Annotated in this window: 45 protein-coding genes; 28 read left to right on the top strand and 17 right to left on the bottom strand. The window is 59.9% G+C overall.

Annotated elements, in window-relative coordinates:
* The coding region (locus tag G5358_RS06775) for a mechanosensitive ion channel domain-containing protein (RefSeq protein WP_421323834.1) at positions 1-258 on the top strand (258 nt) is incomplete at its 5' end.
* Between the two features lie 142 nt (positions 259-400).
* Here G5358_RS06775 and G5358_RS06770 read toward each other — a convergent pair.
* The gene (locus tag G5358_RS06770) at positions 401-814 is read right to left on the bottom strand and encodes a hypothetical protein (protein WP_421323833.1); all 414 of its coding nucleotides are present in this window, start codon (positions 812-814) and stop codon (positions 401-403) included.
* 262 nt (positions 815-1,076) lie between these two features.
* Between G5358_RS06770 and pulA the strand changes: the two genes are divergently transcribed.
* Entirely contained in the window at positions 1,077-5,141 is a 4,065-nt protein-coding gene (pulA, locus tag G5358_RS06765; protein WP_216952831.1) for a pullulanase-type alpha-1,6-glucosidase, read from the top strand.
* A 215-nt stretch (positions 5,142-5,356) separates the two neighbouring features.
* Here pulA and G5358_RS06760 read toward each other — a convergent pair whose 3' ends face one another.
* Positions 5,357-7,792 carry a zinc/cadmium/mercury/lead-transporting ATPase gene (locus G5358_RS06760; RefSeq protein WP_421323832.1) on the bottom strand — a complete coding sequence of 812 codons (2,436 nt, stop codon included), beginning with the start codon at positions 7,790-7,792 and terminating at the stop codon, positions 5,357-5,359.
* Positions 7,793-7,976: 184 nt separating this feature from the next.
* Between G5358_RS06760 and tpx the strand changes: the two genes are divergently transcribed.
* Positions 7,977-8,477, top strand: coding sequence for a thiol peroxidase (gene tpx, locus G5358_RS06755; RefSeq protein WP_021230929.1), 501 nt, complete (start codon positions 7,977-7,979; stop codon positions 8,475-8,477).
* A 58-nt stretch (positions 8,478-8,535) separates the two neighbouring features.
* Here the strand turns inward: tpx and G5358_RS06750 are convergent, their stop codons facing one another.
* Complete coding sequence (locus tag G5358_RS06750; RefSeq protein ID WP_216952833.1) at positions 8,536-9,363, bottom strand: transporter substrate-binding domain-containing protein; 828 nt, start codon at positions 9,361-9,363, stop codon at positions 8,536-8,538.
* 145 nt (positions 9,364-9,508) lie between these two features.
* Between G5358_RS06750 and G5358_RS06745 the strand changes: the two genes are divergently transcribed.
* Positions 9,509-10,738, top strand: coding sequence for a DEAD/DEAH box helicase (locus G5358_RS06745; protein WP_216952834.1), 1,230 nt, complete (start codon positions 9,509-9,511; stop codon positions 10,736-10,738).
* A 3-nt stretch (positions 10,739-10,741) separates the two neighbouring features.
* Here G5358_RS06745 and G5358_RS06740 read toward each other — a convergent pair whose 3' ends face one another.
* Positions 10,742-11,572, bottom strand: a complete 831-nt coding sequence (locus tag G5358_RS06740; RefSeq protein ID WP_227341890.1) for a CPBP family intramembrane glutamic endopeptidase — start codon at positions 11,570-11,572, stop codon at positions 10,742-10,744.
* A 162-nt stretch (positions 11,573-11,734) separates the two neighbouring features.
* Between G5358_RS06740 and G5358_RS06735 the strand changes: the two genes are divergently transcribed.
* Positions 11,735-12,439, top strand: coding sequence for a substrate-binding periplasmic protein (locus tag G5358_RS06735; protein WP_254204244.1), 705 nt, complete (start codon positions 11,735-11,737; stop codon positions 12,437-12,439).
* A 71-nt stretch (positions 12,440-12,510) separates the two neighbouring features.
* Here G5358_RS06735 and G5358_RS06730 read toward each other — a convergent pair whose 3' ends face one another.
* Both G5358_RS06730 and G5358_RS06725 read right to left on the bottom strand, forming a co-directional pair.
* The gene (locus G5358_RS06730) at positions 12,511-12,807 is read right to left on the bottom strand and encodes a hypothetical protein (RefSeq protein ID WP_005348860.1); all 297 of its coding nucleotides are present in this window, start codon (positions 12,805-12,807) and stop codon (positions 12,511-12,513) included.
* Between the two features lie 66 nt (positions 12,808-12,873).
* Positions 12,874-13,248 (bottom strand): YacL family protein, encoded by a 375-nt coding sequence (locus G5358_RS06725; protein WP_031227767.1) that lies wholly within the window; start codon positions 13,246-13,248, stop codon positions 12,874-12,876.
* A gap of 209 nt (positions 13,249-13,457) precedes the next feature.
* On the opposite strand from G5358_RS06725, the gene G5358_RS06720 reads away from it, so the two are divergent.
* From G5358_RS06720 to G5358_RS06690, 7 genes are all read left to right on the top strand, one after another.
* Positions 13,458-14,573: a sugar diacid recognition domain-containing protein gene (locus G5358_RS06720; RefSeq protein WP_005340325.1), complete on the top strand. Its 1,116-nt coding sequence runs from the start codon at positions 13,458-13,460 to the stop codon at positions 14,571-14,573.
* Positions 14,574-14,691: 118 nt separating this feature from the next.
* The gene (locus tag G5358_RS06715; RefSeq protein ID WP_421323831.1) at positions 14,692-15,954 is read left to right on the top strand and encodes a GntP family permease; all 1,263 of its coding nucleotides are present in this window, start codon (positions 14,692-14,694) and stop codon (positions 15,952-15,954) included.
* Between the two features lie 9 nt (positions 15,955-15,963).
* Positions 15,964-17,097: a glycerate kinase gene (locus G5358_RS06710; protein WP_421323830.1), complete on the top strand. Its 1,134-nt coding sequence runs from the start codon at positions 15,964-15,966 to the stop codon at positions 17,095-17,097.
* Between the two features lie 232 nt (positions 17,098-17,329).
* Positions 17,330-17,893, top strand: coding sequence for an NnrU family protein (locus G5358_RS06705; protein WP_421323829.1), 564 nt, complete (start codon positions 17,330-17,332; stop codon positions 17,891-17,893).
* Between the two features lie 58 nt (positions 17,894-17,951).
* Positions 17,952-18,488 carry a glutathione peroxidase gene (locus G5358_RS06700; RefSeq protein ID WP_005340333.1) on the top strand — a complete coding sequence of 179 codons (537 nt, stop codon included), beginning with the start codon at positions 17,952-17,954 and terminating at the stop codon, positions 18,486-18,488.
* A gap of 82 nt (positions 18,489-18,570) precedes the next feature.
* A complete protein-coding gene (locus tag G5358_RS06695; protein ID WP_005340335.1) occupies positions 18,571-19,506 on the top strand; it encodes a LysR family transcriptional regulator in 936 nt (311 codons plus the stop codon).
* 182 nt (positions 19,507-19,688) lie between these two features.
* Positions 19,689-20,885: a NupC/NupG family nucleoside CNT transporter gene (locus tag G5358_RS06690; protein WP_069554459.1), complete on the top strand. Its 1,197-nt coding sequence runs from the start codon at positions 19,689-19,691 to the stop codon at positions 20,883-20,885.
* Between the two features lie 101 nt (positions 20,886-20,986).
* On the opposite strand, the gene G5358_RS06685 is transcribed toward G5358_RS06690, so the two are convergent.
* The 5 genes from G5358_RS06685 to G5358_RS06665 form a co-directional block, all read right to left on the bottom strand.
* Entirely contained in the window at positions 20,987-21,406 is a 420-nt protein-coding gene (locus G5358_RS06685) for a DUF4426 domain-containing protein (protein WP_111901074.1), read from the bottom strand.
* Between the two features lie 43 nt (positions 21,407-21,449).
* A complete protein-coding gene (yggU, locus tag G5358_RS06680) occupies positions 21,450-21,752 on the bottom strand; it encodes a DUF167 family protein YggU (protein ID WP_005340341.1) in 303 nt (100 codons plus the stop codon).
* Positions 21,752-22,303, bottom strand: coding sequence for a YggT family protein (locus G5358_RS06675; RefSeq protein ID WP_005357946.1), 552 nt, complete (start codon positions 22,301-22,303; stop codon positions 21,752-21,754). The genes yggU and G5358_RS06675 overlap by 1 nt, the downstream gene beginning before the upstream one ends.
* Positions 22,304-22,314: 11 nt before the next feature.
* A complete protein-coding gene (gene proC, locus G5358_RS06670) occupies positions 22,315-23,139 on the bottom strand; it encodes a pyrroline-5-carboxylate reductase (protein ID WP_421323828.1) in 825 nt (274 codons plus the stop codon).
* Positions 23,140-23,281: 142 nt separating this feature from the next.
* Positions 23,282-23,983, bottom strand: coding sequence for a YggS family pyridoxal phosphate-dependent enzyme (locus G5358_RS06665; protein WP_216952839.1), 702 nt, complete (start codon positions 23,981-23,983; stop codon positions 23,282-23,284).
* 39 nt (positions 23,984-24,022) lie between these two features.
* Here G5358_RS06665 and tapT point away from each other — a divergent pair, with 39 nt between their 5' ends.
* From tapT to G5358_RS06645, 4 genes are all read left to right on the top strand, one after another.
* The gene (gene tapT, locus G5358_RS06660; RefSeq protein WP_005340354.1) at positions 24,023-25,057 is read left to right on the top strand and encodes a type IVa pilus ATPase TapT; all 1,035 of its coding nucleotides are present in this window, start codon (positions 24,023-24,025) and stop codon (positions 25,055-25,057) included.
* A 28-nt stretch (positions 25,058-25,085) separates the two neighbouring features.
* Positions 25,086-26,195: a type IVa pilus ATPase TapU gene (gene tapU, locus G5358_RS06655; RefSeq protein WP_421323836.1), complete on the top strand. Its 1,110-nt coding sequence runs from the start codon at positions 25,086-25,088 to the stop codon at positions 26,193-26,195.
* 49 nt (positions 26,196-26,244) lie between these two features.
* A complete protein-coding gene (gene yaaA / locus G5358_RS06650) occupies positions 26,245-27,018 on the top strand; it encodes a peroxide stress protein YaaA (RefSeq protein WP_374810390.1) in 774 nt (257 codons plus the stop codon).
* Between the two features lie 194 nt (positions 27,019-27,212).
* On the top strand, positions 27,213-27,638 hold the full coding sequence (locus tag G5358_RS06645; RefSeq protein WP_108613288.1) for a hypothetical protein: 426 nt from the start codon (positions 27,213-27,215) through the stop codon (positions 27,636-27,638).
* A gap of 361 nt (positions 27,639-27,999) precedes the next feature.
* Here G5358_RS06645 and G5358_RS06640 read toward each other — a convergent pair whose 3' ends face one another.
* Together G5358_RS06640 and arfB are read right to left on the bottom strand one after the other, a co-directional pair.
* Positions 28,000-28,491 carry a methylated-DNA--[protein]-cysteine S-methyltransferase gene (locus G5358_RS06640; protein WP_421323827.1) on the bottom strand — a complete coding sequence of 164 codons (492 nt, stop codon included), beginning with the start codon at positions 28,489-28,491 and terminating at the stop codon, positions 28,000-28,002.
* Between the two features lie 21 nt (positions 28,492-28,512).
* The gene (gene arfB / locus G5358_RS06635; RefSeq protein ID WP_421323826.1) at positions 28,513-28,929 is read right to left on the bottom strand and encodes an alternative ribosome rescue aminoacyl-tRNA hydrolase ArfB; all 417 of its coding nucleotides are present in this window, start codon (positions 28,927-28,929) and stop codon (positions 28,513-28,515) included.
* 201 nt (positions 28,930-29,130) lie between these two features.
* Between arfB and glnK the strand changes: the two genes are divergently transcribed.
* The 5 genes from glnK (at position 29,131) to G5358_RS06610 (ending at position 34,526) form a co-directional block, all read left to right on the top strand.
* Entirely contained in the window at positions 29,131-29,469 is a 339-nt protein-coding gene (gene glnK, locus G5358_RS06630; protein ID WP_005341406.1) for a P-II family nitrogen regulator, read from the top strand.
* A 258-nt stretch (positions 29,470-29,727) separates the two neighbouring features.
* Positions 29,728-30,735 carry a Fe(3+) ABC transporter substrate-binding protein gene (locus G5358_RS06625; RefSeq protein WP_421323835.1) on the top strand — a complete coding sequence of 336 codons (1,008 nt, stop codon included), beginning with the start codon at positions 29,728-29,730 and terminating at the stop codon, positions 30,733-30,735.
* A gap of 39 nt (positions 30,736-30,774) precedes the next feature.
* Positions 30,775-32,400 (top strand): ABC transporter permease, encoded by a 1,626-nt coding sequence (locus G5358_RS06620; protein WP_421323825.1) that lies wholly within the window; start codon positions 30,775-30,777, stop codon positions 32,398-32,400.
* 82 nt (positions 32,401-32,482) lie between these two features.
* Positions 32,483-33,517, top strand: a complete 1,035-nt coding sequence (locus tag G5358_RS06615) for an ABC transporter ATP-binding protein (RefSeq protein WP_201953727.1) — start codon at positions 32,483-32,485, stop codon at positions 33,515-33,517.
* Between the two features lie 103 nt (positions 33,518-33,620).
* Entirely contained in the window at positions 33,621-34,526 is a 906-nt protein-coding gene (locus G5358_RS06610) for a Dyp-type peroxidase (RefSeq protein WP_042011894.1), read from the top strand.
* Positions 34,527-34,616: 90 nt separating this feature from the next.
* Here the strand turns inward: G5358_RS06610 and argR are convergent, their stop codons facing one another.
* Entirely contained in the window at positions 34,617-35,087 is a 471-nt protein-coding gene (gene argR, locus G5358_RS06605) for a transcriptional regulator ArgR (RefSeq protein WP_005340378.1), read from the bottom strand.
* Positions 35,088-35,288: 201 nt separating this feature from the next.
* Here argR and G5358_RS06600 point away from each other — a divergent pair, with 201 nt between their 5' ends.
* The 6 genes from G5358_RS06600 (at position 35,289) to G5358_RS06575 (ending at position 40,248) form a co-directional block, all read left to right on the top strand.
* Positions 35,289-36,029 (top strand): ATP-binding cassette domain-containing protein, encoded by a 741-nt coding sequence (locus tag G5358_RS06600; protein ID WP_005348895.1) that lies wholly within the window; start codon positions 35,289-35,291, stop codon positions 36,027-36,029.
* Between the two features lie 24 nt (positions 36,030-36,053).
* The gene (locus G5358_RS06595) at positions 36,054-36,791 is read left to right on the top strand and encodes a transporter substrate-binding domain-containing protein (RefSeq protein WP_204477758.1); all 738 of its coding nucleotides are present in this window, start codon (positions 36,054-36,056) and stop codon (positions 36,789-36,791) included.
* Positions 36,792-36,794: 3 nt separating this feature from the next.
* Positions 36,795-37,445, top strand: a complete 651-nt coding sequence (artQ, locus tag G5358_RS06590; RefSeq protein ID WP_216952845.1) for an arginine ABC transporter permease ArtQ — start codon at positions 36,795-36,797, stop codon at positions 37,443-37,445.
* Between the two features lie 3 nt (positions 37,446-37,448).
* Positions 37,449-38,111: an arginine ABC transporter permease ArtM gene (gene artM, locus G5358_RS06585; RefSeq protein ID WP_216952846.1), complete on the top strand. Its 663-nt coding sequence runs from the start codon at positions 37,449-37,451 to the stop codon at positions 38,109-38,111.
* 221 nt (positions 38,112-38,332) lie between these two features.
* Positions 38,333-39,268, top strand: coding sequence for a malate dehydrogenase (gene mdh / locus G5358_RS06580; RefSeq protein WP_069554449.1), 936 nt, complete (start codon positions 38,333-38,335; stop codon positions 39,266-39,268).
* A gap of 395 nt (positions 39,269-39,663) precedes the next feature.
* Complete coding sequence (locus G5358_RS06575) at positions 39,664-40,248, top strand: tetratricopeptide repeat protein (protein WP_041202422.1); 585 nt, start codon at positions 39,664-39,666, stop codon at positions 40,246-40,248.
* A gap of 99 nt (positions 40,249-40,347) precedes the next feature.
* On the opposite strand, the gene hmpA is transcribed toward G5358_RS06575, so the two are convergent.
* A complete protein-coding gene (hmpA, locus tag G5358_RS06570) occupies positions 40,348-41,541 on the bottom strand; it encodes an NO-inducible flavohemoprotein (RefSeq protein WP_216952847.1) in 1,194 nt (397 codons plus the stop codon).
* 111 nt (positions 41,542-41,652) lie between these two features.
* Between hmpA and G5358_RS06565 the strand changes: the two genes are divergently transcribed.
* Positions 41,653-42,123, top strand: coding sequence for an Rrf2 family transcriptional regulator (locus tag G5358_RS06565; RefSeq protein WP_005340388.1), 471 nt, complete (start codon positions 41,653-41,655; stop codon positions 42,121-42,123).
* A gap of 40 nt (positions 42,124-42,163) precedes the next feature.
* Here the strand turns inward: G5358_RS06565 and G5358_RS06560 are convergent, their stop codons facing one another.
* Entirely contained in the window at positions 42,164-43,444 is a 1,281-nt protein-coding gene (locus G5358_RS06560) for an HlyC/CorC family transporter (protein ID WP_216949688.1), read from the bottom strand.
* Between the two features lie 42 nt (positions 43,445-43,486).
* Positions 43,487-44,278, bottom strand: coding sequence for a cytochrome C assembly family protein (locus tag G5358_RS06555; protein WP_216952848.1), 792 nt, complete (start codon positions 44,276-44,278; stop codon positions 43,487-43,489).
* Positions 44,279-44,282: the final 4 nt, after the last annotated feature.

Raw genomic sequence — 44,282 nt, 5'->3', positions numbered from 1 at the left:
GTCGCCCAGTGGTCGATCCTCTCCAACATCACCGCCAGCATCACCATCTTCTTCGCCTTCCCCTACAAGATTGGCGACCGGATCCGTATCCTCGACAAGGATGATTCGGTCACCGGCGTCATCACCGAGATTGGCTTGTTCTACGTGCGGGTGCGTGATGACAACGGCGATCTGGTCACCTATCCGGCCAACCTGATCCTGCAAAAGCCGGTCAGAAAGCTGGAGGGCAAGGTGGCGGAACCGCTGCAACCGGAGTAGCAGGACATTTGCTGCCGGGGGGCTGGGCGTAGCGAGGAGTGATGCTCTGGTGTAAATCCACCACGCCTTCATTCGACACAGGCTATTGTGGATGCGTGCTGCGGCCACAATAGCCAGAACGACTCAACAGTTGGCTCCGCAGCTAGATCTCCTGTTGTGAGAGATCGGCCTGCGGCTTGTGTTGCCAGACTGCGCCGAGCAGCAACTTGAGCAGCAGTCCGGGCGGGTTGTCCAGCAGTTTGCCGGACTCCAGCAGCAACTGGCCATCGGCGCGAAATCCGAGGCTGGCATCTATGGTGCCATCCTCCGAGACCACCTGGATCAGGCCATTGAGGGCGGAGCGTTCACCGGGCTGACAGCGCAGCCGCAGTTCGCGGGGTTCCCCCAGCAGAGTGAAGGCGCGGCTCAGCGGGGGTGAGTCTTCATAATCGGGCCAGTTGAAGAAGTGATAATGTTCGGCCAGGGCGCCAGCCTGCTGGCAGAACTGGTCGAACAGCTGCCCGATCGCCTGATACTCCTGATCGAGTCGTCTTGCCTGCTCTTCAATCCGTTTCATTGCTTACTCCTTGTCTATCCACTTGATCAGACATTGCTTTTCTGACCCCGTGACTGCCGTTTTCCAGATATGAGGCCAAATGGCCGCGAGGTCTGTGAGCCGGATCGAAGTTTCAGTCTGAAAACGTTATCTTGTTGAAACTGGATGGTTTTTTTGCCCTCTCGCTCACATTTGAATCGATTGCCGCTGATTAATATGGCACCGCCTGGCAATGACCGGGTGCTCGACTATCGAGACTAACTACAGCGGGAATTATAAAAATATGGATATGAAAAAGACCAAAGTGGCGCTGGTAACAGCCTCACTGCTCGCGCTTTTGTCTGGCTGTAATGACAACAGCTCTGATGCCTCCGGTGTGAACCCCGTCCCCCCTACACCGCCTACACCTGAAGTCACCGATGGGCCTGTCGCTCGTCTGCCCAAGATGGATCCCCCGAAAGAGTTGCTGGTCGCCGGCGATAATCAGGTGGTCATTGCACTGGTGGATACCCAGTCGGCAGCCAAAGGGGCCAAGGCACCGTTTGACAGCTACAGCCTGCACCTTTGGAACAACGACGCCTGCAAGGCAACGGCAGATAGCGGTCTGAATACCGGGTGGGATGACAAGAGCAAGACACCGGCCACCGCCGACAGCTTTGGTCCGGCCTGGGTCGTACCGCTCAATAAGGTGGAAGGGTGCATCAACTTTATCGCCCGCAACGGCGATCTGGCCAACCTGACCGGCAGCGATATGAAGGTGATCTTCAGTGAGCACCCGGATCGCACCGTGGCCATCGTTGCAGGCAAGAAAGATCTGTTTGGCAGCCGTGCCGAAGCCTTTACCGCCGCCTTTGGCGTGGCGGGGGCCAGCGCTCATCTGATCGATGGCAATACCCTGATTTGGCAAGGGGGCAAAGACAAGCCCCACGTTCGCCTCTATTACACCGACTCGGGCACCATCAAGGCCAATGCCGATGGGGTGTTCGATTTCCCCTATATCAGCCTGACCGCGACCAGCCTGACTGCCGAGCAGCAGGCCAAATATCCGCACCTCAAGGATGCGGCCGCCTTCGCCCTGCCTGCCGGTAAAGATCTCAAGCCCCTGCTCAAGGGGGAACTGGTGGCTATCGGCACTGATGCCGACGGTATCCTGCAGGGGGCGACCCTGGTGCAGAGCGCCGGCGCTCTCGATGCGCTCTATGCCCCAGAGGCGACCAAGCTGAGCTATGGCGCAGTGGTAGAGGGTAACCGGGTGACCTTCCGCCTCTGGGCGCCGACCGCCAAGTCGGTCAAGTTGGCCCTCTACAACGCCAGCCACCAGAAGAGTGGTGAGGTGGCCATGACTTTCGACAGCGCCAGCGGCAGCTGGAGTTACGAAGGGGGCAGTGAGCTGATCGGCCAGTTCTATCGCTACGATATGGAGGTCTACCATCCGCTGAGCCGCAAGGTTGAGCACTACGAGGTGACCGATCCCTACTCCCTGAGTCTGGCGATGAACTCCGAGTTCAGTCAGGTAGTGGATCTCGACGATCCGGCCCTGAAACCGGAAGGGTGGGACAGCCTCAAGGCGCCCCACAGCCAGCAGAACCCCGCCGATATCACCATCTATGAGGCCCATGTTCGTGACCTGACCGGTAACGATGCCTCCACCGATGAAGAGAAGCGCGGCAAGTTTGTCGGCCTGACCCAGCCCGACTCTGTACCGGTCAACCATCTGAAAGCGCTGGCAAAGAGCGGCGTCAGCCACTTGCACCTGCTGCCGGTGTTCGATATCGCCACCGTCAACGAGGATCCGGCCAAGGTGGCCAATCTCGGCGATGACTTCAGCAAGCTCTGTCAGGTCAATCCGGATGTGAAAACATCCAAATTTGGTGGCTATTGCGGTGGCGGCCAGACCGTGGGAGATGTGCTGGCCGACCTGCAAGGGGGCGACAGCAAGGATAATCCGCAGGTGCAGGAGCTATCCGGTTACCTGCGCGGCGTCGACTCCTTCAACTGGGGTTATGATCCCTACCATTACACCACGCCGGAAGGCTCCTACGCCACCAACGCCGAGGGCACCAAACGTATTCTGGAGTTCCGCGAGATGGTCAAGGCCATCAAGCAGAACATCGGCATGAACGTGGTGATGGATGTGGTCTACAACCATACCAACGAATCCGGGCTCGGCCCCAAGTCGGTGCTCGACAAGATAGTGCCTTGGTACTATCAGCGCCTCAATCCGGAGACCGGCTCGGTGGAGAACTCCACTTGCTGCTCCAACACGGCGCCGGAACACGCCATGTTTGCCAAGCTGATGGATGACTCCCTGGTCACCTGGGCGCGCGACTACAAGATCGACGCCTTCCGCTTCGACCTGATGGGCCACCATCCGAAAGATCAGATGGTGCAGGCGCTGGCCGCGGTGAAGAAGGTCAATCCCGAGATGTACTTCTACGGCGAGGGGTGGAACTTCGGCGAAGTGCAGGATGACAAGCGCTTCGTGCAGGCTACCCAGAAGCATCTGGGCGGTACCGGTATCGGCTCCTTCTCCGATCGCTTGCGCGATGCGGTGCGCGGCGGCAGTCCGTTCGACGGTGGCGATACCATTCGCAAGACCCAGGGCTTTGGCAACGGTGCCTTCGTCGATCCTAACGAAATGAGCAAGGTGGATCTGGCGACGGCCTTGCACCAGTCCGATCTGGTGCGGCTCGGCATGGCGGGCAACCTCAAGGAGTTCGTGCTGACCGACAAGGATGGCATGCCGAAGAAAGGCGCCGAGATCGACTACAACGGTCAGCCTGCCGGTTATGCCCAGGATCCGGTGGAAGTGCAGAACTATGTCGACAAGCACGACAACCAGACCCTGTTCGACAACCTGATCTACAAGGCGCCTGCCGGAGCCGATCTGGTGCGGATGCAGGGGGTCTCGCTGGCGACTGCCATGCTGGGTCAGGGCATTCCCTTCACCCACGCCGGTGTCGAGCTGCTGCGTTCCAAATCCATGGAGCGGGACAGCTATGACTCGGGCGACTGGTACAACAAGGTCGACTACACCCTGGGCGACAACAACTTCGACAAGGGATTGCCGCGCAAGGACAAGGATGGCGACAACTATCCACTGATCGAGCAGGTGCTCGGCAAGCATGCCAAGCCGGGCTCGGCCGAGATGGCGCAGATGGTGAGCTTCTATCAGGAGCTGGCGGAGCTGCGTAACTCATCCCGCCTGCTGCGTCTGGGCAGTGGCGCCGAGGTGATCAAGCGGGTCGACTTCCGCAATACCGGCCCGGATCAGGTGCCGGGCCTTATCGTCATGACTGTGGATGATGGCGTCAGTGCCGGAGCGGATCTGGATCCGGCCATCGACGGTCTGGTGGTGATGATCAACGCCAGCAACCAGAGCCAGAGCATCGGCGACTTCCGTGACGGTAACGATCAGCCGATCGATCTGAGCGGTATGGTGCTAAGCAGCAAGCATCGCGCAGTCGACAGCATCGCCAGCGGCGCCGCCTATGATAACGGCCAGCTGACGCTGGGGGCCTGGTCTGCCGCTGTGTTCGTCAAGCCGCAGTCTGGTGCACAGGGTGCGGGCCTGCCGGTCAGCAAGAAGACCGACCTGAGCACCCTGCCACCGTTTGGCAACACCGATGTTTATCTGAAGGGGTTCCTCGATGAGTGGGGCAACACCAACCAGATGACCTTCAGCGGCAACTTTATGTACGAGTTCACTACCGAGGTGAGCACCGACAAGCTGGGTACCACCAACGTCAAGATCGCTGACGCCAGCTGGGGGCCGGTCAACTACGGCAGCTGCAACGCCGGTGACAAGCTGGTGGTTGGCACTCCTCTGACCCTTTGCAAGGGGGGAGAAACCGGCAATATCGGTGTCGATCTGGCCAAGGCAGGCAGCTACAAGTTTGTCTTTACCGCCATGAACAAGGACAAACCGACCCTGAGCGTCAGCTTCACCGAGCCGGTGCAAAGCTGCAAGGTGCTGGATACGGTGGCGGGCAATCCGCTCGGCTACAACCTGTTCGTCAAGGGTGAGCTCTCCGGCTGGGGAGCCCAACCTCAGTACCAGCTGAGCTACAAGGGGATGGACGGCGATCTCGCCATCTATCAGGCGGCGTTCAACTACGCCGGCAGCACCGAGTTCAAGGTGGCCAACGAGGACTGGAGCAAGGAGTACCTGCTCAACGGTGGCGGCGCGGTGAACGCTGAAACCGGCTATTCGTTCGCCTTCTCCAAGGGGGGCAGTGCCAATAACAGCATCACCTTGCCGCAGGGGCTGTGGAGTGTGCTGGTGAAGGTTGACCCGGCTGGCGTTAAGGCGGGCACAGCCGTCATTCAGGAGTGCAGCGTCAAGTAAGCAAGCCATTGAGTCCGGGGGATGGCTCGGCGCCCCCGGGTTGAATTCCACCTTGCCAAGGGTGGGATAACTCCGAGAGAGTAAGCAAAGCGCGACTGCCGACCGGCAGGCGCGCTTTTTCTTTTACGGGGTGCCGTGAGATAAATGAGAGGAAAAAGAAAAGCCGCCCCGGTTGGGGCGGCGGTTGTTATTTCACGGTTTCTGATTGTGCTGGATTAGCGCTTGCGCAGCAGGCGCAGGGCGTTGGCGGTCACCAGTGCGGTGGCGCCGGTATCGGCCAGCACCGCAATCCACAGGCCGGTGATGCCGAGCAGGCTGGTGACCAGGAAGATGGCCTTCAGCCCCAGTGCCAGCGCGATATTCTGGTGAATATTGGCCAGTGCCGCCCGCGACAGCCGGATCATCGCGGCAATACCGCCGAGCTGGTTGTGGGTCAGCGCTGCATCGGCGGTCTCCAGCGCCACATCGGTGCCGCCCCCCATGGCGATGCCGATACTGGCCCGCTTCATGGCGGGGGCATCGTTGATGCCATCGCCGATCATCGCGACTTTCTGCGAGCTGGCCAGCTTGGCGATCTCTTCTACCTTGTTCTCCGGCAGCAGACCGGCACGCCAGCCCATCCCAAGTTCACCGGCGATGGCCTCGGCGGCGCGGGGGTTATCCCCGGTTAACATGATGCTGTTGAGCCCGAGCCGGTTGAGCTCTTGCAGCGCAGCCGCCGCCTCCGGCCGGATCTGATCCCGCAGCGCCAGCAAGGCGACTGGCAGCGCTTGGTCGCCGCTGCTTTGGCAGAGCACCACGACAGTCTTGCCCTGCCGCTCCAGCGAAGCAATCCGGGTCTGCTGTTCCACATTCAGGGTCGCCACCCGGCTCGGTGCCAGCAGTTGCCACAGTTCGCCGTTGATGCGTCCCTCAACTCCCATGCCCGGCAGGGCTCGCAGGTCGCGGGCCTCAGCCAGCGTCAGCCCCTGTTCGGTCGCGTTGGAGACCACGGCGCGGGCCAGCGGGTGGTGAGAGCCCTGCTCGATGGCAGCCGCCAGTGCCAGCAGTTCGGTTTCCGGCTGGCCATTGAGGCTCACCAGTTCGGTCAGTTGCGGCTTGCCCAGCGTCAGGGTGCCAGTCTTGTCAAAGGCGACAGTGTCGATATGGGCCAGTCGCTCCAGTGCGGCACCACCCTTTATCAGGGCCCCCTGACGGGTTGCCGCGGCCAGCGCCGAAGTAACCGCTGCCGGGGTGGAGATGACCAGCGCACAGGGGCAACCAATGAGCAGCAGCGCCAGTCCGCGATAGATCCACTCGTCCCAGCTCTGGCCGAAGGCAATGGGCGGCACCAGCACCACCAGCAGGGCGACCAGCATCATGGCCGGGGTATACCAGCGGCTGAAGCGGTCGATAAAGCGCTCGATGGGGGCGCGCTGGCTTTCGGCCTCCTCGATGAGGTGCAGAATACGGTCGATGGCGTTGTTGCCGGGCTCGGAGACGACTTCAAGACGCAGCACCCGATCCGCCGCCAGACTGCCGGCTGGCACCTTGTCACCCTGACGGCGTTCCACCGGAATAGACTCACCGGTCAGGGCGCTCTCGTCAAACGCGCCGAGGGCGTCGAGCAGACGAGCATCGGCAGGCAAGCGGGCACCCGGGGCGATTTCGATAATATCGCCGGGACGCAGCTCATCGGCAGCGATCTCTTCCCGCACCTCGCCTTCAGCAGTGGTACGGATGCGCAGCGCCTTGTCAGGCACCAGCGCCATCAGCGCGGTCACTCCGGCCCGGGCGCGTCCGGCGGCGTAGGCCTCCAGATGTTCACCCAGCATAAAGAGCAGCAGCACCATGGCCGCTTCCGCGGTTTCGCCGAGGAACAGGGCCCCCACGGCGGCGACCGTCATCAGGGTCTCGATGGCGAAGGGAGAGCCGCTTTTGGTCAGCGCCCACGCCTTGCGAGAGATAGGCCACAGCCCCCAGAGGGTCGCCAGGGTAAAGAGTGGCTGACCGAGCTCTTTCGGCAGCAGGGCGGCGACCAGCATCAGACCCGCCAGTGATAAGGGTTGCCAATATTTGCCCAAAAAGTTACCGAATAGATTGCCCTGCAGGGACTGTTGTGAAGCTTGCTTGCGGCCAGCTGCCTGCTTGTCAGCACTTTCCCCCTTGAGCTGGAAACCGGCGGCCAGCACGGCGGCGGTGACGGGATCGGGAGAGAGGCCGGGGGCCAGATCCACTACCAGCTTCTCGGTGGCAAACAGCACGCGTGCCTGCTGCACGCCGCTCACCCGGCAGACGGCGGTCTCGATCTTGCGGGCGCAGCTGGGGCAATCCATCCCCAATACCTGCCAGCTGTGGCGGCTGTTGCCTTGCACCGGCGCAACCAGCGGGTCGGCAGGGGGCATATCATGCTCATGCTCGTGAGCTGGTGATAAGGAGGCGCTGCAGCACGCTTGATCGTGACAGCCTCCTCGGGGAGGCTCTTCATCCCCGGGGGATTCATTGCCGTCACGGGATGCGTGCTCATGAGGCGTCTGGGTTGAACAGCAACTGACGGGTGTGGTGTTGTCGCAGCAGTGGCTATCGTGGTGATGTTCACTCTGGCCGGAGGCCGCCTTGCTGACGGCCTTGATGGGGGCGGCGTGCTGATGATTGCAGCAGGATTTGCTCATGATGAGTCCCTCTTGATGGATCCCGCCCCTGCGAGATCCCTGATTACCGAGAAGGAGTCTAAACCTTGGTGTTAAGTCCAAGGTCAACCCCTTTATATCCCTTGTCTTCGCGGGTGTTTGTCTGGTCCCGCCGCCCCTATACTGATCACTCGGATTTTTACTACACCAATAAAGGACATAACACATGAGCAACTCAGTCACTCTGCAAGGCAACCCGGTTTCCGTCGCTGGTCACTTCCCGGTCGCCGGTGAGCAAGCCAAGCCCTTCTCCCTGGTGGCCAAGGATCTTTCCGACGTGACCCTGGCAAGCTTTGCCGGTCAGCGCAAAATCCTGAATATTTTCCCGAGCGTCGATACTCCCACCTGCGCGACCTCTGTGCGCAAGTTCAACGAGCAGGCCAGCGCGCTGGATAACACTGTCGTGCTGTGCATCTCCGCCGATCTGCCGTTCGCCCAGTCCCGCTTCTGCGGCGCCGAAGGTCTGGACAAGGTAGTGACCCTCTCCACCCTGCGCGGTGCGGCCTTTATGGAAGATTACGGCGTTGCCTTCTCTTCCGGCCCGCTGGTAGGTCTGACCGCTCGCGCCATCGTGGTACTGGATGGTGACAACAAGGTGCTGCACAGTGAGCTGGTCGCAGAAGTGGCCGACGAGCCGAACTACGCCGCTGCGCTGGCCGTGCTGTAAGGCTGCAAGCCATAAAAAATCCCGCTTCGGCGGGATTTTTTATGCGGGAATTGTCTGTTCAGGGTGTTGCGGGCGGGGTGGTCGCCGGTTCAGCCTTGGCGGGTGGGGAGGGTTGCCACTCCACATAGGGGCGGTGGATCTTCTCGTAGATCTCGGCCAGTTTGCCGGTGGCGGCGAGTTGCTCAATGGAACGACTTAAAAATTCGTCTATTTCATCCCCGCCCCCCCCTTTCTGGATGATGAAGACATCCTCGAAATCACCAAAGAATTCACGGCGAATATTGGTCAGCTTCAGATTTTTCAGCATCAGGTCCGCCTCTTCTTGTGCCCAGACAAAGGCGTCTATGCGACCCCGAGACAGTTTGCGCAGTGACTGCTCGATACTCATCGAGCGCTGTACCGAGAAGGGCATATAGTCGGGAACGGCTTCAATCAGCAGATCCCGTTTGGTGGGCACTATGCCATAGGCCATATCTGTGGTGACCGGATGGGCCGTATTGCTGTAAATCACATGGGCCACCTTGCCAAAGCTGCGGGTACTGAAACGGTAGGGGAGCATATCGACCTCCCTGAGATTGCGGATGGCGGGCAGACCGAGATCTGCCTTGCCAGCGATCACTCCGGCCATGGCCCGGGCGATGGGATAGATGGTGATCCTGATGGTCACATCGGGATGAAGATCGTCGATGGCGCGCACTAAATCAACGAAAGGTCCTGTCTTGTCGGCATTGATCAGTCCCGGCAGCTCACCGAGATGCGCGTTAAGAGTACGCACCGGTTTGGCCTGTTCGGCCGCACTGTCGCTCGCCGTGCTGCCGGACAGGCCGAGCGAGATGCTGCCAAGCAGCGCACTGGTCAGCAGCAGGATGGGGATGTGTCTGGTCATGACAGTTTTCTCTGTGATGGGTCAGCTCAAGTGTAGTCAGCCCGTTGCAATCCCCCCCTTGGCCTGGCCATCATTGATAGGGTTTTACTTCTCGGCCCCTGCTCACTAGACTTCGCCTCCCACTTCTCTTTGTTAACGTAGCGCCATGACCTTTCGCGAACTTGCCCTCCATCCCGCTCTGCTGGCCTCTTTGCCCGCCACCTTGCAGACGCCGACCCGCATCCAGCAGCTGGCGATTCCGGCGGCGTTGGCGGGGCAGGATCTGCTGGCACTGGCCCAGACCGGCAGCGGCAAGACGCTGGCGTTTGGTTTGCCGCTGCTGCAACGGCTGGATCCTGCCTCCAGCCAGGTGCAGGGTCTGGTGCTGGTGCCAACCCGCGAGCTGGCGATTCAGGTATCTGCCGCGCTTAAAGAGGGGGCCGAGGCGCTGGGATTGTGCATCGTGACGTTGTGTGGGGGCGTTGCGCAGGAGCGGCAACAGGCCGAACTGGCGCAGGGGCCACAGCTGCTGGTGGCTACACCCGGGCGGTTGCGGGATCTGCTGACCCAACAGTTGCTGGGGCTGGATGGTCTGCAGCTGCTGGTGCTGGATGAGGCGGATCGCCTGCTGGAGATGGGCTTTGCTCCCGACATCAAGGCGCTGCTCGGCTTTATTCCGGCGGATCGCCAGACCCTGTTCTTCTCCGCCACCTTGCCTGCCGAGCTGGAGGCGCTGGCCAACGGCCTGCTGCGTGAGCCAACCCGTATCGAGGCCACACCCCTCAACAGCGTGGTGAACGAGATCGAAGAGCGACTCTATCTGGTCAACAAGAGCAGCAAGGTGCCGGCGCTCATCAGCCTGCTCAAGGAGCAGGCGTGGCCGCAGGTGCTGGTCTTTATCAGTGCGCGGGATGATGCCGACGGGGTCGCCAGAAAGCTGGCCAAGGCGGGCATTGCGGTGGCAGCTCTCCATGGCGAGAAGGAGCAGGCGGTGCGCGAGCAGGCGCTCAATGATTTCAAGGAGGGTCGGGTGCGGGTGCTGGTGGCCACCGACCTGATGGCGCGCGGCATCCATGTGGAGGCGCTGCCGCTGGTGATCAATCTGGACTTGCCCGCCAGTGCCCCTGTCTACGTTCACCGCATCGGGCGTACCGCCAGGGCTGGCCGCGAGGGGTTGGCCATCTCGCTGGTTTGTCATGGCGAGAGTGACATGCTGCAAGCCATCCGCACCCTGACCGGCCGCGAGCTGCCGCTGGGAGATCTGGCGGGATTCCCGGTCACCGACCAGCCTGCCAGCGGGGAGGGCAAACGCCCCCCTCGTGACAAGCAGGCCAATCGCCGTACTCAGGCCAAACGCAGCGTCAAGCAGTTCAAGGGCAAGACGCCGCGCAGTTGACCGTCAGGCTCTGGCCAGCGGGTAGGTGAAGAGCACCAGATGGGCGAAGTTGAAGGCGAAGTGGATCAGGATGGCCACGGAGAGTCGCCCGCTGAGCTGGAATACCAAGCCGTAGCAGCAGCCTGCCAGGGTCGCAAACAGCGCCAGCAGTGGGCCACCGGGCAGGTGGATGGCTCCGAACAGTAGCGCGGCCACGATGATGCCAATCCAGGGGCGGTAACGCTCGGTCAGCCCCTGCTGAATAGCGCCTCGAAACAGCGCCTCTTCCGCCACGCAGGTGAACAGCAGGTTGTTGAGTGCAAACAGCCACCACCAGTGGGGCAGACCCACTTCCGGTTTCAGTGCCCCCAACTGCCAGGCGATGACCAGCAGGGCACCCAGCGGCAGCAGTAACAGAGCCAGCGGACGCCAGCGGATAGCGCCTCCCTTACCAAGCAGCGTCGGACAGGCCAGCAGCAGCCCAAAGAAGAGCAGTGGCTTGTCGAGGTTCAGATACATGTTGAATGGCACACTGGCGGGGCCTGCCAGTACCTGATCCAGCACCTTGAGATTGCTGAAACCGGGGATCAGGTGCAGGGTCAGTGCCACCGCCCATGCCAGCAGGGCTGACCATGCGAGGGGGCGGCTATGGCCGGAGAAGGTGGGCAGACGCCAGGCCAGCAGCAGGGCTGCCAGCGTCACCAGCAGTGCGGTCGTGGTGATGCGATCCAGCCAGAGCGCCAGCAGCAGAGCCACAGCAAGCAGCAGGAAACCTGGCAGGCGTTGGCGTGCCATACAGAGCAGGGTGGCCAGTGCCAGTGCTGCCCAGATCAGTATGTCAGGTAGGGGTAACATCGGAACTCCTCTGTAATAAAAGCGCTGCACCTTAGCAGGGGCGTTGGCGCAAAGGCAACCAGACCGGGTTATTTGGGTCAGCCTCCTATACTGAACTGGAGAGTAAAGAGAGGGATGGCGATGAAGCACTATGGCTGGTTGTTCTGTTGTTGGTGTGGATGGTTGTCATGCGCCCCCCTGTCGCTGGTAACCGGAGATTTTTCGCCCTATTCCGGGGCCGGGCTGCCTGATGGTGGGCAGAGCACCCGGCTGGTGACGACCCTGCTGCGCGAGGCTGGCTATGACGAGCTGAAGGTGGATTACCTGCCATGGAACCGGGGCTACGAGCTGGTTCGCAACGGCCTGGCATCCGCCACCTTCCCTTATGCCTGGACGCGTGAGCGAGCCAAGCTGTTCTATTACAGCGCCCCCATTCATATCGATCACCTCTCCTGGTTCACCTATCGTGGCAGTGATGCGGTACTCGATGGCAAGTGGCAGGGGTTGAGAGTCTGTATTCCTGCCAGCTGGAGCACCAGTCACGCAGATGAGGTGATTGCCCGTTTTTCATTGCGGCTCACTCGCCCCAAGAGTTTGGTGCAATGTCTGCAACTGCTTGAGCGGAAACGGGTTGATCTGATGCCGATGAATGATGCGGTGACGGCGGACGCCAGCATGCAGGTGTTCGGCGACCCGAACTATCTGCAACCGCTCCCCTATTTTCGCCAGCGGGATACCTTCTATTTGCTGGTGTCGCGCAAGATGCAAAATGGACGCGAACTGATAGAACGCTTCAACGAAGCCTTGGCTGCGGCACGTGCCAGTGGCCATTACGACCAACTGGTTCCCTGGGGACAGCCACGTCTGCTGCGCTGTGAGCAACCCTGAGTCAGAGCAGATTGGCACCAATTAAAAAGCCGGAGCAGTGGCTCCGGCTTTCTTTATGCCTTCTGGGGCGATTAGCGGCCTGATTCGGCGATCACGCGGGCGATGATATCGGCGCGCTTGCCGGCTTCCAGTTCGCCCAGGGCGATCAGGCCAGCCTTGAAGATGACGTTCTTCGGCAGGCTGACGTCGTCCAGCGTGGCGATCGCTTCAACGTGCATGCCGTTCAGACGGCTGGCATCGCGCGGGCTCAGGTTGACCTGAGTGTTCATCACCTGCTTGCCTTTCTTCTTGGCAGGTGCAGCCGCTTTCTTGGTGGATTCCTGTTCTTCGTCTTCCGGCAGTTCGTCATCAAAATCGTAAATAGACATAGTCAATCCTGTTGAGTTAGGCAAAAGGGCACGTTTGCCCGACATAGTAATCCGACATTGGGTCAATCAGCCCATATCCTCGTTACGGATAAAGGCGCGCCAGGAGCCGAGCACCTGGGCAAAATCTTCCAGCCCGCACATGGCCAGCTGTTCATCATCGTAGTAGGCGAGATCGTCAAGATCCTCACCCAGCTCGATATTGAGGGCGTTGGCTTTCACCTCCGCCTCTTCATGGGTCAGCAGCAGGGAGTAGTCACCGCCGTTGAGCCGGTATTCGACTCGGGTGCGGTTGGAGAGCTGATCAATGATGGAGAAGAGCTCGTCGAGCTTCTCCTCATCCTTGCCAACCTCGTCGATCAGCCACTGACCGATGGCTTCATGGCCCATGGAGAACCGGGCGCGATAGCCACCAAACGGGTCGCGGCGAAATTCATAATCCATAGCACAGTCCAGATCGGAGGGATGGGCCAGCACGGGCAGGCGGGTGCAAGCACGCAATTCCTGCTCCATGGCGGGGCACACATCGGGTAAAGTGGCCTATTCTAGCGATCCCCCTCTCGCTTGTCTTGATGATGTGGCATCTTTGCGCCCATGTGCCCTGAATCGCCTCGTGGTGACGTAGCCAGATCAGCCCCTTGTCCGGAGATGTTATGCAGCTAAACGATAACCTTGCCCGCCAGATCGTCGCGCGGGCGATGAAGATCCTCTCCTTTTCGGTCAACGTGATGGACGAACACGGCCTCATCATTGCGTCCGGCAATCCGGAGCGGATCCATCAGCGTCACGAAGGGGCCGTGCTGGCATTGACAGAAAACCGGGTGGTGGAGATCAGCGAAGCGACAGCCTTGCAGCTCAAAGGGGTGCGACCCGGCATCAATTTGCCCATCTCCTATCAGGGGGAGCTGATCGGGGTGATCGGCATCTCCGGCGATCCGGAGGAAGTGCGCGCTTACGCCGAACTGGTGCGGATGACCGCCGAGCTGATCCTGGAGCAGGCGGCGCTTACCGAGCAGTTGCAGTGGGACAAGCGCCACAAGGAGGAGTTGGTGTTGCAGCTCATTCGTGGTGAGGGGCGAGTCGATCAATTGCAGCAGGCGGCCCGTTTTCTCGGGCTGGAGTTGGCCCAGCCTCGGGTGGTGGCCGTGCTGGCGCTGGAGGAAGCGGATCCGGCGCGTCTGCGGGAGCTGGTTCATCAGCTGGAAAATCCGGAGCGGGACAATCTGGTCGCCATCAACGGGCTCGACGAGATAGTGGTGCTCAAACCGGCACAATTGAGTGATGGCGTCTGGCAATCGGCGCAGGAGCGCAGCCGGATCAAGCAGTTGCTGGCGCGTATTCCTCACTTCAAGGTGCATATCGCGGTGGGCGATTACTTCGCCGGGATCGACGGGCTGGCGCGCTCTTACCAGACGGCGCGAGATACCCTGCGCCGTGGCATGCGGCAGGCGCCGCGCAAACAGGTCTACTTCTTTGAGGACTACCGTTTGCCGGTGCTGCTTGGCAGTCTGGCGGACTCCTGGCAAGCGGATCAGCTGCGCACACCGCTGCAGAAACTGGCCCGGGAAGATGGTAAAGGGGCGCTGCAGAAGACCCTGCGCCACTATTTCTTGCAGGATTGTGATCTGCATCGCTGTGCCGAAGCCCTGTTCATTCACCCCAATACCCTGCGCTATCGGCTGGGGCGGATAGAGCAGATAACCGGGTTGAATTTCAACAAGTTAGACGACAAATTTTTGCTCTATCTCGGCCTTAATCTCGACTTGTGATTGTAAAATTAGACAAAAAACTACTTTTACATGACACGTTTTTTGGCTATTCAGCCAAAGCATTCTGATTGCAGATCTCCATAATGGCGGCCATTCACTCCCATTGAAGGTGTCCGTCATGATCCCGGTTACAGCCCTTGGCGCCATCGCGGCGCTCTCCATCGCCATCATCCTCATTTTGAAGAAGGTGCCGCCCGCTTACGGCATGATCGTGGGTGCCCTGGCCGGTGGCCTGATTGGCGGTGCCGATCTGACCCAGACCGTAGCCCTGATGATCGGCGGCGCCCAGGGGATCACCACAGCGGTGATGCGGATCCTGGCGGCCGGTGTACTGGCGGGCGTGCTGATCGAATCGGGTGCGGCCACCACTATCGCCGAGACCATCGTCAAGAAGCTGGGTGAAACCCGCGCCCTGCTGGCACTGGCGCTGGCGACTCTGATCCTGACTGCGGTCGGCGTATTCGTGGATGTGGCCGTTATCACGGTCGCCCCCATCGCGCTGGCCATTGCCCGCCGTGCCGGCCTCTCCAAGGCGGCCATCCTGCTGGCGATGATCGGCGGTGGCAAGGCGGGCAACGTCATGTCCCCCAACCCCAACGCCATTGCCGCGGCTGATGCCTTCCATCTGCCCCTCACCTCTGTGATGGCGGCGGGTATCATTCCGGGTCTGTTCGGTCTGGTGATGGCCTACTGGCTCGCCAAGCGGCTGAACAACAAGGGCAGCAAGGTTGCTGCTGATGAAGTGGTGAGCTTTGCCGGTGCCAAGTTGCCGGGCTTTGCCGCCGCCATCAGCGCGCCGCTGGTCGCCATCCTGCTGCTGGCCCTGCGGCCGGTCGCCGGTATCGTGGTGGATCCGCTGATTGCACTGCCCCTCGGTGGTCTGGTTGGTGCCCTGATGATGGGTAAATTCAGCAAGGTGAACCAGTTTGCGGTCTCCGGCCTCGCCCGTATGGCGCCGGTTGCCATCATGCTGCTGGGTACCGGTACCCTGGCAGGCATCATTGCCAACTCCGGCCTGAAAGATGTGCTGATCAGCGGCCTGACCGCCTCCGGTCTGCCTTCTTACCTGCTGGCGCCTATCTCCGGTGCCCTGATGTCGCTGGCAACCGCCTCGACTACCGCCGGTACCGTGGTGGCCTCCAACGTATTCAGCTCCACCCTGATTGAACTGGGGATCAGCAGTCTGGCCGGGGCGGCGATGATCCATGCCGGTGCCACCGTGTTTGACCACATGCCCCACGGCTCCTTCTTCCACGCCACCGGTGGCAGCGTCCACATGGGGGTGGGGGAGCGCCTGAAACTTATCCCTTACGAAACTGCAGTCGGTCTGACCATTGCCACTGTCTCCACCCTGATGTTTGGCGTGTTTGGCCTCGCCTAAGGAATTGATATGAAAATTGTTATTGCCTCCGATTCATTCAAGGAGAGTCTGAGCGCCATGGCGGTGGCTGATGCCATCGAGGCTGGTTTCAAACAGGTGTTGCCAAACGCCACCTACGTCAAATTGCCGATGGCCGATGGCGGTGAGGGCACGGTGCAATCGCTGGTCGATGCCACCGGTGGCCGCATCCTGCCGGTCGAAGTGACCGCCCCCCTTGGCAACAAGGTGCAGGGCTTCGTCGGCCTGCTGGGTGATGGCGAGCGCGCCGTCATCGAGATGGCCGCCGCCTCCGGCATCCATCTGGTGGCGCCCGAGCAGCGCAATCCGCTGCTCACCTCCAGCTTCGGCACCGGTGAGCTGATCCTGGCCGCGCTGGAGATGGGGGTGAAGCATCTGATCCTCGGTATCGGCGGCAGCGCCACCAATGACGGCGGAGCAGGTATGATCCAGGCGCTCGGCGGCAAGTTGCTCAAAGCGGATGGTGCGCCTATTGCTCTGGGCGGTGCCGGTCTTGCCGAGCTCGCGACCATCGATCTGAGTGGTCTGGATCCGCGCTTGAGCGATCTGGTTATCGAAGTTGCGTGCGACGTGAACAACCCGCTGTGCGGCCCGAAAGGCGCCTCTGCGGTGTTTGGCCCGCAGAAGGGGGCGACTCCCGAGATGGTGGCGCAGCTCGATGCCAACCTCGCCCGCTACGCCGACTGCATTGAGCAGGCCCTTGGCAAGCAGGTGAAGGATATTCCGGGGGCGGGGGCTGCCGGTGGCATGGGTGCCGCGCTGGTCGGCCTGCTTGGTGCCGAGCTCAAGCCCGGCATCCAGATCGTCATCGAAGCGCTGAAACTGGCCGAGGAAGTGGCCGATGCGGATCTGGTCATTACTGGTGAAGGTCGCATCGACAGCCAGACCATCCATGGCAAGACGCCAATCGGTGTCGCACGTTGCGCCAAGCAGTTCGGCAAGCCGGTGATCGGTATCTCCGGCTGTCTTACCGATGATTGCGGCGTGGTGCACGAGCACGGGCTGGATGCAGTTTTCGCCGTGGTCAACCGTGCCATGTCTCTGCCGGAGGCGCTGGAGAGCGCCAGCACCAACATTCAACTCACTGCGCGCAACGTAGCAGCGCTCTATCAGCTCAAGGGCTGATCCGGTTCGGCCGATGCGCCCCATCGGCCACTCAATATCCCCGTTTGGGGCATCTCCCATCCCGCGAGATATCTGACTGCCCTGGCACTTATTTGCCGATCCATCGTGATCGGCTCTTTTCTTTCTGCTCCTTTGTCTTGCCACACTTCTGACTCCATGGGTAAGCGCGGTTTTGATAGGCGCAAATCTCCCTTTACGGCATAGTGGTCGTACCAAGTACAAGGAGAGACTCATGTTCCTGCTGACCCTGGGGGTTGCGCTGTTTACCCTGATCCATCTCTACCCCTGTTTTGCGGTGGCCCATCGGGCGCGACTGAGAGAACGGCTGGGTGAGAATCGCTACAAGGGGCTCTTCTCCCTGCTGGTGTTTATCGCCATCGCCTGCATCATCGCCGGTTGGCGGTCGTCCAGCTCGCTGCCGCTCTATTTCCTGCCGGAGTGGGGGCCGATGACCATGACGGTGATGATGCCCTTTGCGCTGATCCTCTTCTTCTCCGGCCAGGGGCCCAACCATCTGCGCCGTTGGCTGGTGCATCCCCAACTGCTCGGTACCCTGCTCTGGGCGGTGGCCCATCTGCTGGTCAACAGCGAGGCGCGCTCTCTGGTGCTGTTTGGCGGCATCGGGCTGTGGGCGCTGGTGAGCATGGTCTGGATTTCGGTGCGGGACTGGCAGCGATATCCCCGTCCTGCGGCCAACTGGACGGGCACCGGCATCAGCGTCGGGGCGGGCCTGGCTGCCACCGCGCTGCTGGTGTTCTGGGGCCACGGCTGGCTGACCGGCATTCCCCTGCATTGAGAGTGAACTGCGGCTCTGATAACCGCGTATGATGAACAAAACAAAAGGAGTCTTGGCGATGAAATGGTTCACTCTGTTGCTGTTATTGGGGGCTGGCGCGGCCTCTGCGGCGTGCCCCGATTATTTCAATGTGGAGATGCGGGAGCTAAACAACTCTCAGCGCCACAACCTCTGTCAGCTGACCGAGGGCAAGGTGGTACTGGTGGTTAATACCGCCTCCTATTGCGGCTACAGCGGCCAGTTCCGCGATCTGGAGAAGCTCTACCAGAGCTACAAGGATAAGGGGCTGATTATTCTCGGTTTTCCCTCCAACGATTTCTGGCAGGAGGCGGGCAACGAGACCAAGACTGCCGAGGTGTGTCGCCGCGACTATGGCGTCACCTTCCCGATGTTCAATCGGGTAGCGGTGCGGGGCTCCGATGCTGTGCCACTGTTCAAGGGGCTGGCGGCGGCCGCTGACGGGGATGAGCCGAACTGGAACTTCCACAAGTATCTGGTGGGTCGCGATGGCAAGCTGATCGCCAGCTACGGCGCCAACCAGAATCCGGCTGACGACCCCCTCAAACTGCAGATCACCCGGGCGCTGGGGCTCTGACCCTACCCCTTGGCGGGCGGCTCTGGAATAATGGGCTCCCGCCACTTAATCCGGTTATCCTGTGCTGCAACGTCTTCCTCAAATGGTGATCTTCGATGCGCTGGTGCGTGAGCAGGGGATCTCTGCCGCCGCCCGTCGTCTCGGGGTCTCCAAATCCCATATCAGCAAGCAGCTGGCGCTGCTGGAGACCACCCTTGGCGCCCAGCTGGTGCAGCGCACCACCCGCCGTTTCGTCCTGACCGAGCTGGGTCAGGAGTATGCCCGTCACTGCCATGCGCTGGTGGCGGTGGCGCAGGAGGCTGACTCCATGATCGCCGAGCGGCGCGGCAAGGTGAGCGGTGTGCTCCATCTCGGGGTGGGCCAATCCTTCGGCCGTCTGCATGTCATTCCCCATCTCAAGGCGTTTCAGGATCGCTATCCCGAGCTGGAGCTGGAGGTCTCGCTGTTCGACCACAGAACCAATCTGGTGGATGAAGGGCTGGATCTCTGGCTCACCACCTATGAGGACAAGCCGGAAGGGCTGGTGGGACAGCGGCTGGCCGACATTGGCTTCGTGGTGGCGGCTTCGCCGGATTACCTGCTGAGCCACGGCACGCCGCTTCATCCCAAGGATCTGGCCCAGCACAACTGCATCACTTACCAGAGTCGGGAGCGGCGCTATCACCAGTGGTCGTTTCGCCAGGGCAAGGAGCGCCAGACGGTGCAGGTAGCGGGCAACTATCGGGTGGATATGGCGGAGGCGGTGCGCGATGCGGCACTGGCCGGGCTCGGCATCGCCTATATCGCCAACTACTTGCTGGACAAGGAGTTACAGAGCGGCAAGCTGATCCCGGTGTTGCCAGGGTGGCGACCGAACCAGCAGATGGCGGTACACGCCGTTTATGCCCGTCGCGAACATCTGGATCCCAAGATCCGTCTCTTCATCGATTTCCTCAAGGCCCGCTTTGGCCCTGAACCCTATTGGGAGCAGCGACTGGCCCCCTGGCTTGGGGGGAAATTGTCCGGTGGTGAGGAATGATTGTTTCCATTTAAGAACTCTCGATTTCTCCTGATACTAAAATCGAACCAAATCAGCCAGTTGGCGCAACCGATATCGTGCAAACGTTTTTTCTAACAGGGTTGTAACCAAGCGGACTTGCAGTGACGTGGGGAGAGGCGCAGAATCCGCGCCCATCTTTTGCCCCACCTGATGGAGTCCCTATGATTGCCCTGCTCGGCATCCTGAGTATCCTGGCGCTTGCCGTCATCTGCTCTGATAATCGTCGTCGTATCCCGTTGCGAACAGTTGGCCTTGCCCTCTGCCTGCAAATCATGTTTGCCGGTCTGGTGCTCTGGTTGCCTGCTGGTCAGCACATGCTGAACGGGGTCAGCGAGAGCGTAAGTAGCGTGATCGGTTATGGTCAGGAGGGGATCGCCTTCCTGTTCGGCGATCTGGCCAAGTTCAAGCTGGGCTTCATCTTTGCCTTCAACGTGTTGCCGGTCATCATCTTCTTCTCCGCGGTGATCGCCATCCTCTACCACATCGGCATCATGCCGCGGGTGATCGCCCTGCTGGGTGGTGGCTTGCAGAAATTGCTGGGCACCGGCCGTGCCGAGAGCCTCTCCGCCACTGCCAACATCTTCGTCGGCATGGTGGAAGCGCCGCTGGTGGTCAAACCCTACCTCTCCAAGATGTCCGATTCCCAGTTCTTCGCTGTGATGAGCTGTGGTCTCGCCTCCGTCGCCGGTGGCACCCTGGTGGGCTATGCCAGCCTCGGGGTTGAGCTGAAATACCTGATCGCGGCAGCCTTCATGTCGGCCCCTGCCGGTCTGGCGATGGCCAAAATCCTGGTGCCGCCGGGAGCTGAAGAGGTCGATCACCATCAGGATGTAGAGATCCCCCGCGCCACCAACGTGATTGAAGCGGCGGCCGATGGCGCCATGTCCGGTCTCAATATCGCGGTGGCAGTTGGTGCGACTCTGCTGGCCTTCGTTGGCGTGATCGCCATGCTGAATGGCCTGCTCGGCTGGGCTGGCGATCTGGTAGGGCTGGATCTGAGCTTCCAGATCATTCTGGGCTGGCTGTTTGCCCCCGTCTCCTGGCTGATCGGTGTGCCCTGGGATCAGGCGCAAGCCGCTGGCGCCCTGATCGGCACCAAGATCGTGGTCAACGAGTTCGTCGCCTTCATCGGTCTGGTGCAGGATCAGACCCTGAGCGAGTCGAGCAAGGCCATCGTGACCTTTGCCCTGTGTGGCTTTGCCAACATCTCCTCCATGGCGATCCTGATCGGCGGTCTGGGTTCCATGGTGCCGGAGCGCAAATCCTTCATCGCCCGTTACGGCATGCGCGCCATTCTCTCCGGCGTGCTGGCGAACCTGATGAGCGCCTGTCTGGCCGGTCTGTTCCTCGCCCTGTAACCGCTGCGGTACGGAATAGATGTAACAAGGGCGCCCTGATGGCGCCCTTGTCATATGGATAAAATGAAGCCCCTACCTTGGTCGGGGCTTCTTGTTGCTGCTCAGTCGACGTAGAAGGTCTGCTGGAAGCTGAGGTTCTGTTGCTGCCCACCGCCCATGATCTTCAGGGTGAACTGATAGGTATCTTCGTTGCGGTAGGGGAGGGTCGCCAGATAGTAGATGGCATCCCCCTCTTTTACCTCCTGAAAGCTCAGGGTGCGGATGGTGCCGGTCAGGTTCTTGGCCTCACCGGTGATCCCCACGGCTTGCGCCACTTTCTGCTTGTCCTGTACCGCGATATTGATGATGGCGTTGTAGCGACTGCGCTCCAGTCCATACGCCTTGGCGACCTCGGGGGTGAGGAAGCTGGAGTTGAAGGCGCTGTAGTGCACCAGCCAGGGCCCCAGCTCCTTCATCTGTTCTGCCTTGAGCGGCAGGGTCATCAGCAGTGCCAGCAGGCCACTCATCCAGGCTGTTTTCATCTGTCATCCCTCTCATATCTACGGTTGGCGCAGGCCGATTCATTCAGCCTTGCGTGTCATTCAGCAGCGCACTCACTTCTTGCGGCAACTGTTTGGGGCTGTCGATGGCGACGGTTTTGTGTCGCCCCAGCTCGCCCCGCACTATGGTGATCTGTCCCTTGGCCACCTTGAACTGCTTGGCCAGAAACTTGATCAGATGGCTGTTGGCCTGGCCATCGACGGGCGGCGCCGTGATGGCCACTTTCAGCTCTTCGCCATGCAATCCGATGATCTGATCCCGACTCGCCTTGGGCTGGATCACCAGATGCAGTACCAGTTCATCCCCTTGTTGCAGGACGGCTGGCATCAAATCATCCACCACAGCTGGCCGAACAGGTCACCCAGCAGGTAGTTGATGGCTTGCAGGCCGATAAAGGCGACCAGCACCGAGAGATCCAGTCCGCCCAGTGCCGGCAGTACGCGGCGGATAGGGGCGAGGAACGGCTCGGTCAGCTGATGCATCACGTATTCGATGGGGTTGCGACCCTGGCTGACCCAGCTCAGGATGGCGCGGATCAGCAGTACCCAGAAGATCATCGAGCCCGCTTTTTTCAGCACAGTCAGTGCCGCGAAAAGGCTGATGCTGAGCCAGTCCGCCAGCAGCACGTTCATGCTCTTGAGCAGGGCCAGCTTGGCGAAGGCGACAGCCAGCGCCAGCACCACGGAGGCGAGATCGATGCCGCCAAAGCCAGGGATCACCCGGCGCAGCGGGATCACCAACGGATTGGTCAGCTTGACCACCATCTGGCTCATCGGGTTGTAGAAGTCGGCACGGGCCCACTGCAGCCAGACGCGCAGCAGGATCACCATCAGGTAGAGATCGAAAACGGTGTTAATCAGAAAGTAAGCAGTGTTCATCTGGGCTCCTGTTAGAAGAGGGTTTCCATTTCGGTGGCGCGAGCAACGGCCGCCTGCATGGCTTGCGCAGTCAGCGGCATCAGCCCCTGCTGCTGGAATGTCTTGATGGCTTCGGCTGTGGTGCCGCCCTTGCTGGTCACCTGCTCACGCAGGGTCTGCAGCGCCAGCTCCGGGTTTTGCTCCACCATGGCGGCTGCGCCCAGCGCGGTCTGCTGCACCAGCAGGCGTGCCTGCTCGGGTGAGAAGCCCATCGCCTCTGCCTCTTCGGCGATGGCTTGCATAAAGAGGAAGAAGTAGGCCGGGGCACTGCCCGCCGCGGCGATGACGCCGTTGATGCCGGACTCCTGCTCCACCCAGAGGGTCTTGCCGACTGCCTGCATCATCTGCTCGGCAAACTCGCGATCCGCGGCGGCAATATGTTCGGGTGCATAGAGACCGGTCATGCCCAGACCCAGCAGGGCCGGGGTATTGGGCATGGTGCGGATGATGCGGTCATGGCCACCGGCCATCTCGCCAAGGCGCGCGACCTTGATACCGGCCGCGATGGAGATGAGCAACTTGCCCTCAAGGGAGCCCAGCTCGGCAACCAGCGCAGCCAGCATGCCAGCCATCAGCTGCGGCTTGACCGCCAGCACGATCACTTCGGCGTCGCGGGCCGCCTCGGCATTACTCTGGGTGATGCGAATGCCGTAGTCGCTCGCCAGCGCCTCCAGCTTGGGCAGACTGGGGTTGGCAGCAGTGATCTGCCCGGCGGGATAACCCGCCTTGACCAGTCCGGCGATGATGCTGCGGCTCATGTTGCCCGCGCCGATAAAGGCCAGCGTTCTATGCTGCATCAGATGCTCCTGTTGCACATGGGGTCGCGGCGGGGTTGGCGCTACCTGCACCACCTGACGCCAGAATTCGGTGTTCCATCAAACGCTCCTGTTGATGAAGTCGCGGCAAGAGGCGGACGTATGGGTTATCCGCTGGCCTTGCCTATGAGTAGTCACGGGCGCCGAAGATGGCGGTGCCGACCCGCACCATGGTGCTGCCGTGGGCTATAGCCAGTTCAAGATCCTCGGTCATGCCCATCGAGAGGGTATCCACAGTGGGGTATTGTCGCGCAAGCTCGGTGAACAGAGTCTGCATACGGGTCATTTGGGCGGCCAGCACGCGCTCGTCACTGGTGTGCTCGGGAATGGCCATCAGTCCCCGCAGCACCAGTCGCTCACTGTGGGAGACCTGCTCGGCAAGGCGGAAAATCTCTTGTTCCGACGTTCCGGATTTGCTGCTCTCTCCGCTAATATTGATTTGCAGACAAACATTTAGCGGTGCCATTGTAGTTGGGCGCTGGTTGTTGAGGCGGTCGATCAGCTTGTCCCGATCCACGCTCTGCACCCAGTCAAACCGTTCGGCGACCAGTTTGGATTTGTTCGATTGCAAAGGGCCGATAAAGTGCCACTCTATGTCGCTATATTCCGGCTGCTGGCGCAAGGTATCGATCTTGGCCGCTGCTTCCTGAGCGTAGGATTCGCCAAAGCAGCGCTGACCTGCGGCATGGGCGGCCATGATGGCCTCGACAGGTTTGGTCTTGCTCACGGCCAGCAGGCGGATCTGCTGCAGGTTGCGGCTCGCCCGTTCGGCGGCCTGGGCAATACGTTCCTTTACCTGAAACAGGTGCTGGGCAATCTGGTTCATATTTCGTTAGTGATCTTGTGATGGGAGAATGACAAGTCTATGGATATCACAGAGTTATTGGCTTTCAGTGTAAAGCATAAAGCCTCGGATCTACACCTCTCGGCCGGGGTTCCCCCGATGATCAGGGTTGATGGTGAGGTTCGCAAGATCAATTTGCCCGCCCTGGAACACCGGGAAGTGCATGCCCTCATTTACGACATCATGAACGACCATCAGCGCAAGGAGCTGGAGGAGAACTTCGAGGTCGACTTCTCGTTCGAGGTACCCAATCTGGCCCGTTTCCGGGTTAACGCCTTCCAGCAGGCGCGCGGCTCGGGCGCGGTATTTCGTACTATCCCCAGCACTGTGCTGAGCCTCGAGGATCTCGATGCGCCGGAGATCTTCCGCAAGATCGCCGAGTTCCCGCGGGGTCTGGTACTGGTGACCGGCCCGACCGGTTCGGGTAAATCGACCACCCTGGCGGCCATGGTCAACTACATCAACGAGAACTTCCATCACCACATCCTCACCATCGAGGACCCCATCGAATTCGTCCACGAGAACAAGCGCTGCTTGGTGAACCAGCGGGAAGTACACCGTGATACCAAGAGCTTCAGCAACGCCCTGCGCTCGGCCCTGCGGGAAGACCCGGACATCATTCTGGTTGGCGAGATGCGCGACCTTGAGACCATTCGTCTGGCCATGACTGCCGCCGAAACCGGGCACCTGGTGTTTGGCACCCTGCACACCTCGTCGGCGGCCAAGACCATCGACCGTATCATCGACGTCTTCCCCGGCGCGGAGAAGGACATGGTACGCTCCATGCTCTCCGAATCCCTGCGGGCGGTCATCTCCCAGACCCTGCTCAAGCGCATTGGTGGCGGTCGGGTGGCAGCTCACGAGATCATGATGGGCATTCCGGCGGTGCGTAACCTCATTCGGGAGGACAAGATTGCCCAGCTTTACTCGGTGATCCAGACCGGGATGACCCACGGCATGCAGACCATGGATCAGAGCCTCAAGCAGCTGGTGAGTCGTGGCGTGGTGGCATCCCTCGATGCCAAGGCCAAGGCCGTTGATCCCAACAGCATTTAAGCGACTTGTACCCAGGGAGGGATAAATGATGAATCTGGATGATCTGCTGAGCCAGCTGGTCGAGCGAAAGGGATCGGATCTGTTTGTGACGGTTGGATCGCCGCCCATTCTCAAGGTAAATGGCCATCTGGTGTCGCTGGGGGGAGACGCGCTCGACAAGAAGGGGGCGCTGACGCTGGTCAGGGATACCCTAAGCAGCGATCACTTCGAGCGCTATGTCCGCACCAAGGAGGCCAACTACGCGATTTACCGCGAGGCGCTGGGTCGTTTTCGGGTCAGCGCCTTCTGGCAGCAGGAGCTGCCCGGTATGGTGATTCGTCGTATCGAGACCCGCATTCCCACCTTTGAAGATCTGCAGCTCCCCAGGATCCTGCAGGAGGTGGCGATGGCCAAGCGCGGGCTGGTGCTGTTTGTCGGTGCCACCGGGGCGGGTAAATCGACCACTCAGGCGGCGATGATCGGCTATCGCAACCAGCATGCCGATGGTCATATCCTGACGGTGGAAGACCCGGTGGAGTTCGTCCATCAGCATGGCCATAGCCTGGTGACCCAGCGGGAGGTGGGGATCGATACCGAGTCATTCGATGTGGCGCTGAAAAGTTCGCTGCGACAGGCGCCGGACGTGATCCTGATCGGCGAGATCCGCAGTCAGGAGACCATGGAGTTTGCCCTTCAGTTCGCCGAGACTGGCCATCTCTGTCTCGCCACTTTGCATGCCAACAACGCCAACCAGGCGCTGGATCGCATTCTCCATCTGGTGCCGCAGGAGAAACATCGCCAGTTTCTGTTCGATCTCTCCTTCAACCTCAGAGCCATTGTCGCCCAGCAACTGGTGCCGAGTGTCGATGGTTTGCGGCGCAGTGCGGCATTCGAGATCCTGCTCAATACCCCGCTCATCACCGACATCATCCGCAAGGGAGAGATGCACCGTCTCAAGGAGGTGATGACCAAATCTGCCGAACTGGGCATGCAGACCTTCGATCAGGCGCTTTTCAGCCTGTTCTGCGCCGGCCAGATTGGCTACAGTGAGGCCCTCGCCCATGCCGACTCGGCCAACGACCTGCGACTGCTGATCAAGCTCTCCGGTCGCGAGCGGCTCGGCACCGGCACGCTGGACAATGTGACGCTGGATGAATGAATCATGGGGCCGCTCTGCCGCGTTCGGCCCCTCGCCATAAAGGAACGTTATGCTGATTGTGGTTTCCCCGGCCAAGACGCTGGATTACGAGTCACCGGTGGTGACACCCCGTTTCACCCAACCCGAGCTGCTGGATCACTCCGCCGAACTGATTAGCCGGGCCCGCCAACTGAGCCCTGACCAGATCGCCACTCTGATGAAGATCAGTGACAAGCTGGCCGGTCTCAATGCCGCCCGTTTTGCCGAGTGGCAGCCAGATTTTACCCCCGCCAACGCCCGTCAGGCGCTGCTGGCCTTCAAGGGGGATGTCTACACCGGTTTGGCGGTAGAGGATTTCAGCGAGGCCGATTTTGACTTCGCTCAGGCACACCTGCGAATGCTCTCCGGACTCTACGGCGTGCTTCGCCCCCTCGACCTGATGATGCCCTATCGGCTGGAGATGGGGACTAGGCTCGACAATAGTCGCGGCAAGGATCTCTACCAGTTCTGGGGGGAGGTGATCACTCATCACCTCAACGACGCGCTGGCAGCGCAGGGGGATGAGGTGTTGATCAATCTGGCCTCCGACGAGTATTTCAAGTCGGTACGACCCAAGAGCCTGAAAGGGCGGATTGTCACGCCGGTGTTCAAGGATGAGAAGAACGGCCAGTTCAAGATCATCAGCTTCTACGCCAAGAAGGCGCGCGGCATGATGGCTCGCCACATCATCAAGCACCGTCTGACCGAGGTGGAGCAGCTGACCGGTTTCAACGCCGAGGGCTACTACTTTGTGCCGGAAGAGTCGGACGCCAATACCCTGATGTTTAAACGCGCCGAAAATTAATTACAAAAAGAGGGAACCAATCTTTCGACCCGCGGGTCTGAATATGTGAATCCTCTGTTGTAAGCACTTTTTATTCGCCGACGTTTGATACGTCGGCTTTTTTATTGCCGTTTTTACTGTCCATCGATTGCCTTCGCTGGGACTATGTGGTTCAGATAGACTCAAGACAGGGAGCGAGTCGTCGTGAGGTGAATATGGAACAGAAAAATGCCATTCGGCAGGTTGCCGTCCCTTGGGCTCCGTCCCGCCAGCTACCGCCCGGTCTGGTTGTGGCCGAGCTGCATCAGGATCTCTGGAGCGACTCTCTGACCATCATGCTGGGGCGGGCACGCAGCATCGATCTGCCCCCGCAAATCCTCTGCCGGGTCTATTTTCGCCATATCTACGCCCTGCGGGTTATCGAAGATTGCGATCTGGCCGAGGGGAAGGATAGTCACACCATCGAAGAGCAGATCCAGCTCATCACCCCATCCCGTTTTGCCAGCTGGTTCCATCAGGAATCGGACGGCCTGCATCTGGATGAAGATCTGCAGCACTATCGCATCTCGACCTGGGATTATTGTGCCGATGTGCTGACCTCCTCGGCGCCGGAGCTGCAGTTCCTGCCCCAGAGCGAGTAGCCAGCTGTTACGTCAGAGGCGAAGGATGATCCTTCGCCTCTTTGGTTTTTACGGTGGTGCAGATTTTGTGGCGTTCAGGCCATTCAGCTTGGGTGGTGGCCTGTTGTGTCGGCACAAAAAAAGCGCCTCAGAGGAGGCGCGGGGAAAAAGACAGATTGGAAGCGTCACATGGGTGCTACTTGAATCAGCGAATGAGCCGTGCCATTCAAGTATGGAGCCATCATGCCAAGCTCAATCTGAAGTAGTTCTGAGGCGATTCTTCATTTTCTGTTCATCTTGTCAGCAAAGCGTGGCCACTGGCAGAAAGCCTTTTCATTCTGGTCGCGATATTGTCCCGTCCCTCTCCAAGGCGCTCATCGTCTCATGGGGCCAGCTCGAATGTTGTGCCTGCCTGTTCCAGTGCCAGCAACCAGCGCTTGATGGGAATGCCGCCAGCATAGCCGGTCAGCTCGCCGCTGCGTCCGATCACCCGATGGCAGGGCACTATGATGCTGAGCGGATTGCGGCCGTTGGCGGCGCCCACAGCCCGCACCGCCTTAGGATTGCCGATCGCCTGGGCAATCTCGAGATAGCTCACGGTCTCGCCATAGGGGATATCACACAAAGCGTTCCACACCGTTTGCTGGAACGGGGTGCCCTTCGCTGCCATGGGAAGATCGAACTGCTGCAATTTTCCGGCGAAATAGGCGGTGAACTGCTCGACGAAAGGAGCAAGAGCCAGGTCATCACGCAGCCACTCATCGGTCGGAGTTACCGGCTGCTCCCCCTGCACAAACTCCACATAGCGCAGACCATCCTGATCGATGGCAATGAGCAGGTGGCCGCGGGCACTGTCGCAAAAGCTGTATTTCATTCTGTCATCCTCAGGCCTGGGTTAGTCCAACACAAGCTTGCCGCGGGTGGATTTGATATCCCCCTTGCGTTTCTTGGCATCGACCCGTTTGCGCTGGGAGCTGCGGGTCGGCTTGGTGGCATGGCGGGCCTTGGGGCGCCAGGCTGCTTTCTTCAGCAATTCCACCAGACGGCTCATCGCCTCCTTGCGATTCATGTCCTGGCTGCGATGGCTCTCGACCCGGATCAGGATAAAGCCATCGTGTACCCGGCTGTCGCTCAGCTTGTCGAGACCCTCCTTGTAGAGGGGCGTCAGGCTGGGAGAGTTGTGGTAATCGAAGCGCAACCAGACGGCGGAGTCGGTCTTGTTGACGTGCTGTCCACCGTTGCCCTGTGCCCGCATGGTCTGAAATTGCAGCTCATGCCAGGGAATCGTGACGCTGTTGGAGATAACTAACATGCTGTTTTGCTCTTGTTTGGTGCATACCCGCTGACCGCTGCAGCATGGTGCCTCATTATGGGGCGTGCTGGCCAGTTATGGGGATGTACCTGGCGAATGGCGCCGACATTAAACTCTATCTATATGAAATAAAACAATAAAAATACTTGGCATAAGAATTGAAACCCGATTCATGACACACCATGGATTGGGAGCAACCAGATGAAGCTGATTAGTGCGATTATCAAACCGTTCAAGTTGGACGATGTCCGCGAGGCTATTGCCAACCTGGGGGTGGAAGGGCTGACCGTGTCCGAGGTCAAGGGATTTGGCCGCCAGAAGGGACACACCGAATTATACCGGGGAGCCGAGTATCAGGTCGACTTCCTGCCCAAGGTGAAGCTGGAGATTGCTACCGCCGATGATAACGTGGAAGGGGTGATCGAGGCGATCTGCAAGGCGGCCTATACCGGCAAGATCGGCGACGGCAAGATTTTTGTCTACGACTTGCTGCAAGCGGTGCGCATCCGCACCGGCGAGAGTGACGACGAGGCGCTGTGATGAACCGCATCAGTGACGTACAGATCTGTTGACCTCCCGATCTCGGGGAATCCCGATGGAGTGAGCGCTTATTGAAGCCTGATCAACATAACGTTTTGCTCAGAAGAGGCCGAATGGGATTCCATCCGGCCCTTTTCATTTATGGGCGATTAAATATGTGATGTGGCGACGGCGAGCTTTCTTGATCCGCTTATAAGATGTATGCAGAATGCAAACGGAAATCGTTATCACTCTGTATAGCTAATCAAGGAATGGATGATGAAAATGAAGATGTTGGCACTGGCTTTCTCTGCGTTGGCAGCTCAGTCGGCATTGGCGGCCGGGGAAGTGAATGTCTACTCCAACCGGCAGGATGAGCTGATCAAGCCCATCATCCAGCAGTTCGAGAAGGAATCTGGCATCAAGGTGAACGTGGTGTTCGCCAAAGAGGGATTGAACGAGCGTCTGGAGCGGGAAGGCAAGCTCTCTCCGGCCGACCTGATGCTGACCGTCGATATCAGCCGTCTGACCGATCTGGTGGACAAGGGGCTGGTGCAGCCGGTAGACAGCAAGATCCTGCAGGAGAACATCCCCGCCATCTATCGTGATCCGGAGAATCGCTGGTTCGCCCTGACCACCCGGGTTCGCGCCATCTACTCCAGCAAGGAGCGCCTCGGCAAGCTCGATACCATCAGCTATGAAGATCTGGCCAAACCGGAATTCAAAGGGAAAATCTGCACCCGCAGCGGCAAGCATGAGTACAATGTGGCGCTGGTCTCCTCCATGATTACCCATCACGGCATGGCCGAGACCAAAACCTGGCTGGAAGGGGTCAAGGCCAACCTGGCGCGCAAGCCGCAGGGCAACGACCGGGATCAGGTCAAGGCGATCAAGGATGGTATCTGTGACGTGTCACTCGGCAACAGCTACTATCTGGGCGCCATGTTGAAAGATCCTGCTCAGAAGTCCTGGGCGGATGCGGTCTATATCAACTTCCCGAACCAGGCTGACCGCGGTGCCCACGTCAACGTGAGCGGCGTGGCCATGACCAAGTATGCCAAGAACAAGGCCGAGGCCCAGAAGCTGATGGAGTTTCTGGCTGGTGACACCGCCCAGCACATATATGCGGACGTGAACGCCGAATATCCGGTCAAGGCCGGAGTCGAGCCTTCCACCATGGTCAAGTCCTGGGGCAGTTTCAAGTCTGACGCACTACCGGTCAGCGATTACGCCAAGCACCGCAAGGACGCCTTGCAGTTGCTGGATGAAGTGAAGTTCGACTTGTAATCAGATGGGGCCAACGGCCCCATCAACATCTGTGGTCTCATGAAAAATTTTGGATGGATGACCGGCAGCTGGGCCAGCGCCCTGCTGCTGGGTTTACCGGTTATAGCCCTGCTTTTCTCTGCCTTCTCGGCTGAGGGGGAGCTGTTTCGCCACCTCGCCGATACCGTGCTGCTCGATTATCTGGGCAATACCCTGGGGCTGGTGGTCGGCGTAGTATTGCTCAGCTTGCTGTTTGGCGTGCCTACCGCCTGGCTGGTGGCCATGTGTCAGGTACCGGGGCGGCGCGCCCTGCAGTGGGCTTTGATGCTACCAATGGCCATGCCCTCCTATATCGTCGCCTACGTCTATACCGACCTGCTCGACTACTCGGGCCCGCTACAAGCTGGGTTGCGAACACTCTTTGGCTGGAACAGTCCGGCCGATTACTGGTTTCCTGCCATTCGCTCCCTTGGTGGCGCAGCCTGGGTGCTGGCACTGGTGCTGTTCCCCTATGTCTATTTGCTGACCCGCGCCTCCTTTCTGGAGCAGTCAGTCAGCCTCATTCATTCCAGCCGCCTGCTCGGCTGTACCCCGTGGCAGAGCTTTCGCCGCCTCAGTCTGCCGTTGGCGCGCCCCGCCATCATGGTGGCGGTATCGCTGGTGGCCATGGAGACGCTGGCCGATTTCGCCACCGTCCACTTCTTTGCCATCAACACCCTGACCACGGCGGTCTACGACACCTGGCTCGGTTACGGCAGTCTGGCCACTGCGGCCAAACTCTCCTGCCTGATGCTGCTGGCTGTGGTGCTGCTGATCGCGCTGGAGCGTCGCTCGCGCAGTCGGCAGCAGGTATTCCAGAAGTCCATGGGCCATGAGCAGCCGCTGCGCTATCCGCTCAAGGGGATGAGTCGCTGGCTAGCCGGTCTCTGGTGCTGGGGGCTGGTGCTGGCCGGTTTCGGCCTGCCATTCGTCATCCTGCTCGATTACGGCGTTCGCTACTTCGAGCTGTCATGGACGCCGGAGTTCGTCCGCTTCGCCGGTAACAGTCTGCTCATCTCGGCGCTGACTGCCCTGCTGGCGATGGGCATCGCCCTGCTGCTCGGCTTCTTCCGCCGTCTCGATGGCGGGATCAAGAGCCTGCTGCCCCTGCGCATCGCCGCCATGGGTTACGCCATGCCGGGCACCGTGCTCGCTATCGGGGTGCTGGTGCCGCTCACCGCCCTCGACTTTGCCATCAACGATCTGGCCGAGTGGCTCGGGCGTCAGGGGCCGGGCTTGCTGCTGACCGGTACCATCACCGCCATCGTGTTCGGCTATCTGGTGCGCTTCGTGGCCATCGCCATCGGCTCGGTGGAGAGCAGCATGGGCAAGATCTCCCCCAGCCTCGACATGGCGGCCCGCTCTCTGGGGCAAGGGGATGGCGGCATGCTGCGGCGGGTTCATCTGCCGCTGGTGCGCCGGGGTCTGTTTGCCGGTGCCATGCTGGTATTCATCGAATCCATGAAGGAGCTGCCTGCCGCTCTGCTGCTGCGGCCCTTCAACTTCGATACCCTGGCGACCCACGTCTACCAATTCGTCTCGGACGAGATGCTGGAGCGCGGCGCGCTGGGGGCCATCGTCATCGTGCTGGTGGGGCTGTTGCCGCTGATATGGGTCAACCGCACTCTGGACAGTCCGGGCCACTGAGTCGCCGCGTCGGTCAATGAAATTGCATGCGGTGTGCTGAACCGAAAGGCAGTGCGCCGCCAGAAACGAGAGGAAGTCAGCCTTGTCCTGTTTGCAGGTTGAAAATGTCAGCTGTCGTTACAACGGCCGCAATGTGCTGGAGCAGCTCTCCCTGACGGTGGCAGACAACGAGATCGTCTGCCTGCTGGGAGCCAGTGGCTGCGGCAAAACCACGTTGCTCAAGGCTATCGCCGGGCTGCTGCCGTTGGCAGAGGGCTCAATTCGCCTCGGTGATACCCTGCTCGACGGGCCGGGTGCCAGCGTGCCGCCCGAGGCGCGCAATATCGGGATGATCTTTCAGGATTACGCCCTCTTCCCCCACCTGACGGTGGCTGACAACGTCGGCTTCGGTCTGACCAAACTCGACCGCAGTGCCCGCCAGCAGCAGGTGGACGAGGCACTGGCGCTGGTCAATCTGCAGGGGCTGGGGGATCGTTATCCGCACCAGCTCTCCGGTGGTCAGCAGCAGCGGGTAGCCATCGCCCGGGCGCTGGTGTGCAAGCCGCGGCTGATGCTGCTGGATGAGCCCTTCTCCAACATCGATACCCAGGTGCGGATGAAGTTGATCCTCGAGATCCGAGCCCTGCTCAAGCAGCAGGGGATCGGCGCCATCTTCGTCAGCCACAGCAAGGAAGAGGCGTTTGCCTTCGCCGATCGGCTTGCGCTGTTTCGCGCCGGTCACATCGAGCAGGTGGGCCAGCCGGAGCAGCTCTATCGCCGCCCGCAAAACCGTTTCGTGGCGGAGTTTCTCGGCGGGGTCAACTATCTGGCTGCCGAGGTGGTCGACAGCCACTGTGTGCAGACGGCGCTCGGGGTCATCTGTGGCAGCGAGCCTCATGGCCGGGCGGTGGGCGAGCAGTTGCAGCTGATGCTCAGGCCCCAGCAGTTGTTGCTGGAGAGCGCCGCAGATGGGGAGCTCAAGGTGGTGGAGCAGCAGTTCCTCGGCCACCACTGCCGGGTGCTGTTCGAGTGTGGCGAGCTGCAGCTGGAGGCGAGCATTGGCGAGCCCCTTGATGGGATGCGGGCACGGATCAAGGTTGCCCCCCATGGGCTGGTGTTGTTTGACCCTTTGCCCTGAACGCGTGATATCGTCGTGAAATCAAAGAACTGGAGCTGCTCTGGTTTATAATCGCGCAACGCAAATAGCCCGTAACGCTAACGCCTACTCAGGGGAGAGATATATGAAAGCCCAAGCCGGGATCTGCGCAGAGCCGAATCTGCACGCCCTCTATCTGATGTTCAATCGCACCGGCGATGCCGCCGAACTGGTCGGCCGTTTGGCCAAACTGCCCGCCCTGTGGCAGGCGGTCGCCGCCGATTTCCCCGATGCCGGTTTCAGCGGTCTGGTTGCTGTTGGCGCCGACGCCTGGGATGGTCTCTACCCTGCCGCCCGTCCGCCCCAGTTCCGCAGCTTTATGGCGCAATCCGCCAACGGTCAGGAAGCCCCCAACACCCCGTTTGATCTCTTTATTCAGCTGCGCGCCGATCGGGTGGATGTGCTGCACCACGCCGGTCACCGTGTGATGGCACTGCTGGCCGGACTGGTCGAGCTGGCCGAAGAGGTGCGCGGTTTCCGCAATCTGGATTGCCGTGACCTGACCGGTTTCGTTGATGGCACCGAGAACCCGCAGGATGAGCACCGTGCCGAAGTGGCGCTGGTGGCCGATGGCGAGTTTGCCGGTGGCTCCTACATTCACGTCCAGCGCTGGGTACACGCCATGAGCGACTGGGAGAAGCTGGCGCAGAAAGAACAGGAAGACATTATCGGTCGCACCAAGCCCGACAACATCGAGTATGAGTCTGCTGCCAAGCCGCTGACCGCCCACATCAAGCGGGTCAACCTCAAGACGCCGAAAGGGGAGTCCATGGAGATCCTGCGCCAGAGCATGCCCTGGGGCACCATGACCGAGCAGGGACTCTACTTCATCTCCTGCTGCCGCACTCCGCAGCACTTCAACGCCATGCTGGCCAGCATGTACAAGGGGGAGGGCAGCCACTTTGACCACCTGCTGCGCTTCACCAAGGCCGTGACCGGCGCGGCTTTCTTCGCTCCATCTGAAGGTTTTCTGATGGCGCAGGGCAAATAAGCCCGCCTGACGAAGACTCAGAAAACAAAAATCCCGGCCTTGGCCGGGATTTTTCGTTCTGGCGTGACCGCTATGACGCGGTAGCGGCCATTACGGCGTCTGTTCGAACAGCTCGAGGGCGGAGAGGTAGAGCTCTTCGATATCGGTGTCGCTGGTCGGGGTGATGAAGATGGTGTCATCACCGGCGATGGTACCGAGGATCCCCTCTGCCTTGCCGAGAGAGTCGAGCAGGCGGGCGATCAGCTGGGCTGCGCCCGGGCTGGTGTGGATCACCACCAGTGCGCCGTTGTGATCGACGTCCAGTACCAGATTCTTGAGCGGGCTGGAGGTGGTGGGCACGCCCAGTTCCACCGGCAGGCAGTAGACCATCTCCATCTTGGCGTTGCGAGTGCGAACGGCGCCGAAGCGGCTCAGCATGCGCGATACCTTGGACTGGTTGATGTTCTCGAAGCCCAGCTCTTGCAGGGCGGTGACGATTTCTGCCTGGGAGCCAAAGCGCTCTTCTTTCAGCAAGGCTTTAAAGGCCTTGGCCAGTTTTTCTTGCTTGTCGTTGTGTTTCATCTTGGTCTCACGAATGAGGAGGTGTGGCGGCCTGTGCAATACAGGCGGCAGATACGAACAGCGGGGCCATTTTGCATTCATATGCCGTTTTTTGCAAGGAAGCGGCGCTTGTTCTGCATATTGATTCAAAAATGGCTTGCATCAACCTTTATTAGGGATAGAATCGGGATGAAATTTTGAAAACTTATTCAATTGGGCTGTATGGGTATTGAATTAATAGGTATCGAGAAGTCCTGGCACAAGGTGCCGGTTCTGCAACAGGTCAGCTTTCGGACATCTCCCGGTGAAACCTTGGTGTTGCTGGGCCCGAGCGGTGCTGGCAAGAGTTCCCTGCTACGGATGATGAATCTGCTGGATACCCCGGATGCGGGTGTTCTGCGGATTGGCGAAAGTGAATTTTCTTTCCCAAGCTCCCTCTCTGCTGCCGAATTCAACCGCCAGTCCCAACTGCTGCGCCGCAAGGTGGGGATGGTGTTCCAGCAGTACAATCTCTGGCCACATCTCACTGTGATGGAGAATCTGATTGAAGCGCCGGTCAAGGTGCTCGGCATGAGCAAGGAGGCCGCCATCGAGAAGGGGGCCTATCTGCTGGCCCAGCTGCAACTGGCCGACAAGCGCGATGCCTGGCCTGCCCGTCTCTCTGGCGGCCAGCAGCAGCGGGTGGCCATTGCCCGTACCCTGATGATGGACCCGGAAGTGCTGCTGTTTGACGAACCGACTGCCGCCCTCGATCCCGAGATCACCAAGGAGGTGGCCGAGATCATCCGTAACCTGAGCCAGACCGGTATTACCCAGGTGGTGGTGACCCACGAGGTTGACTTTGCCCGCAAGGTGGCCAGCCAGGTGATTTATCTGGAGAAGGGGCGGATCATCGAATCCGGCACCGCCGCCATTTTCCAATCCCCGCAAACCAGCCGGTTTGCCGAATTCTTGATGCATTGATACTGAATCGATAAGGAAGCTGTCATGAAAAAGAGTCTGTTGTTGGTTGCTGCCATGGGCCTGTTGAGTACCTCCGTCATGGCCAAAGAGATCAAGTTCGCCACCGAGGCCACCTACGCGCCGTTCGAATACCTAGATGACAAGAACGAGTTTCAGGGTTTTGACATCGATCTGGCCCGCGCCATCTGCGAGCAGGCCAAGCTGGAGTGCAGCTTCCACAACCAGGCCTTTGACAGCCTGATCCCCAGCCTGAAATTCCGTCGCTATGATGCTGCCATCGCCGCCATGGACGTGACCCCTGAGCGGGCCGCTCAGGTCGATTTCTCCGACATCTATTACGAGAACTCGGCCGTATTCGTCGCCAAGAAAGGGGCCTTCAAGGGGCCGGAAGATATGGTCGACAAGACAGTCGGTGTGCAGAACGGTACCTCTCACCAGTCCTATCTGGTGGATAACTGGGTGAGCAAGGGCCTGCTGACCGTGCCGTACGCCAGCTACCAGAGCGCCTTCCTCGACATGATGAATGGCCGTACCGACGGTGTCTTTGCCGATACCGCCGTTGCTGCCGACTGGCTGAAGCAGCACAAGGAGTATGCGGTGGTGGGTGCGCCGGTGACCGATGCCAAGTACTTCGGTACCGGCTTTGGCATTGCGGTCGCCAAGGGCAATCAGGAGCTGCTGACCCAGCTGAACAAGGGGCTGGCCGAGATCAAGGCCAACGGCACCTATCAGAAAATCTTCGACAAATACTTCGCGCAGTAAGCCATGTTGAGCCTGTTGTTGGATGCAGCCTGGATGACCCTCGGGCTGGCCTTGGCATCACTGGTCGGGGGCATGGTATTGGCACTGGCGTTCAGTGCCGCCGAGCTCAGCAAGCAGCGTGCATTAGCGTGGCCGGTGGCCACCCTGACCACGCTGATCCGTGGCCTGCCCGAGTTGCTGGTGGTGCTGTTCATCTACTTCGGCTCGACCCAGGTGTTGTTCCTCATCACTGGCGAGTATGTGGAGTTCAGCCCGTTCGCCTGTGGCGTGCTGGCGCTCTCCCTGCTGTTCGCCAGCTATGCGACCCAGACCCTGCGGGCGGCGCTCAATGCGGTGCCTTCAGGTCAACGGCTGGCGGCGCTGGCGTTGGGGTTGAGCAAGAGCCACATCTTCTTTCGCATCGTGTTGCCGCAGGCGTGGCGCCACGCCTTGCCGGGCCTCGGCAACCAGTGGCTGGTGTTGCTGAAAGATACCGCGTTGGTGTCGCTTATCGGGGTGAACGAGATGATGCGTCAGGCGCAGATGGCCTCGGCCAGTACCTATGAGCCTTTCACCTGGTATGCCGCCGCCGCCCTCATCTATCTGGCCATCAGTCTGGTGAGTGAATATGGCCTCGGGCTGGCTGCCCGCTACACCCGCCGCTACGGAGGCTAACTGATGCAAGAGTATCTCGTTACGTTGCTGGGCGGTCTGGTCACCACGCTGGAGCTGACCCTGTTCAGCCTGCTGCTGGGGATTGTGTTGGCAGCCCTGATGACCTGGGTGTTGGAGCTGCGCCTGCCGGTGGCGACCCAGCTGGTGCAGCTGTGGGTGCTGCTCTTTACCGGCACGCCGCTGCTCATTCAGATCTTCCTGATTTACTACGGGCCGGGCCAGTTCGAGTGGCTGAAAGCCGGCCCGCTCTGGCCGCTGCTCAAGCAGCCCTGGTTCTGCGCCGTGCTGGCGCTGGGTCTCAACACGGCGGCCTACTCCACCCGGTTGTTCAAGGGGGCGCTCGATGCCATCCCGGCTGGTGAGGTGGAGGCGTGCCGGGCGCTTGGTTTTAATGGCCGCCAGACCTTGTGGATGAAGGTGCGCCACGCCGCCCGTCATCTGGTGCCTGCCTACTCCAACGAGGTGATCCTGGTGCTCAAGGGGAGCTCCCTCGCCAGTACTATCACCATCATGGACATCATGGGGCTGGCGCAGGGGTTGAACGCCCAGACCTACGATACCCTGGCGGTGTTCGGGGTGGCTGGCGGGCTTTATCTGGCGATGAACGGATTGTTAACAATTGGTTTTCGCTGGTGTGAAAAACGGGCGCTGGCATTCCAATCCTGAGACCTTCAAATCTACCTCTTTATGGTAAGGGGGAGTGCAGAAAAACTGTGCTTCTCCTCCAACTTTTTGTATTTCCCTCCAATTTTTGCTCCCGCATGTTTCGTGGCTCACAGAACCCGTGACTGCAACTGTTATCAGATTGTTTTTTATGGGGGGATCCATTAAGGTTGGGCGCACAACAACAAACAACCTTAAACCTACGCTTAAACATGGAGTTGATCATGAAAGTTGCCGTTCTGGGTGCCGCTGGTGGCATCGGTCAAGCCCTCGCTCTGCTGTTGAAAAACCGTCTGCCGGCTGGCTCCGAGCTGAGCCTGTATGACATCGCCCCGGTCACCCCGGGTGTGGCCGTTGACCTCAGTCATATTCCTACCGACGTCGCCATCAAGGGCTTCTGCGGTGAAGATCCGACTCCTGCGCTGGTTGGGGCCGATGTGGTGCTGATCTCCGCCGGTGTGGCACGCAAGCCGGGGATGGATCGCTCCGACCTGTTTAATATCAACGCCGGTATCGTCAAGAATCTGGTCGAGAAGTGCGCGGCCACTTGCCCGAAAGCACTGATCGGCATCATCACCAACCCGGTCAACACCACCGTTGCCATCGCTGCCGAAGTGCTGAAAAAAGCCGGTGTCTATGACAAGCGTCGTCTGTTTGGTGTCACCACCCTGGACGTGATCCGCGCCGAGACCTTCGTGGCCGCTGCCAAAGGGTTGAACATCGACAAGGTACGCGTCAACGTGATCGGTGGTCACAGTGGCGTCACCATTCTGCCGCTGCTCTCCCAGATTGAAGGCGCCTCCTTCACTGCTGAAGAAGTGGCTGCCATGACCAAGCGCATCCAGAATGCCGGTACCGAAGTGGTAGAAGCCAAGGCTGGTGGCGGTTCCGCAACCCTCTCCATGGGTCAGGCGGCTTGCCGTTTTGGTCTCTCCCTTATCAAGGGTCTGCAGGGCGAAGCCAACGTCATCGAGTGCGCCTACGTGGAAGGTAACGGCGAGCACGCCACCTTCTTCGCGCAGCCGGTACTGCTGGGCAAGAACGGTGTCGAAACCGTACTGGATTACGGCAAGCTGAGCGCCTTCGAGCAGGAAGCGATGGAAGGCATGCTGGCTACCCTGAAAGCCGATATCCAGCTGGGTGTCGATTTCGTCAAGTAAGCGGGTCAACCGTGCCAACAAGGGAGCTTCGGCTCCCTTTTGTATTGATGAGAGCCGCCCGGCAGGCTAAGGGGATGGGGCTTGGTGCCGATAACAGAGTGCAGCAGGAGATCCTTATGATGAAACCCCTTACCCTTCTCGTTCTTGTCGGTGCATTCACCGCGCCCCTCTATGGTGCCGAGGCGGTATCGGCTGCCGTATCGAGCGATGCGCCTGCAGCAAGTGCATCGGCACCGACAGCAAGCAGTGCTGCGGTGGCAACGGCCCCTGTCTCTGCTGCTACGCCAGCGCCCTCTGAGGCAGTCCCCGTCTTGCTTCCGGCCGAGCCGGTCACACCCGTTGCCAGCAATGGCGAGGGGGCCGCGCCGCTGCCAAAACCGGCTGAGCCTGCTGCTGTGGTGGCGCCTCCCGCACCTCTGGCCGCTGGCGAGTTGCAGGCGGTGCCGCTCTATCGTCAGGACGAGCTGCTCAACTGGATTGAGCAGGGGCGCCACCTCACTCAGGTGAAGCAGGATCGCTGTCAGCTGACTCAGGATATCGAAGCGCGCGCCTCGGTGATGAAGATCCCGGCCTATCAATTCCTCTGGGGGGATATGCTGGCGTGGGGTGTCTGTACCAAACCCAATGCCGAACTCGGGGTGCAATATATGTGGGAGGCGGCCAATCAGGGGTTGGCGCCGGCGCTGGAGCAGCTGGGTCGCTACTACTGGAAAGGAACTTTGGTGCAGAAGGATTTGGTGCGAGCCGAGACCCTGATGCGCGAGGCGGCCAGCCTAGGTTTTCTGCGGGCCCGCATCGAGTGGGTCGAGATGCTGTTGCAGGGGATGGGCAGTCCGCTCGATTATGAGGACGCCTATCGCTGGCTCCATGGCTCCGTCATAGGTGACAAGGCGCTGCACCAGAAGGCGGCGAGTCTGCTCAACCGTCTTGGCAACAGGATGCCGGCCAACGTGGTGGCCCGCGCCAAGGCGATGCACTGATCCAAAAAAATGACCCACAGATCTGCACCTGTGGGTCCGGTTCCAGCCGCCGTGCCATGACAGGCCGGAACCTCCCTCTGTTATATGGCTGCCCGCGCCTTAGAGATCTTGATGGGGGCCAAAAACTTCGTAATGGAGCTGCCCCGCTGGCACCCCAGCCGCCAGCAGCTGCCGCTTGATCTCTTGCATGAAGCCGACAGGGCCACAGAAGTAGTAGTGGGCCTGCGGCGTGATGCGCTCCTTCACGGCAGTCAGATCCATGGTGCCGGCCAGATCGTAATCTTCACCCTGTACATCGCTGGCCTCCGGCTCCCGATACCAGACCCGGCTCAGCAAGTTGGGATGTTGGCGGGATTTTTGCTGAATATCCTCCCGGAAGGCGTGTACAGCGCCCTGTTCGCAGGCGTGCAGCCAGGTGATCTCGGCCTGATGAGCACTCTCCAGCAGCTGGTTGAGTATGCTCATCATCGGCGTCACGCCGACACCGGCTGAGAGCAGTACCACCGGGGTCTGGCTGTCGGCTTTCAGGTAGAAATCGCCGGTAGGGGGCATCACCTTGATCTTGTCACCCGCCTGCAGGTGATCGTGCAGCAGGTTGGAGACCTGACCCTGCGGCTCACGCTTGACGCTGATGCGGTAATCTTGGCCGTTGGGGGCATCGGAGAGGGAGTATTGGCGGATCTCCTGATATTCCAGCTCGGGGTGAACCAGCTTGATGCTGAGATATTGGCCCGGTTTGAAGGTCAGTACCGGCTTGCCATCTTCCGGCGCCAGCAGGAAGGAGGTGATGAGGTCGCTCTCGGCTCGCTTCTCCTTGATGATGAAGGTGCGGGTACCTTGCCAGCCGCCATCCTGATTAGCCTTCTCCTGATAGATCTCCCGCTCGCGGCCGATGAAGATGTCGGCCAGCACGCCATACGCCTTGCCCCATGCCTCCAGCACCTCGTCGGTGACCGCACTTCCGCCCAATTCTTTGAGCGTGGCCAAGAGATGACTACCTACAATGTGATATTGTTCCGGCTGGATCAGGAATCCGGTATGTTTGTGCGCAATCCGCTCGACCGCACCGGCGAGTGCCCCCAGATTGTCAATATTCTTGGCATACGCGGCGACTGCATTGAACAGGGCCAGCGGCTGGCCGCCACTGCGTTGGTGGGCCAGGTTGAAGATATCTTTCAGCTCCGGGTTATGGCTGAACATCCGCTGGTAGAAGTGCTGGGTGAGGGCAGGGCCTGCCGATTCGAGCAGCGGAATAGTGCTTTTGATGACGGCAACGGTGGTTTGATCTAGCATAGGGGCCTCGTTCTAATTGAACATATAAAATGTCATTTAATAAGTGGCATCCTAGATGTTTATTTGATTTGAATCAATACTCCACTTTTCGCATCGCGCTAATCAGGTTTTATGAGACTAACCAGTTATACAGATTTTGGATTGAGAGCCCTGCTCTATCTTGCCACCCTGCCGGAAGGGGAGTTGTCGAGCGTTGCCAAGGTATCGGCCCTGTATGGCGTTTCCCGCAACCACATGGTGAAGGTGGTTAATCAGCTGGTGAAGCTGGGCTATCTGCAATCCCAGCGGGGCAAGAATGGCGGTATTCGCATGGCTTGCGATCCCGCCACCATCAATATCGGGCAGGTGATCAGGGCACTGGAAGGCAATCTGGACGGCATTGACTGCGGCTCGCCCGCTTGCCACATCGTCTCTGTCTGTTTGCTCAAGAGTGCGCTGAAAGAGGCGATGGATGCGTTTCTGGCGGTGATGGACAGCTATACGCTGCAAGACCTGCTGGCCAACCGCGACGAGTTGCAACGGGTGTTTGGCGAGCTGATCCCGACGCTGGTGCTGGAGCCGGATGATGAAGATGAGCAATGACGATGAGCAATAGAAAAGGGCTGCCACTGGCAGCCCTTTTTCAATCTTGCGGATCCGACTCCGCCCGGTACGATGCCGGCATGATCCGCGCCATCTTCACCATGTTGTTCTCCACATCGAGGATCTCGATAGGATAACCGGCCAGCCGGATCCCGATGTTGGGCTGGGGGATCTCCTCCAGATATTCGAGGATCAGGCCGTTGAGGGTGCGCGGGCCGTCGATGGGCAGGTGCCAGTTCATCTCCTTGTTCAGCTCACGAATATTGGCTGAGCCTTCGACCAGATAAGAACCATCTGACTGGGGGTGGATCTCGTCGCTCGGCGCTGGCGTCATGGAGGTGGTGAAGTCGCCCACGATCTCTTCCAGAATATCGTCCAGGGTGATCAACCCCTGAATATCGCCGTATTCGTCGACGATCAGGCCAATTCGCTCCTTGTTGCGCTGGAATTTGGCCAGCTGCACGTTGAGCGGCGTTCCTTCCGGAATGAAGTAGATCTCGTCCACTTCCCGCAACAGGCTCGATTTGTTGAACTGGTCCCTGGCTACCAGCCGCAGGGCATCGCGCGCGTGTAAAAATCCGACAACGTCGTCGATATTGTCGCGATAGAGGAGGATTTTGGTGTGAGCGCAGTGGGCCAGCTGGCGCTGGATGCTCTTCCAGTCATCGTTGATGTCGATGGCGTAGATATCGCTGCGTGGCACCATGATGTCCTCGACCAGCATCTTGTCGAGATCCAGAATGCTCAAAAGCATCTCCTGATGACGCTGGGGGATCAGGTTACCCGCCTCATTGACGATAGTGCGCAGCTCCTCGGTGTTGAGGGAGTCATCCTTGTTGGGATTGATCTTCAGCATCTTGAGCAGGCCGCTGGTGATGCCGTTGATCAGCCAGACCAGCGGTGAGAGCGGCACCATCAGCCCCTTGAGGATCCAGGAGGCGGGATAGGCGATCTTCTCCGGAAACATGGCGGCCAGGGTCTTTGGCGTCACTTCACCGAATACCAGTACCACCAGGGTCAGGCCGAAGGTGGCGATGGCGACCCCGAGATCACCAAACAGCCGGATACAGACGATGGTGGCGATGGCGGAGGCGAGGATATTGACCAGATTGTTGCCGATCAGGATCAGTCCCAGCAGGCGATCGGGGCGGGCGAGCAGTTGCTCGACGCGACGTGCGGCTTTGTGTTTGGTCTGTGCCAGATGCCGCAGTTTGTAGCGGTTGATGGACATCAGGCCGGTTTCGGAACTGGAGAAAAAGGCGGAAAGAAGGATCAAGATAACGAGAACAATCAGTAATGTACTCGTTGAGATGCTGTCCAAAAAGGGCTCCTGTTGGATGGTATGGCTAAAAGAGTATAGGTGTCAGCTCAACAGCACTTCTTTGACGAAGCGACTGCCAAAGTAGGCAAGAGTCAGGATGAAGCTGCCGATCAGACTGAGCGTGATGACTTTGCGGCCGCGCCAGCCATAGGTGTGATGGCCCCACAGCAGCAACACGTAGACACACCATGCCAGGATGGAGAGCACTGCCTTGTGAGACTTGCCCTGGGCGAACATATCTTCGAGGAAGAAGAGGCCGGAGGCGATGGAGAGTGTCAGCAGCAGCACCCCTGCAGAGATCAACTGAAACAGCCGTTTTTCCACAGTCATCAGTGGCGGCATGGCTGGCAGGTTGCTGATTTTTCGAGATTTAAGCTGCTTGTCCAGACAGGCGAGCTGCAGCGCAAACAGACAGGCGATCATCAATACCGAGTAGGCCATCAGGGCGAGGCCGATGTGCAGCAACAGTTGGGGATGGGCCTCCAGATGGGTTATGTAGCGACCCGGGATCAAGGCGCTGGCAGCCAGCAACAGGGCCGAGAAGCTGTAGACCACCGGCAGCAGGATCCAGCCGTTGAAGCGTCGGGTTACGCAAGTCATGAAGCAGCTGATGATGAGGCTGACCAGCGAGGCAACGTTGAGCATGCTCAGGTTTTGACCGGAATGGGTCACCATTACTTCGCTGGCAACAGATGCACCATGGGCTACCAGTGCCAGTCCCACGCAAGCGAACAGGGGGGTGTACCCGACTTGTTTGGCATTGAGCAGCAGGTGCAGTGAGGCGATGATGGCCAGCAGATAAAACGCCAGGGCCAGAACAGAGATCACGATCATAACC

Origin of the sequence: Aeromonas sp. 604176, assembly GCF_049170755.1 — a bacterium.
Taxonomy (GTDB): Bacteria; Pseudomonadota; Gammaproteobacteria; order Enterobacterales; family Aeromonadaceae; genus Aeromonas; species Aeromonas veronii_A.
This window is presented reverse-complemented; position numbering and strand designations above follow the sequence as displayed.

Coding starts and splice junctions, on each gene's coding strand:
- artQ (WP_216952845.1), top strand. CDS start 36,795: ATGTTGAGCCTGTTGTTGGATGCAGCCTGGATGACCCTCGGGCTGGCC.
- pulA (WP_216952831.1), top strand. CDS start 1,077: ATGGATATGAAAAAGACCAAAGTGGCGCTGGTAACAGCCTCACTGCTC.
- G5358_RS06690 (WP_069554459.1), top strand. CDS start 19,689: ATGATTGCCCTGCTCGGCATCCTGAGTATCCTGGCGCTTGCCGTCATC.
- tapU (WP_421323836.1), top strand. CDS start 25,086: ATGAATCTGGATGATCTGCTGAGCCAGCTGGTCGAGCGAAAGGGATCG.
- G5358_RS06625 (WP_421323835.1), top strand. CDS start 29,728: ATGAAAATGAAGATGTTGGCACTGGCTTTCTCTGCGTTGGCAGCTCAG.
- G5358_RS06665 (WP_216952839.1), bottom strand. CDS start 23,983: ATGAACCAGATTGCCCAGCACCTGTTTCAGGTAAAGGAACGTATTGCC.
- G5358_RS06645 (WP_108613288.1), top strand. CDS start 27,213: ATGGAACAGAAAAATGCCATTCGGCAGGTTGCCGTCCCTTGGGCTCCG.
- G5358_RS06675 (WP_005357946.1), bottom strand. CDS start 22,303: ATGAACACTGCTTACTTTCTGATTAACACCGTTTTCGATCTCTACCTG.
- G5358_RS06595 (WP_204477758.1), top strand. CDS start 36,054: ATGAAAAAGAGTCTGTTGTTGGTTGCTGCCATGGGCCTGTTGAGTACC.
- G5358_RS06760 (WP_421323832.1), bottom strand. CDS start 7,792: ATGAGCAAATCCTGCTGCAATCATCAGCACGCCGCCCCCATCAAGGCC.
- G5358_RS06720 (WP_005340325.1), top strand. CDS start 13,458: ATGCAGCTAAACGATAACCTTGCCCGCCAGATCGTCGCGCGGGCGATG.
- hmpA (WP_216952847.1), bottom strand. CDS start 41,541: ATGCTAGATCAAACCACCGTTGCCGTCATCAAAAGCACTATTCCGCTG.
- G5358_RS06685 (WP_111901074.1), bottom strand. CDS start 21,406: ATGAAAACAGCCTGGATGAGTGGCCTGCTGGCACTGCTGATGACCCTG.
- G5358_RS06695 (WP_005340335.1), top strand. CDS start 18,571: ATGGTGATCTTCGATGCGCTGGTGCGTGAGCAGGGGATCTCTGCCGCC.
- G5358_RS06640 (WP_421323827.1), bottom strand. CDS start 28,491: ATGAAATACAGCTTTTGCGACAGTGCCCGCGGCCACCTGCTCATTGCC.
- G5358_RS06770 (WP_421323833.1), bottom strand. CDS start 814: ATGAAACGGATTGAAGAGCAGGCAAGACGACTCGATCAGGAGTATCAG.
- artM (WP_216952846.1), top strand. CDS start 37,449: ATGCAAGAGTATCTCGTTACGTTGCTGGGCGGTCTGGTCACCACGCTG.
- argR (WP_005340378.1), bottom strand. CDS start 35,087: ATGAAACACAACGACAAGCAAGAAAAACTGGCCAAGGCCTTTAAAGCC.
- yggU (WP_005340341.1), bottom strand. CDS start 21,752: ATGCCAGCCGTCCTGCAACAAGGGGATGAACTGGTACTGCATCTGGTG.
- G5358_RS06710 (WP_421323830.1), top strand. CDS start 15,964: ATGAAAATTGTTATTGCCTCCGATTCATTCAAGGAGAGTCTGAGCGCC.
- G5358_RS06600 (WP_005348895.1), top strand. CDS start 35,289: ATGGGTATTGAATTAATAGGTATCGAGAAGTCCTGGCACAAGGTGCCG.
- G5358_RS06740 (WP_227341890.1), bottom strand. CDS start 11,572: ATGTTACCCCTACCTGACATACTGATCTGGGCAGCACTGGCACTGGCC.
- mdh (WP_069554449.1), top strand. CDS start 38,333: ATGAAAGTTGCCGTTCTGGGTGCCGCTGGTGGCATCGGTCAAGCCCTC.
- G5358_RS06610 (WP_042011894.1), top strand. CDS start 33,621: ATGAAAGCCCAAGCCGGGATCTGCGCAGAGCCGAATCTGCACGCCCTC.
- G5358_RS06555 (WP_216952848.1), bottom strand. CDS start 44,278: ATGATCGTGATCTCTGTTCTGGCCCTGGCGTTTTATCTGCTGGCCATC.
- G5358_RS06620 (WP_421323825.1), top strand. CDS start 30,775: ATGAAAAATTTTGGATGGATGACCGGCAGCTGGGCCAGCGCCCTGCTG.
- yaaA (WP_374810390.1), top strand. CDS start 26,245: ATGCTGATTGTGGTTTCCCCGGCCAAGACGCTGGATTACGAGTCACCG.
- arfB (WP_421323826.1), bottom strand. CDS start 28,929: ATGTTAGTTATCTCCAACAGCGTCACGATTCCCTGGCATGAGCTGCAA.
- G5358_RS06745 (WP_216952834.1), top strand. CDS start 9,509: ATGACCTTTCGCGAACTTGCCCTCCATCCCGCTCTGCTGGCCTCTTTG.
- G5358_RS06715 (WP_421323831.1), top strand. CDS start 14,692: ATGATCCCGGTTACAGCCCTTGGCGCCATCGCGGCGCTCTCCATCGCC.
- G5358_RS06700 (WP_005340333.1), top strand. CDS start 17,952: ATGAAATGGTTCACTCTGTTGCTGTTATTGGGGGCTGGCGCGGCCTCT.
- tapT (WP_005340354.1), top strand. CDS start 24,023: ATGGATATCACAGAGTTATTGGCTTTCAGTGTAAAGCATAAAGCCTCG.
- G5358_RS06750 (WP_216952833.1), bottom strand. CDS start 9,363: ATGACCAGACACATCCCCATCCTGCTGCTGACCAGTGCGCTGCTTGGC.
- tpx (WP_021230929.1), top strand. CDS start 7,977: ATGAGCAACTCAGTCACTCTGCAAGGCAACCCGGTTTCCGTCGCTGGT.
- G5358_RS06705 (WP_421323829.1), top strand. CDS start 17,330: ATGTTCCTGCTGACCCTGGGGGTTGCGCTGTTTACCCTGATCCATCTC.
- glnK (WP_005341406.1), top strand. CDS start 29,131: ATGAAGCTGATTAGTGCGATTATCAAACCGTTCAAGTTGGACGATGTC.
- G5358_RS06725 (WP_031227767.1), bottom strand. CDS start 13,248: ATGGATTATGAATTTCGCCGCGACCCGTTTGGTGGCTATCGCGCCCGG.
- G5358_RS06565 (WP_005340388.1), top strand. CDS start 41,653: ATGAGACTAACCAGTTATACAGATTTTGGATTGAGAGCCCTGCTCTAT.
- proC (WP_421323828.1), bottom strand. CDS start 23,139: ATGCAGCATAGAACGCTGGCCTTTATCGGCGCGGGCAACATGAGCCGC.
- G5358_RS06730 (WP_005348860.1), bottom strand. CDS start 12,807: ATGTCTATTTACGATTTTGATGACGAACTGCCGGAAGACGAAGAACAG.